The following is a 57,671-nucleotide window of genomic DNA, read 5'->3' on the forward strand; positions in this document are numbered from 1 at the left end:
TTGGCTATTACCTTATAAGGTATAGATTTTGCCATTTGTAGAAAAGCAGTGCCATTGACATTCAAACCAAAATTCTTGCACAGTAGTTGAAACAAAACGGCTTCCCAATTGTTTTGGCTTTGATTTAATAGTTTTAAAATCAAATTTGATTTACGTTCCAAACGCTCTATAAACAGACGTTCTAACCAGTTTTGCAATACAAAATCATCAAAATCAGCAAAGTTTTTTTCACAATTGAGTTGTTGTGATTTGACTTTTAAAAGCTGTTCATAACGTTTAAAAACTTCAGAGTCAACTTTTTCTTTTAAAGACAAGCTTGGAATAATCGTATTATCGGCACGATAAACTTCAACATCGTCTTCCCAAACGATATGTAAAATTACATTATCATAAGCCGAATCTTTTTGATGTTGATGTGCATACCAATCTGAAGATTTGAGATGAATTTCAATATTGCCAGCCCAAATTTGGTCATCAATTTTAATTTTAGCATTAAAAAAATCTGGTCCTGATTGATGCTGATTATGTTGACCAACAGATAGAATTTGAAGAATTTCTCCTTGATTGGTTTTTAAAGCTTCTTTGTGTTGAAACTTTTGGTATTGCCAAATATGATGTAAAAAATCTTCTTGCATTACAAGTTATTCAATTGTGGTTTTAATTGTGGTAACAACGATTGAACCCAAGCTTGATATTGATTGTCATTGGGATGCAGACGGTCATTGATGAGCATTTCATCAGAATGGCTCAATTTTGCTGACAAATCTGTAATATCATAAAACGCCACATCGTGTTTTTGACATTGCTTTTTGGCAATGGTGTTGTATTTTTTTAATTCTTTTATGACATTGGGTTTATCTTTTTCTTGGGAAAATGGCGTTACACCATAATCTGGAATGCTGACAACAAAAACGCCTTGATTGTTGCTTTTGCATTTAGAAATTGCGATTTCCAGCAATTTTTTAAACTCTTTTTTATATTGAGACAAAGCTTTGTTTTGATATTGATTATTGACACCTATTAATAAAGACACGATATCATATTGTTTCTCATCTGTTTTTTGTTCTTGAATGGCACGGATCAACTCGTCGGTTCGCCAACCGGTTTTGGCGATAATTTTGGGTTGTTCTATATTAAAACCATTATTATTTAATAGGTCTTGAAGTTGATAAGGCCAAGAGTTTTCAATTTTAAGTCCTTCGCCAATAGTGTATGAATCACCAAGAGCTAAATAAGTTTGCTGTGCCATAATAAGTTGTGAATTTAATGCAAATAAAAGAAGAAGTGCAAAAGGTTTCATGATTCTAATTATCATTTTTTAAAAAAGTAATGCTTTCATCAACTGCAGATTTCAATTCTTTTGAAAGTTCTGTTTTATCCCAAGGTTGTTTGGTGTTATAAGTATGTGTGGCATTTGGGATAATTTTTAATTCGGCTTGATCACACCAATCATTTAATTTGTGAGCTTCTTCAAGTTTTACAGTTTCATCGTCTTCACCGTGCAAAATTAAAAAGGGTTGTTTCAGGTTTTGAACAGCATTTTGAATATCAAATCGGTCTTGGTTTGCTAAGAAATCTTCATAAAACTGATAGTAGTGTGGCATATCTTGTTTTGTGCGACCATTTTTGACGTAATAAACACCTTTATTTTGCCATTGTTTTAAATCTTCACCTTTAGGAAATCGATTTTTATAGTTAGAAACAGACGACCAAGTGACAAGTTTATCAACATCTTGATTTTCAAAAGCTGTCAAGCAAACAATACCACCGCCACGGCTGTGTCCAATCAGTGAGATTTTAGACGTATTGACTCGCGGTAAAGGTTTTTTTTGCTCTATTACAAAATTAATAACCTGCTTCAAATCACTCATTTGTTTGCTGTAATTATCATTTCCAAAGGCTTCTAAATCAGGAAAGTCAATTGGATTTTCAAATGTGCCACCATTATGAGAAAAGTTGAATTTTAAAAACGCAAAACCAGCTTTTGCAAACTCTTGACCTATTAGATGCCACGCACCCCAATCTTTATAACCTTTATAACCGTGGCAAAAAATAACGACGGGTTGAGCTTGGTCATTTTCGGTATAAGTTAGGTCGGCAACAATGGGTTTATTCTCGTTATATCCAATGATGAAATTATCAGATTGAACTATTTTGTATGTCATAAATTATTGATTTACAGTATTTAAAATTAAAATGTTAAAATTTAAAATGAAATTCTGTTAGGTTTAAAATAAAACGCTGTCTAAGTAAATGTATAAAATTAAAACAATTTATCATGAGTAAGAAAAAAGTCATCAAGAAAATACTATTAGTTGTTTTAGGCTTGGTAATAATTATTGGTATTGTTGCGGTAATTATTATTTATCAACCACACCGCGATGTCCAATCAGCAAAAACCGATTACGCACTTAAAGCTTCTGATATTGTTCAGGAATATTTAAAAGATAATGAAGCTGCAAATGAAAAGTACCTTGCTGCTGATGGCGAGTCTAAAGTTTTAGAAATTGAAGGACAAGTGAGTGAGGTGAGTGAAGATTTTAATGGAAATACAGTCATTCTATTGAAATCTGATACTGCAAAAGCAGGCGTGCAAGCATCATTTACCGAAGAAACATCAGCCGAAGCTAAACAAGTCAAACAAGGCTCAACCATTACCATTAAAGGTGTTATACGTTCTGGAGCTTCATTTGATGAAGATTTAGAGATGTATGAAAACGTGATTGTAGAAAAAAGTAAGGTCATTAAAAAGTAACCGACTTACTACAAACAATAATTTAAAATTTAAAAACAAGAATAATGAAAAAATTAAAAGTATTAAGCATCGCATTTGTTACAGTATTAGGTTTATTTGCCTTTTCAACCTTTGGAGACAAGTTAGTAAGTTCAAAGACACACATCAAGTTTTTCTCAACCACGCCAGCTGAAGATATTGAAGCAAATAATTACACAGCAGTTAGCACCATTGACAAATCAACAGGTAAAATTGTATTTTCAGTGCCAATGCAAGGATTTGAATTTCCAAAATCGTTAATGCAAAAACACTTTAACCAAAAGAAATTTTTGCATACAAGCAAATATCCAAAAGCTAAGTATGTTGGTAACATAACCAACTTATCAGAAATAGATTTTGATTCTGATGGCACATATACTGCTAATGTTCAAGGAGAAATGACTATAAAAGGTGTAACAAATCCTGTTACTGAAGATGCTACAATCAAAGTATCTAACGGTAAAGTGAGTTTAGAAACTAAATTCTATATTACCTTAGCAGATTATGATATTACTTTTAAAAGAGGTAAACCTTCTACTAATATCGCAGATAAAGTAGAAGTAACAGCAAAAGCAGAATATAAATAAAGAAGAACATCACTAATGTTAAAAGGCAATTGTTTTGGTTGCCTTTTTTTATATTTATAAAAAAAAATTAAAACCGATGAAAACAAAATATGTATTATTAAATCTAATATTGATTATGGGACTATTTGCAAATTCACAAAACAACTATCGAAAAGCTAAAGAGGCTAAAGGTTTAGAAGTTGGTGCTACAGTAGAAAATTTTAAAGCCGAAAGTTTAGACGAAACATTTGAGCTCTACAAAGCTCTGAAAAACGGCCCAGTGGTTATTGTTTTTTATCGTGGTCATTGGTGTCCGATTTGCAATCAACATTTAAGCGAGCTTGAAAAAGAGTTAGAAAAAATCACTGAAGCAGGTGCTCAGCTGGTGGCTATTTCACCAGAAAAACCTGATAAACTTCAATTAACTCAAGAGAAAACCAAAGCCTCATATACTCTTTTGTATGATAAAGATTATAAAATAGCTGATATGTTTGATGTAAAATTTAGACCCGATGCAGCAACACGAACAGCCTACAATACCATGTTGAATGCTGATTTGAAAAACGCCCATTCAGATGACTCTCAGCAATTGCCTATTCCAGCAACTTATATTATTGACACTGATAGGAAAGTAGTTTGGAGACATTTTGACCCAAATTATAAAAACCGCTCTAAAGTTGAAGACATCGTGAACAATATTCCTAAATAGTGAGTCGGATAAAAGTTATTCATGAGCAAGAAGCTGAAGGTCGTTTAAAAGAAATATACGACCAATTAACTCAATCACGCGGAAAGTTAGCTGAAGTCCATAAAATTCAAAGCCTTCGCCCTGAAAGCATTGTGAAGCATATGGAATTATATATGGAAATTATGTTTTCAAAATCTGAACTCAGTCGAGCCAGAAGAGAAATGATAGCTGTTGTGGTTTCTGTAGCCAATCAATGCGAGTATTGCCAAATACATCACAGCTCAGCCTTAAATCACTATTGGAAAAATGAACAAAAGGTTCAGCAACTGAGAAATGATTTCAAGGATTTAGATTTATCTAAAGATGATTTGGCATTATGCGAATACGCTCAAAAAGTAACCTTAAATCCAGGTGAAGCAGAATCATCAGACGTCACACAAATACTAAAATCTGAAGGTTTTAGTGATTCTGCAATTCTCGATGCCACTTTGGTTGTCTCTTATTTTAATTTTGTCAACCGAATGGTCTTAAGCCTTGGAGTAGGTATAGAATCTGATGAAGGTCAAGGTTATAAATATTGATTAGCCTAACTTTTATTGCGTTTTGATACTGTCATCGAGAAGTGTACCGAGAATAGATTTTTAAACTAAATGGATGATTTTGATACAAAAATTCATATCAAAATTTCAATCAAGTCAACTCATTCTTAATTAAATTTAATCATCAAACTCTGGCAGCTCAATAAAAACTTCATTGAGTTGAATGTTCAAATTGTTAAATTCAAACGGATATTCTTCAGCCATTTTTTTGATATCTTTGAGTTTAGGCTGTTGTTTTTCGCATAGAAGCATCATGTGTTTTGCTTTTGTGTTTAACACATTAATTCTCGATTTTACAGGAAAAGTATCCACGACAGCTGGAATGGTTTGTTGCAAAGAATCTACAACACCATTAAGTGTCGATATATTCGAAATAACATCTTGAAGTGTATAATTTTCTAAACGATTGACTTCAATTTTTAGTTCTTCATACATCGGCCAAGATTTTACTAATGAATCTGCTTGTGGACTGAGTTTGGTGACCCGATAGGATTTGATGTCTAATTTTAACTTTAAACTATCTTCTTTGGCTTTTTCAGCTTCACTGAGTTGATTAGAGTTAGATTTGTTTTGACATGCAATCATAAAACTGCTTATAAAAACGAAAAATATAAATCTTAAAAATGTGTTCATCAGGCTTCTATGTATTGATTTTTTTAAAATCATCAAATTAACTTCAATTTTGAGTAATAATGTTTAAAAAAACTTATTTTTAAACTCAAAAATTATCAAAAATATAATTTCCAAATAGAAGTCAACTTATGAGTCCAAAGATATTAATAATTGGTGCTTGCGGGCAAATCGGAAGCGAATTAACTTTAAAATTAAGAGAAAAATATGGTAGTCATCAAGTTATAGCCAGCGATATAAGAGAAGGCGACGAGACTTTGATGGCTTCAGGATCATTTGAAATCTTAGATGCAACTGATGCTTCGGCTTTAGAAGATGTGATTTTGCATTACAATATTGATCAAGTTTATCTTATGGCAGCAATGTTAAGTGCTACAGCCGAAAAATTTCCGATGAAAGGTTGGCAACTCAATATGGATACTTTATTCAATGTATTAAACTTAGCCAAAGAACAAAAAATAAAACAAATATTTTGGCCTTCAAGCATTGCGGTGTTTGGACCTTCAACACCAAAGAAAAACACGCCACAACAAACGGTTATGGAACCTTCAACGGTTTACGGCATAAGCAAACAAACCGGTGAGCGTTGGTGTGCTTATTATCACAATAGATATGATGTGGATGTAAGAAGCTTGAGATATCCTGGATTGATCAGCTACAAAACACAACCTGGCGGTGGCACAACCGATTATGCTATTGAAATATTTCACCAAGCTTTGAGTCGTAAAAAATATACTTGTTTTTTAAAAGAAGACACGGCTTTGCCAATGATGTATATGGATGATGCCATTAAAGCCACAATTCAAATTATGTCTGCACCAAGCGAACAAATAAAAATTCGTTCGTCATATAATTTGTCTGCTATAAGTTTAACTCCAAAAAAATTAACCAATGCCATAAAAAAACACATTCCAGAATTTGAAATTGATTACAAACCAGATTTTAGGCAAGCTATAGCAGATTCTTGGCCAGCAAGCATCGATGATTCTTCGGCAAAACAAGATTGGAATTGGCAATATCAGTTTGATTTAGAGCAAATTACTGAAGAAATGATAGAAGGTTTAAAACCAAAAGTTAGCATCGGTTATGAAAATTGAGAATCGTTTAAATCAAACAAGTTTATTTTTCGGTAAATAATACAATTTGCTTAAATTACCAAGATTTAATATATTTGATTAAATTTAATATAATGGGTAAGAACACATCTGTTTCTCTTGGGAATCACTTTGAAAGTTTTATCCAAGAAGAATTGAAAACTGGGAAATATAGCTCTGTAAGCGAAGTTATTCGCTCAGCATTACGATTATTAGAACGTGAAGAAATAAAAGAAAAAGAATTAATAAAAGCTCTTAAAATAGGCGAAGAAAGTGGATTTGTTGAAAATTTTGATTTTGAACAAAATTTGTTAGACTTACACCGTCAAAAATTATGAGCGACAAAAAATATCGGATTAGCCAACAAGCTATTGATGATTTAAATGATATTTGGATTTATATTTATCATAAGTGGTCTAAAGAACAAGCTGATAGATATTACGCTTTAATAATTGAAGAAATTAAATTTATTGCTCAAAACTATTTTACTGGAAAATCAATTGATAAAACACGTAAAAACTATCGAGTTACAAAAGTTAAATCGCATTTAATATTTTATAGAAAAGTTGATAATGGGCTTGTTGAAGTTGTTAGAATATTACACCAATGAATGAATATCAAAAATCGGTTACCATAAAACCATTTGCTAAATTTAAAACCAATATTTTTACATTATTTTAAATATGCTTATAATAGACTGTCAATAATTTCAGTATGAACGATAATTTAGACCCAACTGGCGAATCATTTTCGTCTGAAGAAAAAGATATTGAACGCGCATTACGACCGCTGAGTTTTGACGATTTTGCTGGGCAAGAAAAAATTTTAGAAAATTTAGATGTCTTTGTAAGAGCAGCTAATCAACGTAATGAAGCACTCGATCATACGTTGCTTCACGGTCCGCCAGGTTTAGGTAAAACCACCTTGGCACATATTCTCGCTAATGAATTGAACTCAAACATCAAAGTAACATCAGGTCCTGTGATTGACAAACCAGGCGATTTAGCTGGTTTGCTAACCAATCTTGAGCCACGTGATGTTTTATTTATAGACGAAATTCACCGATTGAGCTCAGTGATAGAAGAATATTTGTATTCGGCAATGGAAGATTACAAGATTGATATTATGATAGAAAGCGGTCCCAACGCCAGAAGTGTGCAAATTGATCTTAACCCGTTTACGTTAATCGGTGCTACCACACGCTCTGGATTGTTGACTTCACCGATGCGAGCCAGATTTGGAATTTCAAACCGTTTAGAATATTATTCCACAGAATTGTTGTCCGATATTATTCAGCGAAGTGCAGCTATTCTCAATGTGCCAATTTCTCTTGAAGCAGCCATAGAAATTGCGGGAAGAAGTCGTGGCACACCACGTATTGCCAATGCTCTATTAAGACGGATACGAGATTTTGCCCAAATTAAAGGTTCAGGAAAAATTGATATTGAGATTGTAAGATATGGCCTAAAAGCATTGAATGTTGATGCTTATGGTTTAGATGAAATGGACAACAAAATTTTAACCACAATTATCGATAAGTTTAAAGGCGGTCCAGTGGGATTGTCAACTTTGGCTACAGCCGTTTCAGAAAATGCAGAAACCATAGAAGAAGTTTACGAACCTTTTTTGATTCAGAAAGGTTTTATTCATCGCACACCACGTGGAAGACAAGTGACTGAACTTGCATTTACTCATTTAGGAAGAATACATTCAAAAGGCAATTCATTATTTTAAAATTTCATAAAATGAAATCGCTATTACAAGAGGCATACGGATTTATTTTTGAAGACGAACTCATTGAAGAAATCGATGAAGTTGGGATATATAAATCTTTCAAAAAAAATGATGTCATCATCGAAATAGGCGATTATCTCAAATCGATGCCATTGTTGATTTCTGGTGCTGTCAAAGTTTTAAGAGAAGACCAAGACGGCGACGAGCTATTGCTTTACTTTTTAGAACGCGGTGATACTTGTGCTATGACTTTAACCTGCTGCATTGGAAACACACAAAGTGAAATTCGTGCCATTGCAGAAAGCGATACACATTTACTGATGATTCCCGTGCAAAAAATGGAAGAATGGACTGCCAAATATAAGTCTTGGCGACATTTTGTTTTTGAAAGTTATCAAAGTCGTTTGAGCGAAATGTTAGATACTTTAGACACCATTGCGTTTTTAAAAATGGATGAACGCTTGATGAAATATTTAAGAGACAAAGCCAAAATCAATCAAAGCGAAACCTTAAAAATTACGCATCAACAAATCGCTTATGATTTGCACACCTCTCGTGTTGTGATATCAAGATTACTCAAGAAATTAGAAATTGATTCAAAAATTAAATTACATCGCAATTCTATTGAAGTCATCGACTTATGAAACCCAAAAGTTTAAAAGACATCGTGTTTGTAGGTCTGCAATTTATGTTGTTTATAGCTTTTGTAATCGATGTTGATTTGGGCGTTTTGCCTATTAATTTACCAAGTTTTTTCGATGCTGCTTTATTAGGAATAGGATTGTCTATATTTATATTAAGTCTCGCAAAACTTGGTAGAAATTTGTCACCCTTTCCCAGTCCGAAACCTCAATCAAAATTGGTAACAGATGGTATTTTTAAATATATTCGGCATCCCATCTATACAGCAATTGTTGTGATAATGCTCGCTTGGAGTGTTTGGCAACAATCTTTATATCAGGTGCTAATCACTTTTTTGGTGTTGTTGCTATTCTATTTTAAATCTCAATATGAAGAACAACAGCTCATGCAAAAATTTTCAGACTACAAAGCTTATAAAAAATCTACTGGTCGATTTTTGCCAAAATTTAGGAACAAAATATGATATTAAAATTGTAGTTTAATCTCTGTTTAAATGGTTTTTAAAGTATAAAATATTGTTATTCAGAGTTTTATATTTTTACTTTTTCAAAAATATTTTTTATAGCAATTGAAGATATTATCATTTTTTTTATTTTCATTTGTATTAAATATTAAAACAAAAAAAGCATATACAAAACACATAAAATTAGGACATATAAAGCAAATTTTGTTTTTAGATTGATTTGTAGATATTCAGATTATTTTTAAAATAATTTTTTTAAATTCAAACAAACAAAATTGTTTTTTTTGGACAAAACCAAAAATGCTTTAATTTATAACTCTCACCTATCGGTATGGTATAATATAATGAAAAACAGATATATAGATTTAATAGATCAAACTTTTTATTTTCCACAAGAAGAATTTAAACTCGAAAAAGACCAACTTCGTTTTCATAACATTGATTTGATGAACCTTGTCAAAGACTACGGCACACCTTTAAAATTTACTTATTTACCCAAAATTTCAGAGAATATCAATCTGGCTAAATCTTGGTTTTCTTCAGCAATCAAAAAGCACAATTACAAAGGGCAATACCATTATAGCTATTGTACCAAAAGTTCACATTTTCAACACGTTTTACATGAAGCCTTGAAAAACGATATTCATATAGAAACTTCATCAGCATTTGACATTGATATCGTAAATCAACTTATTAGAGATGGAAAAATAAATGATAAAACTTATGTGATATGTAATGGTTTTAAACGTGAACAATACATTGAAAATATAGCTAAGCTTTTGAATAATGGTCATTCTAACTGTATCCCAATAATTGATAATTATGAAGAAATAGGACTGTTAGACGAAAAGATAAATGACAACTACAAAATTGGTATTAGAATAGCTTCTGAAGAAGAACCTAAATTTGAATTTTACACCTCAAGATTAGGCATTGGCTATAAAAACATCATCCCTTTTTACAATAAGCAAATCAAAGACAACCATAGAGTTGAGCTTAAAATGTTGCATTTTTTTATCAATACAGGCATCCGTGATAATGCTTACTATTGGAACGAGCTGCTCAAGTGTATGCAAGTCTATATTCGACTCAAAAAAATATGCCCAACTTTAGAGAGTTTAAATATCGGTGGTGGTTTTCCTATAAAAAACTCTCTGGGTTTTGAATTTGATTACCAATATATTGTGGATGAAATTATCTTGCAAATCAAATTAGCCTGTGAAGCCGAAGATGTAGAGATGCCACATATTTTTACTGAATTTGGAAGTTTTACCGTCGGTGAAAGTGGTGGAGCAATTTATGAAGTGCTTTATCAAAAACAACAAAATGACCGTGAAAAATGGAATATGATCAATTCTTCATTTATTACTACATTACCCGATACTTGGGCCATTAACAAACGTTTTGTTATGTTGCCCATCAATAGGTGGAATGACGAATACGAACGCGTTTTACTCGGCGGTTTAACTTGTGATAGCGATGATTATTACAACAGCGAACAACATTTGAACGGTATTTATTTGCCAAAATTCAAAAAAGACAAACCTTTGTATATCGGATTTTTTAACACTGGTGCTTATCAAGAAACCATAGGTGGATTTGGGGGTTTGCAACACTGCCTTATTCCTTCGCCAAAACATATTTTAATTGACCGTGATAAAAACGGCAACTTGACCCAAAAACTATTTAGTGAACAACAAAAAAGCAAAGACTTACTCAAAATTCTAGGATACGATGATTAAAAAAAATTACGCAGGCATTCCCGACAAATATGCCCGCTTAGATAACTCAAAAATTGTGCTCATTCCCGTGCCTTATGACGGCACGAGCAGTTGGATAAAAGGTGCTGACAAAGGACCAAAAGCCTTTTTGCATGCTTCTGAAAACATGGAACTTTACGATATAGAAACTCAGAGCGAAGTTTATAAACAAGGCATTCATCTTACCGCTCCTATTACCGAAAACAGCTCACCCGAAAAAATGGTAAACACGGTGCATAAGATTGTGAAAAACTACATTAAACAAGAGAAATTTGTTACCATTTTTGGTGGCGAACATTCCGTGAGTATTGGCAACATCAGAGCTTTTAATGAATGCTATGAAGATCTCACTGTGGTTCAAATTGATGCACACGCTGACTTGCGATCAAGCTACGAAGGCTCTGCTTACAATCATGCTTGTGCTGTTCACGAAGCCAGCAAAACCTGTAATCTTATCCAAGTTGGTATCCGTTCTATGGACGTGTCTGAACGTGAATATATGGACGACTACCAAACCTATTTTGCCCATGATTTGATTGTTGACGAAAACTGGATGGAAGACGCCGTAGGTCAAATGACACCAAATGTTTTTATCACTTTTGATTTAGACGCCCTTGACCCTTCAATTTTGCCTTCTACTGGAACACCCGAACCTGGCGGATTGTTGTGGTTTGAAACCTTAGAATTTTTAAAACTGATTTTTAAAAAGAAAAATGTTGTCGGTTTTGATATTATGGAATTATGCCCCAATGAAATTGACAAATCTTCTGATTTTTTAGCAGCAAAATTGTATTACAAAATGTTGAGTTATAAATTTAAAACCCCAAACCAAGATGACGACGATGAATAAAGGCAAGATTTCACAATTTATAGAAAAATACTACTTACACTTTAACGCTGCCAGCTTAGTTGATGCAGCTAAAGCTTATGAAAAACAGTTAGAAAACGGCTCAAAAATGTTGGTTTCGCTCGCTGGTGCTATGAGTACGGCAGAACTCGGAAAGATATTTGCAGAAATGATAAGACAAGATAAAGTGCATATCGTTTCCTGTACCGGTGCCAATTTGGAAGAAGACATCATGAATTTGGTGGCACATTCTCACTACAAACGCATTCCCGACTATCGCGATTTAACGCCACAACAAGAATGGGATTTGCTTGAAAAAGGTTTAAACCGTGTTACCGATACTTGTATTCCTGAAGATAAAGCCTTTAGAAGATTGCAAAAGCATATTTTTAAAATTTGGAAAGAGGCCGAAGCCAATGGCGAGCGTTATTTTCCACATGAATTTATGTATAAAATGTTGCTATCTGGCGTTTTAGAGGAATATTATGAAATAGACCTCAAAGATTCCTGGATGTATGCGGCAGCTGAAAAAAACTTACCTATTGTAGTGCCAGGTTGGGAAGACAGCACCATGGGCAATATTTTTGCCTCTTATGTGATGAAAGGCGAATTGAAAGCCAGTACCATGAAAAGCGGTATAGAATACATGACTTTCTTAGCTGATTGGTACACCAAAAACACTGCAGAAGAAATCTCATCGGGCATTGGATTTTTTCAAATTGGAGGTGGCATTGCGGGTGATTTTCCTATATGTGTTGTCCCGATGTTATACCAAGATTTAGAACGCACCGACACTCCGTTTTGGAGTTATTTTTGTCAGATATCAGATTCTACCACCAGCTATGGTTCGTATTCTGGTGCCGTGCCTAACGAAAAAATCACTTGGGGAAAATTGGACATCAACACTCCAAAATTTATCATAGAAAGCGACGCGACTATTGTAGCACCATTGATTTTTGCTTATATTTTAGATATGTAAAGTTGTTTTGTTCACTTCATCATAAATATCCTAAAGTCTAAAAACTTTCTGCATTATTAACCCAAAAAAAAGCATAAAAGAATTCCAATCCCTAAAAGATTTCAAGCCTAACATCAGCTTATTTCAAACAAATTGTTGATTTTTGCAAATTGTTAATTAAATTCTTGAAATGGAAAACAAAAAAGTAGATATAAATACTGTTATTGGATATGTGTTGATTGCAGGTTTGTTGTTTTGGATGATTTATACACAACAGAGCAATCTATCTGAAAATCCACCAAAAGAAGATAATAAACAAACAGAAGTTGTCCAAGATAAACCTGAGCAAAACACCACTGAAGCTCAATCTTCAGAAAATCAAACTCCACAAACTCCACAAAACGATTCGATTAGAAATAGCCAACTTCAAACTTTAAAAGGCAGTTTTGACTATGCCAATATCAATGCAGAAGATAACCTAACAACACTCGAAAACGAAGTTATTCAGCTTAAAATTTCCAATAAAGGCGGACAAGTTGTGGAAGCTAAAATGAAACAATTTGATTCCTACAAAGGTGATCCGATTTATCTTTTAAAAAATGATAATGCCAAGTTCAATATTCAATTTCAAGATAAATCTGGTCGTTTAATCAATACTGCAGATTATTATTTCACGCCAAAATTGACTGAAACTGATAATGGTCAAAGGCTATCGATGAAGCTTAAAGTTTCTGAAGATCAATATCTAGAATATGTATATCAGATGAATCCAAACGATTATATGTTGGATTTTGATATTTATTCACAAGGTTTAAAAGAAGTCGTCAACACATCTCAAAACCCTCAAATCAATTGGTTTTTAAAAGCTTATCGCCATGCTAAGAGTATATCATATGAAAATCGTTACACAGAAATTGTTTACCAATACGATGGTGATAAAGATGATTATACCAGTCAGGGTGATGTTGCCGAAGAAGAAGAAAAGTTAGTCGATTGGATAGCTTATAAACAACACTTTTTTACAAGTATATTACTCAATGATCAGCCTTTTGAAAAGGCCAAAATGATTTCAAGAAACTTGGTTCAAGATGATGAAGTTGATACGCTCTATACCAAATCATTTGAATCTCAAATACCACTAAAATTCAAAAATGGTGAAATAGTAGAATCTATGAATTTTTACTATGGACCAGCCGATTATAAGGTTTTAAAAAAATACGATAGAAATTTAGATGAAATTGTGCCAACGGGTTGGGGGATTTTTGGCTGGATCAATGAAAATGTTTTTATTCCATTTTTTGAATTTCTTAGCAGTGTTTTGCCAAGTTATGGTTTAGCTATTATTTTAATGACTATTGTGGTTAGAATTGTTTTGTCGCCAGTGCTTTACAAATCTTATCTGTCTCAAGCCAAGATGAAAGTCTTACGACCAGAAATCAATGAAATTAACGAAAAATACAAAGATAATGCAATGAAGCGTCAGCAAGAAACTATGGCCTTGTATAGCAAAACAGGTGTTAGTCCAATGAGTGGATGTTTGCCTGGATTGCTTCAAATTCCAGTATTTTATGCATTATTTCAGTTTTTTCCAAGTGCGTTTGTTCTAAGACAAAAAAGCTTTTTGTGGGCAGAAGATTTGTCTTCTTACGACTCTATAGCAAGTTTGCCATTTCATATTCCTTTTTATGGAGACCACGTGAGTTTGTTTCCTATTCTGGCTTCTATTGCTATATTTATTTATATGACGATGACTACGGGGCAAAATATGCAAACCTCTCAACCGGGAATGCCAAATATGAAAATCATTATGTATATTTCGCCTGTTGTGATGTTGATTTTCTTTAACAATTATGCGAGTGGATTATCACTGTATTATTTTATCTCAAACTTGATTACAATCGGAATTATGTTGGTGATTAAAAATTATATCATTGATGAAAATAGAATTCTTGCTAAAATTGAAGCCAATAAGAAAAAACCTAAAAAGAAAGGCAAATTTGCTCAAAGAATGCAAGATATGATGAAGCAAGCTGAAGAGCAAAAACGTTTAAAAAATAAAAAATAAAACTTATGCTAAATTTATATTCCGCACAGATTGAGCATTTGTCCATTCATCGTGTAGGAAACAAAAGTCGTAATGAAAACTATTTTCTATCAAAAGATCCTTTTACCATTGATGACGAATTGATGCCATTGCTGAAAGAGTATTTTTTTAAACCTTTTAGAGACAAAGAAGAAAATTACTATCAATTCAAGCACGAAACCGATTTAGAATTTCACGAGTTATATCAAATGATTCGTAAAGGCTTTAATAATCCTTCGGAACTTCATCAAATCTCAAAACATATTACCAAATATTTGTTTGAACAATCTAAACATCAGCACATCAAAAGTGGTGAAGTTTATGTGACTTATCTTGAAAATGTTTTAGTTGACAACCAAAAGGTAGAAGCTATCGGGATTTTTAAAAGTGAGCTTAAACACGATTTTTTACAATTTGACAATGATCAAGACAACCTAAAACCGAGATTAGAACAAGGTGTGCATCTCAACAAATTAGACAAAGGTGCTTTGATTTTAAATGTAGAAAAAGAAACAGGCTACAAAGTTTTATCAATAGATTCAAATAAATACGATACCAAATATTGGTTAGAAGAATTTCTCGGCATTGATTTTTTTGCTGATGAAAATTTTTATACCAAAAAGTATTTAAAATTTTGTGAGAATTTTGCCAAAGACGTTGTTAGACCTGCCGAAGATAAACAACAAGAAATGATGTTTATGAATAAAGCTGTCAATCATTTTGCCAGTAATGAAGACTTTGAAGAAACTAAATTTCTCAATGAAGTTTTAGACAATCCAGAATTGCACCCAGAGTTTAAAAACTACAAAACCGACAAAGCAGCCAAATATAATATCGAAGATTTGTCGAGTTTTCCAATCTCTAATACAGCCGTAACTTCTGCACGTAAAAAGATGAAAAACGTGATTAATCTCGATACCAATGTGCAAATAAAAATGGACTTTGTCCATTCAGAAACCGCTGAAAAATACATTGAAAAAGGTTGGGATGAAGATAGACAGATGTATTATTATTTAGTTTATTTTAATAAAGAAGAACGCTAAGTTTCTTAATTTCAATTGGTTTTTATTATATTTGGATAAACTGACCAATTGATGAAAGTTATATCCTGTATTTGTTTTGTGTTGATTACTGCAGAAATAAGCTATGGGCAAAGTGAATTTAATCATTCTGCAAAAGTTTATTTTTCTGAACAAATTGCTTTAAATATCAATGCTTATAAATATAAAATAGACAAAGCTGAAGCAGCCAAAAACTACAGAAAAGTGGCTCAACTTTATAGAGAATTTATCAATCAAAAGTTAATTGGCTCATATCTTGATAATTTTAATGTTGACTGCTTTAATCGACGAAAAAACAACTTAGGCGATTTTGAAAAACCATTAGTCTTATTAACTTACGCAGATTGGGCTGGACCATTTGATGAACAAATTGAATTGTACAATAGTTATGCTGATGATTTGCATGATAAAATAGACTTTTTAGTTCTTATTTGGGGCGATAAAAAGAAAGCACGTCGATTGAAAAAAGCTTTTCACAGAAAAACAGAAATTTTGTACGTCAATGAATTGAGAAATAGAGATGAACACACTGTCAGAATGCTAAAACATGCCTTGGGAGTTCCTACTTTAATTGTAACCAATACTGAAAAAAAGATAATTGACATCATGAAACTTACACCGACTTTTCCTAACTTGTTTGAATATGATTTTGAAAAAAGATTTACTAAAGCTATACAAAAAATAGATTAACTTCAGCTTATAATCTCATAAATCATCAAGAAGTGAGACAAACTTCCCAACAACACAAACACATGCCAAATCACGTGATGATATTTAAGTTTATGCATTACATAAAATATAACCCCAAGGGTGTAAAATAAACCACCTAAGCCCAAAAACAATAAACTTAAAGCATCCATATTTTGGTAAAGTGTATCAATGTCAATCACGATCAACCAACCCATGGCCAAGTAGAGTAGAAGTGATATTTTTTCAAATTTTCCTGTAAAAAATAGTTTTAAAACCAAGCCCAAAAGGCTTAATCCCCAAACTATAGCTAAAATCAAATCACCATGGCTGTCTTTTAGTATTGTCATGCAAACAGGTGTGTAAGTGCCAGCAATGAGCATATAAATGCTAATATGATCAAACTTTCGTAAGAGTCTTTTGTAAGCTACATTTTTTACAGAATGGTAAAGAGTTGATGCGGAAAACAATACAATCAGACTTAACCCATAAATTAAAATGTAAATGAAATTAATTTTAGTTGAGTTGTAATTTAACAATAAAAAAACTAACCCAATCAGGGATAAAATTATTCCAAAACCATGAGTTAAAGCATTGTAATATTCTTCTTTATTCGATTGGATTTTACTCAATTTTACGATTTATTCGGTTATGTTTTCTAAATGTAACAAAAATGTATAATCTCTAGCCACTTCTTTTAATCTATCAAATCTGCCCGAAGCACCAGAGTGTCCAGCTTCCATGTTGGTGTAAAACCAAAGTAAGTTGTCATCGGTTTTGTAGTCTCTAAGTTTGGCTACCCATTTTGCAGGTTCCCAGTATTGCACTTGAGAATCGTGTAAACCTGTAGTAACAAACATATGAGGATAGTTTTGCTTTTCAACATTGTCATAAGGCGAATAAGATTTGATGTAGTTGTAATATATTTTATTATTCGGATTTCCCCATTCGTCGTATTCACTGGTTGTCAATGGAATACTTTCGTCTAACATGGTGGTTACCACATCCACAAATGGCACTTGAGCAACTATACCATTGTAAAGCTCGGGAGCCATGTTGGCAACTGCACCCATCAGCAAACCACCAGCTGAGCCACCCATAGCATACAAATGTTTTGGTGAAGTGTAATTTTCTGCAATTAAGAATTTTGAGACAGCTATAAAATCGGTGAATGTATTTCTTTTATTAAGCATTTTACCATTTTCATACCAATCTCTTCCAAAATATTCGCTGCCGCGTATATGGGCTATTGCAAAAACAAAACCACGGTCAAGAAGTGAAAGCCTGCTGTAAGAAAAATAAGGATCAATTGTAGCACCATAACTTCCATAACCGTATTGTAATAACGGATTATTGCCGTCTCTTTTCAAACCCTTTTTATAAATTATAGAAATTGGAATACGCTCTCCATCTTCGGCTGTAGCAAATAAACGTTTGGTTTCATAATTGTTTTGATTAAAGTTTGGGTCTTGAACCGTTTTTTGTTTTAAAATTTTTAATTGTTTCTTGGTCATGTCATAGCTCATCACAGAAGAAGGAACATTCAGAGAAGTATAAGTAAATCGCAATTTATCGGTATCAAACTCAAGATTCACACTTGTGCCAACGGTATATGTTTCGCTGTCAAAGGGTATAAAATAATCTTTTTTGTTATCCCAAGATATGACATGGATTTTACTTAATCCATTATGGCGTTCAGTGGTAACAAGATAATTTTTAAAAATATCGATGTTTTCAAGCAAAACATTTTCGCGGTGAGGAATAACTTCTGTCCAGTTTTTTTCCGAAGTATTGTCAAGAGAAGTTTTCATCAATTTGAAGTTGGTTGCATCATTTTGATTGGTGAGAATATAAAATGAATCATTGTAATGAGCAATACTATATTCCAAGTTCCGCCGTCTTTGAGTGAAAGTTTTAAACTCTTTTTCGGGAGTGTTGGCATTTAAAATTTTATAATCATCTGAAGTTGTACTACTTGAACCTATAATGATGTATTGTTGAGATTTGCTTTTATAAACATAAGTATAAAAAGTTTCATCGGTTTCTTCATAAACCAATTCGTCATTTTCAGGATCAGTGCCTAAAATATGTTTATAAATTTGATAAGACCTCAAGGTTTCAGGATGCTGTCTTGTGTAGAATAATGTCTTATTATCATTTGCCCAAGCACTTCCACCTGTTGTATTTTTAATTGAAACAGGTAAAATTTCATCAGATTCTAAATTTTTGAAGTGAATGTTGTATAATCTTCTGCCAATGCTATCAACTGCAAATGCTGCAATTTTATTATCAGGACTTACATTTAGATTAGAGAGATTATAATATGAATGTCCTTTTGCTAAATTATTGACATTAAAAAGCACTTCTTCCTTAGCATCTAAAGTCTCTTTTTTACGAGTATAAATCGGATAATTTTTGCCGGTTTTATATTTTGTGATATACCAATAGCCATTATACTTATAAGGCACGCTTTTGTCGTTTTCTTTAATGCGTGATTTTATTTCTTTGAACAGATTTTCTTCAAGCACTTTGGTTCCAGCAGATTTCTCTTTATAGTAAGCGTTTTCACTTTCCAAATAAGAAATCACTTTAGGATTGTTGCGTTGATTCATCCAATAATAAGGGTCAACACGTTTGTCGTTGTGTTTTTCTAAGACAGTATCAATTTTTTCAGCTTGTGGTGGAAGAGTTGATGTTTGCAATTTTTTATCATTTTTACAAGAACTTACAAAAATAAAACAACACAAGCACAAAAGGAATAGATTTTTCATAACATTATTTTGATACCGAATATACATAAAAGTTGATTAGATAGTTGAAAAAAACACATGCAGTTGAATTTAACTAACAAGTATTAGTTAAACTGATTATGGTCATATTTTGGGTTTAATGTCAATATTATTTTCGCGTTAAATTTTAAAATCATAAATCATGAAATCTTATTTTTTAGTAGTATTAGCTTTATTAACTTTTAGTGGAATTAACGCTCAAGACGATAGTTCAAAACCTGAAAAAGACTATAAATGGCAAGTCCGTTTAAGAGGTTTGGTTATTGCACCAAATGAGTCGGCTGATATAGGAATTATAGGTGGTGATGCTCAAATTTCAACATCTTATGTTCCTGAGTTAGATTTCACCTATTTCTTCACCAAAAACTTTGCGGCTGAGTTGATTCTATCTACTGCTGAACACGACGTCAATACTGTGGGTTCAGATATTTCAGCTATTGGCGGACCTACAAGTACAAATATTGATTTAGGAAGCGTGTGGCTTTTACCGCCAACACTTACGGCTCAATATCATTTGCACGTCAACGATGTCTTCAAACCTTATGTTGGTGCGGGTATCAATTACACCTTATTTTATAGTGAAGATGAAGGACCTGTAGTCAAAGGAATTGATTACGATGGAGCTGTAGGTTTTGCACTTCAAGGTGGTTTTGACTTGATGATAAGCGATCGTTTCTTTTTAAATATTGATTACAAAAAATTGTTTTTAAATACCGATGTTACTGTAGATGCATCAAATTTAGCTGACGGCTTAGAAATACCAGCCGATGTAGATATCGACCCTGATATTTTTGCTTTTGGTATAGGAATGAAATTTTAGTTTTTCATAAACTTTGTTTTCTTAAAAAGAGTTGGCAAAATGTCAACTCTTTTTTCATTTCGGCATTCTTTTACCTTCGCTTTTTTCACAATATATATTACATTTGTGGAATTAAAAATCAAATCACTTCATGAACGAAGAGGAAAACGATAAGCCTTTAGACCCATTAGAAAATTCTCAACAAGACGAGTTAGTTAAAGTAACTGGAATGTATGAGGATTGGTTTTTAGACTATGCCTCTTACGTGATTTTAGAACGAGCCGTTCCAGCCATTGAAGACGGATTTAAACCTGTTCAGCGTCGTATTCTTCATTCGATGAAAGATTTAGATGATGGTCGCTACACCAAAGTTGCCAATATTGTCGGTCACACTATGCAATATCATCCACATGGCGATGCGAGTATTGGTGATGCTATTGTTCAACTCGGTCAAAAAGATTTATTGATAGATACCCAAGGAAACTGGGGAAATATTCTTACTGGCGATAGTGCTGCCGCTTCTCGATATATCGAAGCCCGACTGTCTAAGTTTGCTTTAGATGTGGTGTTTAATCCTAAAACGACACAATGGCAAATTTCTTACGACGGACGCAAAAAAGAGCCTGTCCATTTACCAGTAAAGTTCCCTATGGTTTTGGCTCAAGGAGTTGAAGGTATTGCTGTTGGGCTTAGCACGCGTATTTTACCACATAATTTTAATGAATTAATCGACGCCTCAATCAAACACCTCAAAGGTGGTCGATTTAAATTGTATCCCGATTTTCCTTCTGCAGGAATTATGGATGTGACCGATTATAACGACGGTCTCCGAGGTGGAAAAGTCAGGATAAGAGCCAAAATCAATATCCGCGACAAAAAAACTTTAGAAATCACAGAAATCCCTTACGGTACGCATACCACTTCTCTGATAGATTCAATCTTAAAAGCTAACGAAAAAGGTAAAATTAAAGTCAAAAAAATTGAAGATAATACCTCGTCTCAAGTTGAAATATTAGTGCATTTGCCCACCAATATTTCTCCAGATAAAACCATTGACGCACTTTATGCTTTTACCAATTGCGAAGTCTCTATTTCACCTTTAAGCTGTGTGATTATTGAAGACAAACCACAATTTTTGCCAGTCAGTGAATTGTTGAGACAAAGCACTGACAAAACGGTTCATTTGCTCAAACGAGAATTAGAAATCAAACTCGGTGAACTTGAAGAACAATGGCATTTTGCATCATTGGAACGTATTTTTATAGAAAATCGTATCTATCGAGATATTGAAGAGGAAGAAACTTGGGATGGCGTCATTTCAGCCATTGACCAAGGTTTAAAACCGCATATCAAACACCTGAATCGGGCTGTTACCAAAGACGACCTTGTGCGTTTAACTGAAATTAAAATTAAACGCATTTCTAAGTTTGATTTAGATAAAGCCCAACAAAAAATTGAAGCCCTTGAAGGAGAAATAGAAACGGTAAAACATCATCTAAACAACCTTACCGATTATGCTATTGCACATTTTGAACGCCTTAAAAAAACCTATGGGAAAGGTCGTGAAAGACAAACTGAAATAAGACCTTTTGAAGATATTGAAGCTTCAAAAGTGGTCATCAGAAACACCAAACTTTACGTCAACAGAAAAGAAGGCTTTATCGGGACTTCATTGCGTAAAGACGAATATGTATTTGATTGTAGCGATATAGACGACATCATATGTTTTACTGAAGATGGCAGTATGATGGTAACCAAAGTAGATAAAAAAGTATTTGTTGGCAAAAACATCATTTATGTTGGGATTTTTAAGAAAAAAGACAACAGAACCATTTATAATTATATCTATAAAAATGGGAAGAACAATGTCAATTATATGAAACGTTTTGCGGTAACTTCTATTACAAGAGATCGCGTTTATAAATTAGCACAAGACGACAAAAAATCTAAAGTGCTTTATTTTTCTGCCAATCCCAATGGCGAAGCTGAAGTAGTAACCATTTATTTACGCCAGAAAAAAGGGATGAAAAAACTTAAGTTTGACTTAGATTTTTCTGATTTAGATATCAAAAGTAGAAGTGTGAAAGGTAATATTGTTACTAAACATCCTATCAAAAAAATTGAACTTAAAGAAGAAGGCGTTTCAACTTTAAAACCCCGAAAAATATGGTTCGACGAAACGGTTAGACGAATTAATGTTGATGAAAGAGGTGAATTGCTTGGTGAATTTAGAGGTGAAGATCGCATTTTAATTATTACTCAGTCTGGAAAATTAAAAACCATAAGACCAGAATTGACAACACATTTTGAAGACGATATTATTGTTTTAGAAAAATGGATTCCTAAAAAACCCATTTCGTTGGTTTATTGGGAAGGCGAAAAAGAACGCTTTTATGTCAAACGATTTTTGGTTGAAAACGAAGAAAAAGAAGAAACTATTATTACTGAACATCCCGATTCTCAATTAGAAATAGTGTCCACAGATTATATCCCAAGAATAGAAATAGAATATACCAAAGAACGCGGAAAAGACCGAAAACCCAATGAAGTTGTTAACTTACAAGAGTTTATAAGCATTAAAGGGATCAAAGCTATGGGCAATCAGCTAACCGCTGAAAAAGTCAATCAGATTGACTTGATAGATCCCATTCCTTTTGAACCCGAAGAATCTACACCTGCTGATGAAATTGATGTGGTTGATGAAGAACACATTTCTTCAGATAAAGATGATGATAATGATAAGCACCAATCATCAGATAACAGTCAACCTACTTTATTTTAAAACATGACAAAAACTCAAGTGATTGCAATAGACGGCTATTCATCTACAGGCAAAAGCACTGTAGCAAAACAGCTGGCACAACATTTAAAATTTGTATATGTCGATTCAGGTGCTATGTATAGAACAATTACTTTATTTGCTTTAGAAAATCATTGTTTTGAAAATGGCAAATTAAATGCTTCAAAATTGATGGCTCAATTAGATGATATAGATATCGATTTTAAGTTTGATAACAATTCTCAAAACAGTACGATTTTACTAAACCAAACTAATGTAGAAAAAAACATTCGCGGTATGCAAGTCTCCAACTACGTAAGCTATGTGGCCGAGCTACCAGAAGTTAGACAAAAATTGGTTGAATTACAACGAAAAATGTCTAAAGAACACAACCTTGTTATGGACGGTCGCGATATTGGTAGCGTGGTTTTTCCCGATGCAGATATTAAATTTTTTATGACTGCCAGTGCTGAAGAGCGTGCAAAACGTCGCTTTGATGAGCTTCAACAAAAAGGCGAACAAATTACTTTTGAGGAAGTTTATCAAAACATCCAAAAACGAGATCAAATTGATACCACGCGTCAACATTCGCCACTTATTCAAGCCAAAGACGCTATAGTAATTGACAATACCAATTTGACAAAAGAAGAACAATTTGAGTTGATGTTATTAAAAATTAGTGAACGCATCAACCTTTAGTTAAACTATCTATTGTCATAAAATTTTAATTCTATAAGTTTAAAGTTTTGTCAATTAAAATAAACTTCATTGGTTTTTCGTATTTTTGAACTATAAGAAATATTTATGTTTAAAATTAAAACTTTCAAACTTCGTAAAAACGAACGCTATAATTACACGCCGAGATATTACAAAGGAAAAGATGAAGGCAATATCTACGATTTTGATTCGCGTTTTGCAAAGTTTAAAAACACACCAAATCAAATTGATTTTGGCTCGCATTGGGCTGAAGCTAGGAGAAACAGCCGTACGCGTGGTAACCGCAGTTTAAATAAACGCGTGTTATTGATTGCGACTATTCTTATTCTTATATTTTTGTGGATTATAGATTTTGACTTGTCTATTTTTACACAACAGCAATGAACGATAGCATAAAATTACTTCCAGATCACGTCGCTAACCAAATTGCAGCGGGTGAAGTTGTGCAACGCCCAGCTTCAGTTGTTAAGGAATTATTAGAAAATGCTATTGATGCAGAATCTTCAAATATCACTTTAATTATTAAAGACTCTGGTAAAACTTTGATTCAAGTTATTGACGATGGCAAAGGTATGACTGCTACAGATGCTCGAATGGCTTTTGAACGACACGCAACTTCAAAAATTAGTTCCGCCGAAGATTTGTTTGATTTGCACACCAAAGGCTTTCGGGGTGAAGCTCTTGCCTCAATAGCTGCCGTAAGCCACGTTGAACTCAAAACCAAAAGAATAGAAGAGGAGACAGGCACACAAATAATAATTGAAGGCAGTGAAGTCAAAGCCCAAGATCCTTGTGTTTCGCCAACAGGCACTTCAATTGCGGTTAAAAACTTATTTTATAATATCCCAGCTCGGCGCAATTTTTTAAAATCAGACCAAGTTGAGCAACGCCATATCATCGATGAATTTCAACGTGTGGCTTTAGCTCACCCAGATGTTGCTTTTAGACTTATTCATAATGGTAGTGAGTTGTTTCGTTTGTTAGATAGTAATTCTCGCCAACGGATTGTTGGAATTATGGGCAAAAAGATTAATGAAAACCTCGTACCGCTTCAAGAAGAAACCGATTTGCTAAAAATCAGCGGGTTTGTGACAAAACCTTCTTATGCTAAACGCAGTCGAGGTGAACAATTCTTTTTTGTGAACCAACGTTTTATCAAAAATTCTTATTTGCATCATGCTATTATTCAGGCTTTTGAAGGTTTGTTGAAACCTAAAACCCATCCGTCTTATTTCATTTTTTTAGATATTGACCCCAAAAGCATCGATATTAATATTCATCCTACAAAAACTGAGATAAAGTTTGAAGATGAATATGGTATTTATGCCATTTTAAGAAGTGCGGTAAAACACAGTTTAGGACAATTTAATGTGGCACCTGTTTTAGATTTTGAGCGCGATAAAAGTTTAGATACCGATTATCGCACCGAAAAATCCAATGCTAAATTGCCTAAAGTAGAAGTGGATAGAAATTTTAATCCTTTTCAAGACCAACCCAAATCACGTTTGAGGTCGCCACAACATCATCAGGGTTCAGATTCAACTTGGGAAACACTATATTCGGGGTTAACCGATGACGTTGAAACCTCAGAGGATTTTCAATTTGAAAGTAAAATACAATCTGAACAACTCTTTGATAATACAGATCAACAACAGCATACATTTCAACTTATGCAAAAGTTTATTGTGTCTTCAGTTTCATCAAGGCTTATAATTGTAAATCAACATCGGGCTCATGAACGTATTTTATATGAGCAGTTTTTAAGTCAAATCACACAAGAAGCTGGACACTCTCAACAATTGATGTTTCCATTGAGTTTAGAACTTTCGTTAGAAGAAGTGAATTTACTTGAATCTCTTAGTGAATCTTTAGAACTCACGGGGTTTATGTTTGATTTTTCAAAATCTGAACAAGGAGTCGTTAACATCAATGGCATTCCGAGTATGTTGATTGAATCTCAAATTTATGACGTGATAGACGAACTCATTGCCGATTTTAAAGCTGGTATTCCTGATTCGGGCTTTGACCGTAACAACCGTTTGTCTATGATTATGGCTAAAAACATGGCCATAGCCAATGGAAAACCTTTAAAAACAGAAGAACAACAAGATATTATAAGTGCCTTATTTTCTTGTAAAGAACCTTCTGTTTCTCCTACAAACCAACCTGTTTTTGTTCTTTTGAATGAAAACGCCATAGATAAAATATTTAGAACATGAACAGACTTACAGATACTGTTAAAACTATACTCATCGCTAATGTGATGTTTTTTTTAGGCTCGCAATTTATGGGTGATGTAGCTTATAAATTTTTTGCCCTTTGGTATCCAGAAAACCCCAATTTTGAATATTGGCAATTGGTAACGCATATGTTTATGCACGGAGGTGTGACACATATTTTTTTCAATATGTTTGCATTGTTTATTTTTGGTAGTGTTCTTGAAATGAATGTCGGTCAACAACGCTTTTTGTTTTTATATTTTTCAGCAGGTTTGGGTGCAGCTGGACTTCAAATTTTGTTTAGTTATTTTGGATTTAGGGAAGCCTACCAATATTATATAGACGCTGGAATTACGCCTTCTCAAATACAATCTGTTTTAGATTCTGCTATTGAGACTGGTCAATACCGAACCTATGGAATTTCTAATGAAATAAGCAACCAACTTATTACTAATTACTCTGTACCTATGGTTGGTGCTTCTGGTGCTATCTTTGGAGTTTTGGCAGCCTTTGCTGTGATTTATCCTAATATGCCTTTGTATATTATTTTTGTTCCTATTCCTATAAAAGCTAAGTATTTAATCGGAGGTTATTTTGCGTTGAATGTGATTTCAGCTGTGACAGGAAGTTCGTTGGCTGGTCCATCAAATACAGCCTATTGGGCTCATATTGGTGGTGCTGTTATTGGATTTATCACAATGTGGGTGTGGAAGAAAAATCAGTTTAATCAAAACCGATGGAATTGACATGACAACAAAAGAACAAATTATATACAAATACAAAACGGCCAACGTCTTAGAAAAACTTATTGGGCTAAATGTCATTATGTTTGTGTTGACTTATGTATTTAGAGCCTTGTTTTTCTTGATGGGCATAGAAACTAACCTGTTTTTAGAATGGTTAGTCTTTCCAAAAGATTTAGGGGATTTTGTTTTTAAGCCATGGTCTATTGTGACTTATGCGTTTTTACATGCTGGGTTTTTACATATCTTGTTTAATATGATTATTCTATACTTTGGTGGACAACAGTTTTTGACTTTTTATTCAGGTAAAAAGTTGCTCAACTATTATATTTTAGGGGCAATTTTTGGGGCTTTAATTTATATGTTGAGCTATAATTTGTTCCCAGCTTTTGCAGGTATTGGTAAGTCTTATTTAATTGGAGCTTCAGCAGCCGTGATGGCAGTATTTATAGGTATATCCACAAAAGTGCCTAATTTAAGTGTAAGGCTTTTTTTAATAGGAAATATCAAACTCTGGTGGATTGCAGCGTTTTTTGTTTTAATGGACATTATTCAAATGCCGTTTGACAATCCTGGCGGTCATCTCGCTCATCTTGGCGGGGCTTTTATAGGCTATTTTTACACCAAACAATTAGACAACGGCAACGATATTGGAAAATGGATAGAAAATTTAATTACAGGTTTTCAGCAACTTTTTGGGTCGAAACCTAAGCGAAAGTCAAAAACAACAATGAAGACCGTTTACAAAAACAAAACCTATAAGAAAACTTCTAAAGCAGATCAAGATGACAAACAAAAACGCATTGATGAAATTTTAGACAAAATCAGTCAAAGTGGTTACGAAAGTCTGACCAAAGAAGAAAAGGATTTTCTGTTTAATGCAGGTAATGATATCTAAAGTTTAAGCATGAAAAAGCTGAGTTTTGGTTATAAAATATTGTATATCACAAATATTGTTTTTGCAATATTACTTGCTTTATCTTATCTCACAAGTTTTGTTTCACCACAGGTATTTTCGCTTCTATCACTTATGAATTTTAGTATTCCTGTGTTATGGATTATCAATTTTTGTTTTGTGTTGATCTGGTTACTCAAACTTAAAAAATACTTTTTATTATCATTTTTAGTAATTGTTTTAGGATGGTTCCACTTTCAAAAATTATTTGCGTTTTCACAAAAAAAATATGCTGATGATGAGCATTTGAAAGTTATGAGCTATAATGTGATGCAGTTCTATAGTAAAAACGATGCTAGATTGTCAACTTATGACCAAATTAAGGATTTTATCCGTAAAGAAAACCCTAGTATTTTATGCTTTCAGGAGTTTAAAAATACAAATCAACACAAATTCGAAAATTTCAAGTTTAGTTCATTTGATTCGACTAAAAACGGACTGCAATCGGCAATTTTTAGTCAACATAAAATTGTCAACCGCAAATATTTTGATTTTAAAAATTCAGGAAATTCTGCCGTATATGCCGACATACTTGTAAAAAAAGATACCATTAGGGTTTTTAGCACGCATTTTCAGTCGCTTAATCTAAAACCTGATATCAAAACGATACAAGAGGAACCCAAAGAAAAATTGATTAAAAGATTAGAAAAAGTATTTGAAAAACAAATGAATCAATTTGATCTAATCAAAGATGATATTGCTAATTCGCCTTATCCAGTTGTGTTTTGTGCAGATATGAATAATACGGCTTTGTCTTATTTATATAGACAGTTAACAGATTTAAAGCTGAAAGACAGTTTTTTAGAATCTGGTCAATATTATGGTAAGACTTTCAATTTTGGAGTTCTGCCACTTAGAATAGATATGATTTTAATCAGCGAAAGTTTAAACTCTTTGAATTTTAAAAATTATAAAGTCGATTATTCCGATCATTATCCAGTGATGACTGAAATACAACTTTATAATAATATGGGTTTTACCAAATTGTGGTTTTAAATCCTCTAAAGATTTTTCTTGTATGGTCATTTTGCATCATCCTTAGCGGATTTAAGAGTGAATTTTAAAAACATTTAGTCAATATTTCTTATCAAATCTGAAACAAAATAGCTCAAGGCTTTTCCAGTTGTTGAAGATGGTATTGCCTCACAAATGTGGATATATTTTAAGGGATCAGTTTTTAGCATTTTTATCATATTTCTGATTTCATCAATACTAAATCCGCTTGGCGTTTTTGCACTTGAATTGAAATTTTGAATGCTATCACAATCAATTTCTAACCCAAAATTATTCATCAAAAAGTTACAACCCGCTTTGAGTTTTGACAATTTTTCTAATTCATTGAGATGCAAGAGTTGGTCAAAACAACAATAATCAATTTGGTGTTTTTTATCAATATATTCAAAAATATACTCGGGTGTGTAATTTTTGTGGAGTCCAAAGATGTAATATTTATCTAAAAAGCCATTCTGAATCGCATACGAAAATCCATTACCCGAATGCCGATGTTTGCAATGTCTCAAATCGGTATGAGCATCAATATTTAATACATTTATGGGATTTTCTTCATTATACGAACAGGCTTTAATGATTCCATAAGCGTTGTTGTGTCCTCCGCCAATAACAATAGGTGTTTTTCCAAAAGATATAATTTGTTTAACTACTTCGTAAACTTGCTCGTCAATTTGCTCGACTAAATCGCTTAAAAACACGTGATAATCATTGTGATTTGGATCTAATTGATCAGCTTGATCTAATAAGTCTTCAAAATTCAAATGACCTAAAATCACGACGTTTTCAGCAGAATTAAACCGATTGTGTTGAATGTTTAAAAACGATTCTAAAAAAGCAGTCCAAGTTTTTGATGCACCAGCTTTACCGTGATTGGCTCTAACCCCAATATCTTCAGGCAAGCCTAAAATAACATAGTCTTGTGTTTGGTTTTCTAAATCATTGATGTCTTCTAAAAGTTCTAAATGTTCACCCAATTTGGTTTCGCCGTGACGAGGTTTGACATATGTTTCAATTTGCGATTTATCTAAATATCTTAATCTATTCATAATCAAATTTTTTGACCGTTAATCCAAACTTGTTCAATATGGTTTTCTCCAAATGAATAAGGTATAAAATTATAACTGTTGATGGGTTTTGTGATGATGAAATTGGCTTTTTTTCCGATAGTAATACTGCCTAAAGATGCAGACATTTCTACCGCTGCTGCCGCGTTTAATGTGGCTGCATTGATGGCTTCTTCAGGTAGCATATTCATTTTGATACAAGCCAAAGCCACTACAAAATTCATATTGCCACTCGGTGCACTTCCAGGATTAAAATCGCTAGCCAGAGCCAAAGGCAAATCACTATCAATGATTTGTCTCGCAGGCGTGTAAGGAATACCGAGAAAAAAGGAACAACCTGGCAAGGCTACTGGCAAAGTTTGAGAGTTTTGTAGAGCTTTAATGTCGTCTTTGGTTAATTCTTCTAAATGATCAACGCTCAAAGCGTCAAATTCTACCGCTTTTTGTACGCCGCCAAAAGCATTAAATTGATTGACGTGAATTTTGGCTTGGAGTCCAAATTCTTTTGCCGCTTTGAGAATTCTTTCTGTGTCAACTAAATCAAAATAGCCTTTTTCGCAAAACACATCTACATAATCGGCTAAATTCTGCTTGGCGACTTCTGGTAGTGTTTTATGGATAATGCCATCTATATAAGCTGTTTTATTGTCTTTAAATTCTAAAGGCAAAGCGTGAGCCGCAAGATAAGTTACCTTGATTGGAATAGGCGAGTGGCGTTTTAACTTTTGAATCACTTTCAGCATCTTGATTTCAGCATCGTGTGTTAAACCATAACCACTTTTGATTTCAATGGCTCCTGTTCCGAGCTTTATCAAGTTTTGCAAACGTGCAAAAGCCTGTTGAAACAAATCTTCTTCTGATGTGTTTTGAAGTTTGTTTGCCGAATTGAGAATGCCACCACCTTTATTGGCAATTTCTTGATAACTTAAACCTTGAATGCGATCTTTAAATTCGCTTTCTCGGGTGCCAGCATAAACCAAATGCGTATGAGAATCTACCCAAGTCGGAAGAATGATTTGTCCTGAAACATCGATGCATCTGTCAGATTTGTTAGCTTTAAACTCAGACATCAATCCATAATCAGTGATGTGTTCATTTTCAATACTCAGATAAGCATTTTCGAGTTGTGGCAAATAAGACATAGCTTTACCTGAAGTCAAATTATCATTAGGTTTTCTTATTTGAAGTAGGTTTTTAATATGCGTAAAATGTGTTTTCATAAGGCTAAAGATATAAATTATTGTTAATCTTAAATCATTATGAGGTTGACATTTTTTGTTGAGTTAAAAACACACTAAATTTACTACAAATAAATCTAATGATAAATGAAAACTAATCAAGGCTTAAACACTATTTGTGTTCACGAAGGCGATGTTGAAGACCAAACCTATAAAGGTGCAATTTCGCCGATTTATCCAGCAACAGCTTATGCTTATCAAGGTCAAGAAGATTCAGCTTATCCACGTTATTTTAACACGCCAAATCAGGCTAACTTAGCTAAAAAAATAGCGAGACTTGAACATGCGGAATTGGGTTTGATTTTTGGCAGCGGAATGGCAGCGATTAGTTCGGCGATGCTGAGTGTTTTAAAGTCAGGAGATCACGTGATTGTTCAAAATCAAATTTATGGTGGCACGCGTAATTTTATCAAAAAAGAATTAGAAAATTATAGTGTGAAATATGATTTTGTGGATTTGAATGATGAAAAAGCAGTTGAAGCATTAATCCAACCCAATACAAAATTGATTTATCTTGAAACTCCATCCAATCCTTTAATGGAGTTGGTTGATTTAAAAAAGATTGCTCAAATAGCAAAAGCACACAATTTGATAACGATGGCAGATAATACATTTGCTACGCCTATTAACCAAACACCAATTGATTTTGGAATTGATATCGTTGTGCATTCTGCAACTAAATATCTCGGTGGTCATAGTGATATTACCGCTGGAGCTGTGGCAACCTCAAAGACTTTGATTGAACCGATTTTGCACAAAGCACGAAACTTTGGCGGAAGCCTTTCAGACCAAACTACATGGCTACTTGAGCGCAGTATGAAAACTTTAAACTTAAGGATTCAGCAGCAAAACAAAAATGCGACTGAATTAGCCAACTTTCTATATCATCGTGATTGGATAGAGCAGGTGTTTTATCCAGGTTTAGAAACGCATTCTCAATTTGATTTAGCTCAATCTCAAATGTCAGGATTTGGCGGAATGTTATCTTTTAAGCTTATCAAAGAAATTTCAACCACTGCATTTTTAAAAGAACTTAAACTCGTGAAAGATGTTTTAAGTCTTGGCGGTGTTGAAACCACAATTTTATCACCTGCCAAAACCTCTCATAGCTTGCTGTCAGACGAAGAAAGACAAGCACAAGGCATTAATAATCAAGTCTTAAGACTGTCTTGTGGTATTGAAAATGTAGAAGATATTATTGATGATTTTAACCAAAGCATAAGTAAAATAACTTAAATCTATTATAATAAAATTAAATGATAGTTTTTGTTTATAACAATATAAAAAAAGACAACTTGAATTTTACAAATAAGCTGAGTTAATCGCTTATTTTTGTATCAGAATATTAACCTTAAAAACCTAATAATTATGTCAATCGTAGGAAAAAAAATCCCAGATTTAAAAGTAAAAGCCATGAATGATCTTGGCGACACTATTGAAATTAATGTGCTTGAAGAAGCCGTTAAAAACAACAAAAAAGTAGTCTTATTTTGGTATCCAAAGGACTTTACTTATGTATGTCCTACAGAATTACATGCTTTTCAAGAAGCATTGCCAGAATTTGAAAAAAGAAACACTATCGTAATCGGTGCATCATGTGACACAGCTGAAGTTCATTTTGCTTGGCTAAACACCTCAAAAGATGACGGCGGAATAGAAGGCGTGTCTTATCCTATTCTTGCTGATTCTAACAGAAATTTAAGCAGCCGTTTAGGTATTTTGGATATCACCAATGAGCGTTATGACGAAGAAACAGGCGATGTTACTGTAGATGGCGACAATGTTGCATACAGAGCGACATACCTTATTGATGAAGAAGGCACCGTTTTTCACGAAGGCGTGAACCACATGCCACTTGGACGTAACGTATCAGAATTTTTAAGAATGATTGATGCTTATACACACGTTCAAAAACACGGAGAAGTTTGCCCAGCCAACTGGGAAGAAGGTAAAGAAGCTATGAAGCCCAGTAGAGAAGGTACGGCTTCATACTTATCTAAAAACTAAGAATTTTAGTAAATCTGAATACAAGTCAGGATTCAGTTTCTGACTTGTATTTTTAAAAAATCAAAAAATTATGTATAAAGAATTAGAACAAGATAATCTTGCAGAAGAATTAAATGACAATGAAACTGTTGTTGTTCAATACGCTGCAACTTGGTGTGGAAACTGCAGATTGATGAAGCCGAAATTTAAAAAATTAGCCTCAGAAAATGAAGACATTCCATTCATTTTAGTTGATGCTGAAAAATTTCCAGAATCAAGAAAGCTTGCTAATGTCAATAATTTACCAACATTTGCAACATTTAAGCATGGTAAATTTGTCAATCAAGTGCAGACCAATAAATTTGAATCTTTAAAAGACTTAGTCAATGAAGTTACCAATAATTAAACATTTACAGAAAAACAACTCTGTTGAAAAACTCCAGCATACTATGGATGTCTTAGAATCGTTTACAGAACACCGTTCTGTTAAAGAAGAAGAAATGGATGTTGTAGGCGAGTTGATTACCAATATTGCTGGTGCTATTGAAATGGACAAACTTGTTCAAAGTGGAATGTCTGAAAAAGATGCAGCCAACGCCTTTTCAAAACGAGTTCTCGGCTCTATTGATCAGTAATTCAGGTTATTGCAATTAGCAATTAACTTTTAGAAATAACGGATTAGGCGAAAAGACTTTGTCATTATGATAAAGTCTTTCTATTTTTATCAAATTATAACTTTCATAGGTAAAGTAAATCTTAATCTGACATCCTTTTTCTTAGAAGTATGGCTAAATTTGCAATTCTAAAATAATCTATAATGAAAAGTATGCATGCGGTAGATATCGATTTAGTTGAAATGACGCTTGATATCATGAAATATGCCGTTAATAGAATATCAAATACCAATCCCGAATTAGGCTCACCCAAAAAAGAAGAACTGCTCGACAAACTTGTCGGTAAGACCATTACCGAAGATGGTATTGGTGGAGAAAAAGCTTTTCAATTGTTTAAAGATATTTTGGTCAAAGCTACAGTTCCAGTCGATCATCCAAGGCATTTGGCTTTTGTGCCAGCAGCACCAACTCGGGCCGCTATTTTATTTGATTTGGTCACCTCGGCTTCAAGCATCCATGGTGCATATTGGATGACTGGTGCAGGCGGTATTTATTGCGAAAATCAAGCTATGAAATGGTTAGTTTCACTTACGGGTTTGCCCGATACATCTTTTGGCGTTTTTACAAGTGGTGGTACTGCTGCTAATCTATCTGCTATGATTGCTGCTCGAGAATATTGGAGAAGTTTAAACGAGAATAACAAAGCTTATAAAGCACTGCTGATTACATCATCAGGAGCACATTCTTCCATTAAATCTATGGCTAATGTTATAGACGCTGATATCATCATAGTTGATGACGATGAAGACGGCAGACTTTCAGGTGATTTGTTAAATAAAAAAATTAAGAGTTTAAGTCAAATAGATCGCAAACGTTTATTTGCAGTTATTGCAACTGGAGGTACAACCAATGCAGGAATTATAGATGAACTCGATACCATTGCTGAGGTTTGCGAAAAAGAAAATTTATGGTTTCACGTCGATGCGGCATATGGTGGTGGAGCTTTGGCGGCATCGTCTGTTCGTCATTTGTTTAATGGGATAGAAAAAGCAGACAGTATCACTATTGATCCTCATAAGTGGTTGTTTTCACCTTATGATTGTGGAGCTGTAATTTATAAAAACTTAGAACACGCTAAAAATGCACATTCTCAAAAAGGTGCCTATCTTGATATTTTTAAAGATGAAGGCGCTCAAGGTTTTAATCCTGCTGACTATCAAATTCAGTTGACGCGAAGACTTCGTGGTTTGCCACTTTGGTTTTCATTAGCCACTCATGGCACAAAACGATATCAAGCAGCTATCGAAAGAGGTTTAGAGTTGGCTCAATTTGCAGCCAAAACAATTGATGATATGTCTCATGTCAATTTGGTAAGACCACCAGGTTTGTCTTGTGTCTTGTTTGAACGAAAAAATTGGTCAGACGAAGATTATAAAAACTGGACTTATACCAATCAAAAAAAAGGCTTTGCACTCGTAACACCAACTAAATGGACAATCAATGCACAAAGCCAAACTGTTTCAAGGTTTTGTTTTATCAATCCTGACACTACCGAAGATGATGTGGTTAAGATTTTAGAAACGATGAAATAATTTTTTTTTTTTTAAATCAATTATCAACCCGTTCCCAGACTTTATCGTCGTTGAGTTTAAAGCTTCCTTTATGTTTAAACGAACATTCGTCGGGTTGGATGATAGATAAAAAACTTTGATTATTGTCTTTGACATAAAGATGATAAACTTGACCTACAATAGGTTCAAAACTGAACTCTGCGTTGTAAATTAGCTTATTGTATTCATATTGTTGCATCAAATCTTCATAAGCCGATTTGAGTTTGTCATATTTCGTTTTGATTTGATGGTTAGCTTTATGAATATTGGTTTTTTTCCAACCTGTCAAATCATTTGATGTGATTTTTGGAGCTGAGGCATTGGTGGCATAAGGTAATAAACCAGCATCGTATTTATCTTTTTCTTCATTATAAACAACTTGATCTGGTTTTTTGTCAGGCATAATTTTTATATCAAATTTAAAACAATAGTTATTAAAGATGTTATAGATATGATATCGAATATTATTTCATTCAAAATGGTATAATATAGAATTTTAATGTTTTTAGTGATTACAGAGTTGGTTTTATAGTTTTAATTAGCAACCTCACTTATAAATTTAATTCTGTATAATCTCATTTCATCTTCTTCATATTCACCATCAAATTCTTCAATAGCATCATTAATACTATCGGTTTCGGCTTCTAAGAAATATTCATGGATTTCTTCTTGTTGATCTTCATCAAGTATTTCATCAATCCAGTAAGATATGTTAAGTTTAGTACCGCTATAGACAATGGCTTCCATCTCTTTAATCAACTCATTCATTTCCATGCCTTTTGAACTTGCAATATCGACTAATGGTAGTTTGCGATCTACATTTTGAATGATATAAAGTTTGTTAGCACTATTGGCTCCAGTAGATTTAACCACCAAATCATCGGGTCTTATAATGTCATTATCTTCAACATATCTTTGGATTAAGTCTATAAATTTTCGTCCAAATTTTCTGGCTTTACTTTCACCTACACCATGTATATAACTCAGTTCTTCCAGATTGATAGGATATTTTAAAGCCATGTCCTCTAAAGATGGATCTTGAAAAATCACAAATGGTGGAACATCTTTTTGCTTGGCCACTTTTTTTCGTAAATCTTTGAGCATTTTGAGCAATTTTGGGTCACTTCCACCACTAATGTTGGTATTTACTGCAGATTTGTCATCAGAATAATCGTGGTCTTCAGCCATCATAAATGACTCTGGTTGCTTTAAGAATGCTTCGCCTTTTTCTGTTAATTTGATAACGCCGTAACTTTCAATTTCTTTATGTAAGTAGCCATTAACAAGCACTTGCCTAATCAATGCTTTCCAAAATTCTTTTGATTTGTCTTTCCCTTGACCAAATATATCAGTTTCATCAGTTTTGTGAGATTTAATGAGAGCGTTTGATTCGCCTGATAGTATATTCACTAATTCTTTCATTTTATAAAGCTGTCCTGTTTCTTTGACGGTTTTAATTAACAAGGCAACTTCGTCTTTAGCTTCAATCGTTTTTTTAGGATATCTTACATTATCATCCATATCACCGCCTTCACCTGTTTCATTATCAAATTCTTCTCCAAAATAGTGCAAAATAAACTTACGCCTAGATATGGGTGATTCTGCAAAAGCAACGACATCTTGAAGTAAAGCATAGCCTATTTCTTGCTCGGCTAAAGGCTTATTGCTCATAAATTTTTCAAGCTTTTCAATGTCTTTATAACTGTAGTATGCTAAACAATGACCTTCGCCGCCATCACGACCAGCACGACCCGTTTCTTGATAATAACTTTCTATACTTTTAGGAATATCGTTGTGAATCACAAAACGCACATCAGGCTTATCAATACCCATACCAAACGCAATAGTGGCAACAACCACATCAATGTCTTCCATTAGAAACATATCTTGGTGTTTAGATCGTGTTTTGGCGTCAAGTCCAGCATGATAAGGTACAGCTTTCACGCCATTGACTTGCAAAGTTTGAGCCAATTGACTGACACGTTTTCGGCTTAAACAATATATTATTCCACTTTTACCTTCATTTTGTTTGACAAATTTAATGATATCGCTATCGACATTTGCGGTTTTGTGTCTGATTTCATAATATAGATTTGGTCTATTAAACGATGCTTTAAACACATTGGCATCTGTCATTCTTAAGTTTTTAAGAATATCTTCTTGAACTTTTGGTGTTGCAGTTGCCGTTAAACCTATGATAGTTATATCATCACCAATACGATTTAATATTTTCTTGATATTTCTGTATTCTGGTCTAAAATCATGACCCCATTCCGAAATACAATGAGCTTCATCAATTGCTAAGAATGAAATTTTTTGAGTTTTCAAAAAATCGACATATTCATCTTTGGTTAAAGACTCAGGTGCGACATATAGCAATTTAGTATGTCCATCAGAAATATCTTGTTTGACTTGCCGGATTTGTGTTTTATTCAAAGATGAATTTAATACATGAGCAACGCTTTCGTTTTCAGAAAGACTTCTCAAGGTATCGACTTGATTTTTCATCAAGGCTATCAACGGTGATATCACTATAGCTGTGCCTTCAGAGATTAGTGCTGGCAATTGATAGCACAGAGATTTGCCACCACCTGTAGGCATAATAACAAATGTGTTTTGATTGTTTAGTATGCTTTTTATAACGCCTTCTTGAAGACCTTTAAATTCTGAAAAACCAAATATTTTTTTTAATTGTTGATGTAATTCTTTTGACTCCAATTTATTTTTGTTTTACTTACATTTGCAAACCTAAATATACGCAATATTTTAAAGTCTGCAAGTCAATTATAAAATTATGGATTTTTCTCAAATAAAAAATTTCGCAACCGACAGCATCAAAATGCAGGCAGAAGCTATTGATAACTTAAACCATTATATTGATAAGGACTTTGAAGAAGTTGTCAAGCTTATAATAAAATCTAAAGGACGTGTTGTTATTACTGGTATTGGCAAGAGTGCCATCATTGCACAAAAGATTGTTGCTACAATGAACTCAACTGGCACGCCCGCTGTTTTTATGCATGCTGCTGATGCTATTCACGGTGACTTAGGGACTATTTTAAAAAATGATATTGTGATTTGCATTTCAAAAAGTGGTAACACGCCAGAGATAAAAGTGCTTGTTCCTTTAATTAAAAATTTTAAAAATAAATTAATAGGCTTAACTGGAAATTCAAATTCTTATCTAGCACAACATTCTGATTATACTCTACTCACTCCTGTAAAACAAGAAGCTTGCCCCAACAATTTAGCACCGACTACAAGCACAACTGCTCAATTGGTGATGGGTGATGCTTTAGCGGTAACTTTAGTTATGCTTAAAGGTTTCTCAAAAAAAGATTTTGCAAAATATCATCCTGGTGGTGCTTTGGGTAAAGCTTTATATCTCAGAGTGAGCGATATTACAGAAGATAATCTAAAACCACAAGTACAACCTGATACGCTGATGAAAGATGTAATCATTGAAATTTCTAAAAATATGCTTGGTGTAACGCCTGTATTGGATAAAGGAAAAATCGTTGGCATTATTACTGATGGAGATTTAAGGCGTATGCTTGCTGATCATGATGATATAAAACACTTGAAAGCTGAAGACATTATGAGTCAAAACCCTAAAACAATTAAAAATGATGCAATGGCTATAGATGCTCTTGAGGTTTTAGAAAACAACAATATCACACAACTTATTGCAGAACAAAACGGTGAATATAAAGGCATTGTACATTTACACAATTTAATTAAAGAAGGCATTATTTAATGGCAAAATCAATAAATAAAAATGAGATGTCTTTTTTAGACCATCTTGAAGACTTAAGATGGCATATCATAAGAGCATTATTAGCAGTTGTGATTTGTGCTATTGTTGCTTTTATGTTTAAAGGTTTTATTTTTGATGTTATTTTATTAGGACCTAAACATTCTACTTTTCCTACTTATGAAATTTTGTGCAACCTCTCAAAAAAATTAGCCTTAGACCAAAGTTTTTGTTTTGAAGAATTACCTTTTAGAATACAAAGTAGAAAAGTAGCTGCACAATTTAGTGCACATATGTGGACATCAATAACGGCGGGTTTTATTGTGGCATTTCCTTATATTATTTATCAACTTTGGTCTTTCATTTCTCCAGGTCTATACACCAAAGAAAAGCAAAGTGCCAAATGGTTTATATTTATTACTTCGTTTTTGTTTTTCTTAGGGGTTTTATTTGGTTATTATGTCATTTCTCCTTTATCTATTCGCTTTTTAGGAAGTTATCAAGTAAGTTCAGAAGTTTTTAACGACTTTGATTTAGATAGTTATATCGGATTAGTAAAAACATCGGCTTTAGCTTCGGGACTTATGTTTGAACTACCTATAATTATTTATTTTTTAGCCAAATGGGGCTTGGTAACCCCCGATTTTTTAAAAACAAATAGAAAATATGCTTTGGTACTTATATTAATAGTTTCAGCTATCATTACGCCACCAGACATTGCTAGTCAATTTATTGTCTCTATACCTGTTGTAGTTTTGTATGAAATTAGTATTATAATTACAAAATTTATTTATAAAAAAGAACTTAAAAAAGAGATAAAATGATAGATAAAGTTGACGAATTTGAAGCCTATAGGGCAAAAATGAATAACAAGCTCATCAAAGAGAATAACAAAGTCATCAAACGAATTTTTAATTTAGATACAAATTCATTTGCTGAAGGAAGTTTAGACAAAAAAACTAAAGAACTCTTAGGATTAGTCGCCTCATTAGTGTTGAGATGTGACGACTGCGTAAAATATCATTTAGAATCTTCCTACAAATCAGGTTGGAGTCGTAGCCAAGTAATGGAAGCTCTAAGCATCGGTACCTTGGTTGGCGGAACAATTGTTATTCCTCATCTAAGAAGAGCTCACGAATTTTGGGAAGCCATTGAAGAAAAATATCAAAATCAATAAATTATGAAATCATTAATCAAAGCTTTTATCAGACTGGTGGCGTATGCCGCATTATTTTTTTTGTGCACACTACCTATTGAAGCAGATTTTTCAATAGGGCAATCCAACGAATCGAATGCCATTGAATTTGCTCAGGAAAGTATATTGTTCATCACTGTTTTAATTGGCTTTATATCCTTAGCTTATACTTCAAAATATAAAGTTTTTATGGCTGTTTTAAGTTTGTTTATAAGCTTGCATTTAATTCGTGAATTTGACGCTTGGTTTGATGCTCAATTTCCAAGTTTAGGTTGGTTTCCTTTTGTTGTGATATTAGGTGTGATTATGCTGATTATTCTTATTAAAAATTTTAAATCTTTTGCAAATCAAATGAAATCACTCAGCAACACTCTTGGTTTTGGAATACTGTTGATTTCGCTTGCTAATCTTCATGTTTTTACTCGACTTTATGGTAAACCATCTAATTGGGACAGCATTATGGGAAATAATTATTTGTACAGTGTAGAACGTGCTTCGGAAGAAAGTGTTGAGTTAATCGCCTATATGATGATTCTTATTGCTGTTGTTGAATTATTTATATTTGTAAAGCAAGATAAAATTTCCAATTGATGACAGAATCTAAAACAATAAAACTTCGTGCAGAAAAACTTATTAAAACCTACAGTGGCAAACGCGTTGTAAAGGAAGTGTCTCTTGAAGTTAATCAAGGTGAAATTGTTGGTTTACTCGGACCTAATGGAGCAGGAAAAACCACGACGTTTTATATGATAGTTGGTATCATAAAACCCAATAGCGGTCAAATATTTCTTGAAGGTCAAAATATCACCAAATTTCCTATGTATAAAAGAGCTCAAAACGGTATTGGCTATTTAGCCCAAGAAGCTTCTGTGTTTAGAAAACTCAGCGTAGAAGACAATATTAAAAGTGTCTTAGAATTAAAAAAACTCAACAAAAAAGAACGCAACGAAAAAACTGAAAAACTCCTTGAAGAGTTTGGCTTAACGCACATCAGAAAAAACCGTGGCGACTTATTGTCTGGTGGAGAACGACGACGAACAGAAATTGCTCGAGCATTGGCAACAGACCCAAATTTTATCTTACTCGACGAACCCTTTGCTGGTGTTGACCCTATTGCAGTTGAAGATATTCAAAAAATTGTGGCTCAACTTAAACATCGCAATATCGGGATTTTAATTACTGACCACAATGTTCAAGAAACTCTTGCCATTACTGATAGAACTTATTTGATGTTTCAAGGAGGCATCTTAAAACACGGTAAACCCGAAGAATTGGCTGAAGATGAAATGGTCAGAAAAGTCTATCTTGGTCAGAATTTTGAATTGCGAAAGAAGAAACTTTTTGACTAAGTTTTATGCTTCTTTTTCTCAGCAGCTGGAAATAAAATATTATTTAAAATTAATCTGTAACCAGGAGAATTTGGATGCAATTCTAATTCTGTCTTAGGGTCGCCAACGCGGTGTTGGTAGTCTTCAGGATCGTGACCTCCGTAGAATGTAAAAAAGCCTTTGCCTTTAATCCCGTGAATATATTTGGCTTCTCCGTTGAGTTTGGTTTCGCCTAAAACCAACACATTTGATTTAACTTGTGAAGCATCAAAAGCTGTGGTTTGCCCCATAAAACCTTTCACAATAGCGGTATGGTTTTGGCAGAGCATCGTTGGTATAGGATCCCATTTGGCTGAAAAATCCATCAGAGTAAAATAGTCTTGTTCTTTTGGTACACGTCGTTTTCTCGTCATATCAATACTTGAAAACTCATAAACCATGGGGTTTTTTTCTAAGGTATAATTTTTAAAAGCAAAGGTTTTTTGATAGTCAATTTTATTTTGATATCCTGGCTCACTTGGGTCGCCATCAAACATAGATTCGCATATATCTACGCCTTCAGCTGATAGGGCTATATCAAAACTATCTGTAGCACTGCACATGGCAAACATAAATCCGCCACCAATGACATAATCTCTAATTTTTTTGGCTACCGCTAATTTTTCTTGAGAAACTTTATCATAACCTAAAGATTTAGCTAATTCTTCGGCTTCTTTCTTTTCTTCAATATACCAAGGTGCCGCACGATATGCTCTGTAAAATTTACCGTATTGCCCAGTAAAATCTTCGTGATGCAAATGTAGCCAATCATAAAGCAAAAGTTCATCATCTAAAACTTCCTTATCATAAACCGTTTGATAAGGAATTTCTGCATAAGTTAAAACTAAGGTCACGGCATCATCCCATGGTTTTTTGCCACTTGGCGTGTAAACTGCAATTTTTGGTGCTTTTTCTAACAATACCGATTCTTGATTTTGACTTGGACTATCAATTTTAGCTAAAATCGTTTCTGCTTCTGCATTACTAATCACTTCATAACTCACACCGCGAATGCTACATTCTTTTCGAAGTCGTTCAGAGTCGGGTATCAAAAAAGAGCCACCTCTGTAGTTGAGCAACCATTGTGCTTTTTGACCATTGCTTAAAACCCAATAAGTGATGCCGTAAGCCTTGAGATGATTGTCTTGAGATTCTGCATCCATAGGAATGAGCACAAAAGATGCTTTCACATTTAAGCTGATTAAAGTGAAAATGAGAATTAAACCTATTTTTTTTATAGACATTAATGACATGTTTAAAACAAATTTAATGGAATTTTAAAGCAATGGTCTTAATATACTAGTAAAATTCTCTTAAGTGTGTCTAAAAGTATAGCTAATAAGGAAAATCGTCTTCAGGATTGTCAAAATTATCAAATTGTGAAGGTTTGGGAAAATCATCATCATCATTAATCTTAGAATTGACCTCTGTTATGGTTTCCATATTGATGTTTTCAAATCGACCAAATTTTCCTATAAACTTGAGTTTTATATTATCTAAACCGCCGTTACGATGTTTAGCTACAATAAATTCAGCTTCATTTTTGGTTGGTGATGCGATTTCGTCGTCCCATTCTTCTATACCGTAATATTCAGGTCTGTAGATAAATGAAACAATATCGGCATCTTGTTCAATAGCACCAGATTCTCTCAAATCACTAAGCAAAGGTCTTTTGGTACCGCCTCGGGTTTCTACTGCACGAGATAATTGCGAAAGAGCTATGACAGGTACATTGAGTTCTTTGGCTAAAGCTTTTAAATTTCTTGAAATGCTTGAAATTTCTTGTTCACGATTTCCTGCTTTATTGCTCGAACCGCTGGTCATCAGTTGTAAATAATCAACAACAATAAGCTGGATACCATGTTGAGAAGATAATCGCCTCGCTTTAGCCCGCAAGTCAAATATAGAAAGAGATGGTGTGTCGTCAATAAAAAGCGGTGCTTTTTCTAAGGCTTTGACTTTGACATTGAGCTGTTCCCATTCGTATTTTTCAAGCTTTCCAGTTCTTAATTTTTCTGAAGAAAGTTGCGTTTCTGATGAAATTAATCGTGTTATCAATTGCACAGCAGACATTTCAAGAGAGAAAAAAGCTACAGGAATATTTTGCTCTACGGTAATATTTCTTGCCATAGAAAGCGTCAAGGCTGTTTTACCCATACCAGGACGAGCTGCAACAATAATTAAATCACTGGGTTGCCAACCAGAAGTGAGCTCATCTAATTCATCAAAACCTGAAGGAATGCCACTTAATCCTTTTTGATTGGCGATTTCTTCAATGCGTTTTTTTGCTTGAATAACAAGACTTTGGGCGGTTTCAGAAGACTTGTTGATATTGCCTTGGGTTACTTCATAAAGTTTAGATTCGGCATTATCTAATAAATCAAATACATCAGTAGATTCGTCATAAGCTTCTTCTATAATTTCATTTGAAATCTGAATTAAACTACGCTGAATAAATTTTTGAAGAACAATGCGAGAATGGTATTCAATATGGGCGGAAGATGATACTTTTTGGGTCAACTGAATCAGGTAAAAATCACCGCCTATAGATTCAAGTTTTTTATCTTTCTTTAGATGGCTGGAAACCGTTAATAAGTCAATAGGTTGACCTTCTTCAAACAAAGTTTTGATGGCAGAAAAAATGTGCTGGTGACTTTCTTTATAAAAGGCTTCAGGTTTTAAAATATCAATAACTTCATCAACACCTTTTTTGTCAATCAACATCGCACCTAATACAACTTCTTCTAAATCAACAGCTTGTGGCGGTATTTTGCCTTTTTGTAAACTGATGACATTGCCTTTCTTTGTATTTTTATTGCTAAATGACTTTTGGTTTTCCATATGGCGAATGTAAACAAATTGTTAAGACCAATCCATATTTAAGTGAAATTCGTCATCAACATTTCATCAACAATAGCCTGTTGATAAATCATTAAAAATTGTTGATAACCTGATTTGTTCAAACTCAAAAACCATTAAATAATTGGTTGTGAAGAATAAAGAATTAGCGTTCTTTAAATTCACCCATTCCAACGTATTTTTCAATGCGTTTTTCAACCAATTCTTCTGGTGATAAGTTTTTAAGTTCTTCAAATGTTTCTAAAATAGTTTTACTGACAGTTTTAAAGGTATTTTCTTTATCGCTATGAGCACCACCAAGAGGTTCTTTAACTATTTTGTCAATCAGCTTCAGCGATTTCATATCGTTTGCAGTCAGTTTTAAAGCTTCTGCGGCGGTTTCTTTGTATTCCCAACTTCGCCATAAGATAGAAGAGCAAGATTCTGGAGAAATCACAGAATACCAAGTGTTTTCAAGCATAAGCACCCGATCGCCAACACCGATGCCTAAAGCACCACCACTGGCTCCTTCGCCAATAATAATCACAATTATAGGAACTTGAAGTTGTGTCATTTCGTATATGTTTCTGGCAATAGCTTCACCTTGACCACGCTCTTCAGCTTCAAGACCAGGAAATGCACCAGGTGTATCAACAAAACATACCACAGGGATGCTGAATTTTTCTGCTTTTTTCATTAATCTCAAAGCTTTTCTATAGCCTTCTGGGTTAGCCATTCCAAAATTTCGATATTGTCTTGTTTTGGTATTATAGCCTTTTTGTTGACCTATAAACATAAAACTTTGGTCTTTAATTTTTCCTAAGCCTCCAATCATAGCTTTGTCGTCACCAAAATTTCTATCGCCGTGCAATTCTAAAAAAGACTCTTTACAGATATTATTGATATAATCTAAAGTATAAGGGCGATTAGGATGTCTTGAGAGTTGCACTCTTTGCCAAGCATTAAGATTTTTGTAAATATCTTTTTTAGTTTGGTTGAGTTTTTTCTCTATTTGTTTGCAAGTATCAGAAACATCAACATCGCTATCTACACCAATTTTGCAAGCTTGGTCATATTTTTCTTGGAGTTCTTTTATAGGTAATTCAAAATCTAAATATTCCATTTAAAAAATTATTTTTATAGTTGTAAAGCTTTAGTTTGTGAGCCTAATTTATTAGAAACATCAAGTGGTATCACAGAAGTTTTGGTTTTTATAAAATCGTTTTCACTATCGTAACTTCTCAAAATATCATAAGGCGGTTTAACATCTCTTAAAAGCGTTCCGTTTCTTCTAAACAGCTCATCATCTTTGTTTTTTTGAAGTTGTTTGGCAATTAACTCTGTCAAATTTTGCAGTAGATTTATGGCGGTTGAATAAGTTGGAGCTGCTTTTAATAAGGCTTTAGCACCAAGATTAATAGCTTCTGATTTTAAGATATCTTCCATAAGCTGTCCAAAATCTCTGACATCTTTATCACTTTCCATAAACAAAACAGAATAGGCTAAAAATTGCCCAGGATTTTTTGGTCCATAGATCAAATGTCCTTGACCATCAAAGCTTACTGTGTCTCCTTTTTTGACATTAGGAAAGGACAAAATATTAAAATCTATTGAGGTCTCATAAGCACCGTGCTCATCAATAGCCATTGAAACAATATAAGGTTCACTGAATCTCTCCAAAAAGAATTCAGACTTACGCTTGAGCGTAAACGATTTTACAACGACTGCTATTTTATCTTGTTTTGGGTTAAATTCCATAACTAATTTTAAACAAATATAAAGACAAGTTTTAAATTAAAAGCGTCAAAACTAAAAAACTAACGTTTTGCTTTTTGTAGTAAAATTATGGCTAAAATAGCAAAGATGACATTAGATGCCCAAACGGCTATAACTGGAGGAAAACTTGATTTTTCTGCAAACACACCAAAAACTTTATCCAAGAATACATATGAAAATGCAACGACAATCCCTATGGCTAAATTGATTCCCATTCCGCCACGTTTTTTGATAGATGATACTGCTACAGCAATTATGGTAAGAATAAATGTTGAGACAGGAACACTCCAACGCCTATATAAATCAATCATATACAGTTTTATATAAGGTGAACCACGTTGTTTTTCTTCTTCAATAAAATCTAATAGCTCAAAGTAGTTTTTGGTTTCTGCGGCATAAACGGTTGGTGTTAGTTCATCAAGCTCAAAAGGTAAAATGGTATCAAATGATGCTTTTTTTGTGATATAGTCTTCGCGTTCTGTTATTGTTCTTTTAATGTAAGGTTTTAAAGTGTAATTTAAAGAATCTTTATTAAACTTGATTTGATTGGTCGTTATTTTAAAAGTCATACGTTCACCTTCAAAATGCTCTAAGGTAAAGTTATAAGCCGTTTGATTTTGTGGACTATAACTTGAAGCATAAATATATTCGTTGTCATTAATTTGACGATAGATATTTTTGGTGTCTCTTATAGAATTATCATTAGAAAAATATTTATAATAAAATGTGTTATAATCTTCACTTGAATTAGGATAAATATACATACTAAAACTTAATGCAATGAAAAAGACTATAGTCGCTCCAACAAAATAGGGTCTTAAAAACCGCATAAAAGAAACGCCAGAACTCAAAAATGCTATAATTTCAGAATTGTTTGCCAATTTTGACGTAAACCAAATTACCGACAAAAAGAGAAGTATGGGAAATAATAAATTGGCAAAATGAATCACAAAGTTGACATAAAAATATAAAATCTCATCTAATGGTGCATTGCGTTGTTTGAGATTATCTATTTTTTCTGAAAGATTAATAATAATGCCAATTGGCACAAACATGATAAGCATAATCACAAAGCTTATCAAATAGCGTTTTAATATATACCAATCTAAAATTTTCACTATAATCTATTTTGCAATTGATCTATCATTTTAGTCTTCCAAGAAATAAAACTTCCTGCTTCAATATGTTGAGCTGCTTGTCTAACTAACTTCAAATAAAAGCCTAAATTGTGAATACTGCAAATTTGTTTAGCCAAAAGCTCATTTACTGTAAATAAATGTCTGACATAAGCTTTGCTGTATTCGTGGTCAACCCAAGTTGTACCGTCTTTATCAAGGGGAGAAAAATCGTCTCTCCACTTTAAATTTTTGATATTGATACTTCCTTCACTTGTAAAAATCATTCCGTTTCTAGCGTTTCGTGTAGGCATAACACAATCAAACATATCTATACCAAGAGCAATGTTTTCAAGCAAATCAATTGGCGTGCCAACACCCATAAGATATCGTGGTTTTTCTTTTGGTAATATGTCAGTAACCATATCAGTTATTTCATACATTTTTTCATTGGGTTCACCCACAGACAATCCGCCAATTGCATTGCCTGGCATATCTTTATCAGCGATGTATTTTGCAGATTCTTGTCTTAAATCTTTGTAGGTGCTTCCTTGTAATATAGGAAATAAATGCTGTTGATGACCATATAGATCTTCGGTTTCATCAAATCTTTTTATACACCTTTCTAACCAACGATGTGTCATATGCATAGAGCGTTTGGCATATTGATAATCAGTTGGATAAGGTGGACATTCGTCAAAAGCCATCATAATGTCAGCTCCGATTAAGCGTTGTGTATCCATAACATTTTCAGGTGAAAACCAATGCATTGAACCATCGATATGTGATTTGAATTTTACTCCTTCTTCGGTAATTTTTCGGCGTTCAGAGAGTGAATAGACCTGATAACCACCACTATCTGTCAATATATTTTTAGGCCAATTCATAAATTTATGCAAGCCACCTGCTTTTTGCAAAATATCGGTTTCTGGTCTTAAATAAAGATGATAAGTATTGCCAAGAATGATGTCAGCTTTGATGTCGTTGAGCAATTCTCTTTGGTGAACCGATTTTACAGTGGCAATGGTTCCGACGGGCATAAAAATTGGAGTGCTAATTTTTCCGTGATCGGTAGTAATAACGCCTGTTCGAGCCTTAGAGTTTTGATCTTTAGATTGAATATCAAATGTCATGAAATAAATTTAAACGCTGCAAATATACTTATCTCATTGGCATTTTAAACAAAGTTTATTATTTCATTCTAATCAACAGCAAATTTTAATAAGTTCGTTAATAACTGCTTTAAAAAAGATTTTTGTTGCGGTTTTAATAGTTTATTTTTGTCAAAAATCATTTAAAGATGACAACATCATCAAATTTACAAGATTTCGTCACTCAAGTGAGACGCGATATTTTAAGACAAGTCCATAAAGTCAATTCTGGTCATCCAGGTGGTTCTTTAGGTTGTACTGAATTTTTTTCTGTGCTATTTAAAGAAGTTTTAGACACTAAGGATGAGTTTGATATGAATGGAAAAGACGAAGATTTGTTTTTCCTTTCTAACGGGCATATTTCTCCTGTTTATTACAGTGTTTTAGCACGTTGTGGTTATTTTCCTATTGAAGAGCTCAATACTTTTAGACACATTAATTCCAGATTGCAAGGTCACCCAACAACGCATGAAGGTTTGCCTGGTGTGAGAATTGCTTCTGGTTCACTTGGTCAAGGCATGTCTGTTGCCATTGGAGCCGCTTTAGCTAAAAAATTAAATAAAGACAAGCATTTGGTTTATTCACTTCACGGTGATGGCGAATTGCAAGAAGGTCAAAATTGGGAAGCTATGATGTATGCAGCTGGAAATATGGTAGATAATCTTATTGCAACAGTAGATTATAACGGTCAACAAATTGACGGTTCTACGGATGATGTTTTGCCTATGGGTGATTTAAAGGCAAAATTTGAAGCCTTTGGCTGGTTGGTTTTAGAAGAAGACAAAGGCAATGATATCAACGCCGTTCGAAACATTTTGGCAGAAGCTAAATCAAAAACTGGTCAAGGACAACCTGTTGTGATTTTATTAAAAACCATTATGGGCAATGGTGTCGATTTTATGATGCATACGCATGCTTGGCATGGTAAAGCCCCAAACGATGAGCAATTAGAAATTGGGTTAAATCAAAATCCTGAAACTTTGGGAGATTATTAAAAGCCCATCCTAAATCTTTCTATAAGAGAAAGAAATGTTGCAAAACAAATTTACGATGTTAAAAATAAATATTAATAAAAAAATTAAATAGCCTTTCCTTAGGAAGGGTTTGGATAGGCCTATGAAAACATACAAAAATACAGGAAGTATAGACACACGGTCTGGCTTTGGTGCCGGTTTAGAAGAATTAGGTAACAGCAATCCCAATGTTGTAGCACTTTGTGCTGACTTAACAGGCTCATTAAAAATGAATGCTTTTAAAGACCAACATCCCGAACGTTTTTTTCAAATCGGAATCGCTGAAGCCAATATGATGGGGATTGCCGCAGGAATGACTATTGGTGGTAAAATTCCATTCACAGGAACATTTGCCAACTTTTCAACAGGTCGTGTTTATGACCAAATCCGTCAAAGCATTGCCTATTCAGGTAAAAATGTAAAAATATGTGCTTCACATGCGGGCTTAACTCTTGGAGAAGATGGAGCTACTCATCAAATTCTGGAAGATCTTGGCTTGATGAAAATGTTGCCTGGTATGACGGTGATTAATACATGTGATTTCAACCAAACTAAAGCCGCTACCATTGCCATAGCAGAACATCAAGGACCAGTTTATTTGCGGTTTGGACGTCCAAAAGTGGCTAATTTTACGCCTGAAAATCAATCTTTTGAAATTGGGAAAGCGGTAAAATTACAAGATGGCAAAGACGTTACAATTGTTGCAACTGGGCATTTGGTTTGGGAAGCTTTAGAAGCGGCAAAAACACTCAATGAGCAAGGTATTTCTGCTGAAGTAATCAACATTCACACCATCAAGCCTTTAGATGAAGAGGCTATTGTGACTTCTACTAAAAAAACAGGATGTATTGTAACAGCTGAAGAGCATAATTTTCTCGGCGGTCTGGGCGAAAGTGTTGCTCGAACTTTGGCACAACATCAGCCAACGCCACAAGAATTTGTCGCTACTCAAGATACGTTTGGCGAAAGTGGCACACCAGCACAATTGATGGAAAAATATGGTTTGAATGCCAAAGCTATTGTTGAGAAAGCAAAGAAAGTGATAAATAGAATATACTGATTAACAGTGTATTAATTTATGAACTGGTGACTGTTTTTTTATCGCTGATGCATTGATATTTATGAAACTAAATTTATATTTTTCAAAATTTAGAATTCAAAATGCTTAATTCATCTTAATTCCAACGTTCATCAAAATCTAAATCGTCAAAATTGTCGAGGTCTAAATCATCGTTTTCAAGCTCATCGCTAAATTCATCGCTAAATTGATCAAACAAATCGGCTTCAAACTTTTTTTCAGGTGGATTTTCAGGCAATTGCCCTTGTGCAAACAGCAAATCAGGATAATTTCGACTTGATTCGGGTTCGGTGATGTCTGCTAATTCCACATAAAACGTCCACATATTTAAAAAATCGTAAACGTAAATCAATTTGGTTTGCTTTTCAGATAAAATATCTTCTAAATGGGTTTCGCTCATCATTTTAAGATTGGCTTGACCTTCACTCATATCTTCTAAAGCAATTTCTTCGCCTTGATTCCAATCTTCATCAGCTTTGTAAAACGAAGCGATTTCTTGACCTTCAAAACCAAAAGCTTGAATAATTGCAAAATGCAAGTCTTCAAACGTATCGGTCTTTCTAATAGCGATATCTCTAAAAACATCGTCTAAAACATCAAGCGTAACTCTAAATTTATAAATCATATCGTTTGAATTTTTTTTGAGTTTTTATGTATTTTAACGAAGATATAAAATTGTAAACTAAACATCAACGTTGCAATGACCAAATGAAAGGGTTGCGTTAGAAAAGGAAAGTCAAAATAATACATCAATATACCTGTTAAAATTTCAATACCAATAACAGTTAATAAACCATTGGTAAGTTTGTCTAAATTGTAACTATATTTTCTATTCATAAACCAAATCAACACATTGACCAACAAGACTACAATTGAAAACGTGCGATGAATGTAGAATTTTATATCAGGATTGTTTAACCACAATTCTTTTTGTTCGTATCCTACAGATTTAACGGTTTCATCAACAAATTGGCGGACTTGAGTGCCTAAACCAATTTGTATTAATGATAAAATCAAACTAAAAATGACAAGAAATTTAAAGTTAGAACTGGTTTTAATTTGATCATTTTCAGATTTAGAAATATGAATGATATACAAAAGCAACGCAACTATTGTTAAAGCTACTATCATATGAATGGTTATTCTTGCAGGGAGCAAATTAGAATACACTACAGTAGCACCGAGCCAAGCTTGAAACAACAACAAGACTAAAGTGATAAAAGACCACAAAATGAGTTTCGGTTTTGATTTTCGCAACCAAAAAGAGCTGATAAACATCAGTAATACAAAAACACCCGACAAAGCCCCAAAAAGTCGATTAATATATTCTATCCAAGTATGCCAAACATTAAATTTGGCATAGTCGTGTTTGTTGTAGTTGTTCCAATTATTTTGATTAAAATTTTGATTTGAAGAAAACTTGTTTTTTGCCACTTTTAAGCTTTCATTGACGATAATGACTTGTCCTTTAAAATAGTTGTGTTGTGGTTTCCACTCAAGTTGTTCCCGTTCAGTAGGAGGGATGTAATATCCAAAACATTTAGGCCAATCTGGGCAACCCATACCGCTTCCTGTCATTCTAACTACAGCACCTGCTATAATGACAAGGTAGATAGCAATAAGAGAAATTTTAGCAAATCTTCTAAACATATTTGCAAAGATAAACTAAGCGAATTAAAGCTTTTGATAGAAAGCCTTTGATTTCAATAAAAATTAACGTAGTTGAAATTGTTGAGAAACTAATTGCCTAACATCACGGGCATAACCAACATGGTGACTTCTTCGCCATCTTCAAGACCATCCACAGGTGTAAGAATTCCAGCTCTGTTTGGCATACTCATGGCCAATTGCACTTCTTGTGAAGTGAGATTACTAAGCATTTCAATTAAAAAGCGTGAATTGAAACCGATTTCCATGTCATCTCCATTATACTGACAATCAAGACGTTCTTCGCCCGAATTTGAATAATCAACATCTTGAGCAGATATTTTTAATTCAGCACCATTTAGTTTTAGTTTGATTTGATGTGTAGTTTTATTAGCAAAAATAGAAATACGTTTCACAGTATTTAAAAATTGATTGCGGTCTATGATAAGTTTATTTGGGTTTTCATAAGGAATAACCGCTTCGTAATTTGGATATTTACCATCAATCAATCGACAGTTAAGTTCAAAATCTTCAAAAGAAAATTTGGCATTAGTTTCATTGTATTCAATATGAACATCTTCTTCGCTACCACTTAGTATTGATTTTAAAAGATTAAGTGGTTTTTTGGGCATAATAAACTCAGCTTCTTTTTCACTTTGAATATCGCTTCTGGTATATTTGACCAGTTTATGGGCGTCAGTTCCTACAAATCTCGCATCATTTTCTAAAAACTGAAAAAAAACACCGTTCATCACAGGTCTTAAACTATCGTTTCCAGTTGCAAAAATGGTTCTATTGATTGCTGTTGCTAAGGTGTCAGCTATTATTGTTGAAGTGATAGCATCTTCAACTTCCACATCATTTGGAAAGTCATCTGGTTTGACATAAGCCAGCCCAAATTTACCACCTTGATATCTAATTTCAACTGTATTATTTTCTTGAACTTTGAAGTTTAAGGGTTGTTCTGGAAATGTTTGTAAAGTATCTAATAATATTTTTGCAGGAACCGCAAAATCAATTTTAGACTCAGATTCAACGTTTAATACTACTGAAATGGTTGTTTCAAGGTCTGAAGCAGATACTTTTAGAATATTATGGTCAAGCTCAAACAAAAAATTGTCAAGAATGGCTAAAGTATTTGAATTGTTGATAATACCACCCAAAACTTGAAGTTTTTGAGACATATAATGACTAGATACGATGAAATTCATATTTTTAACTTTTTTAAAAAAAACAAATATATTTTAAATATTGCTAAATTGATTAGTTTTACATCACATTTATAAAAAAAGAAATTTTATGTTGCGTAGGAATAGCTTTTGTGTCTTGTTAATTTTAATTGTTTTTACCCAAAACAATTTCGCTCAATCCATAGAACAGAGAAAAAAAATCACTGCTGATTATAATATTGAGCAATTAAAAACCTTGTCTCAATTTTTTTCTGATTATTATAAAACTGAAAAGCGTAAAGCTATTAAATATGCTCAAGAGAATAACATTCCTATAGTTATACCTGAAAAAAATGGTGGTGTATCAATTTTACAACGGGTTTTGGATGATGGGACTTTAATTTACACAACAACTTACAATGCTGGTGCGGCGATTACTATTAATACAAATCAAGTTTATGCTGGTGGCATAAAAGGACTTTCACTTGACGGAAGCGGTATCAATTTTGGGATGTGGGACGGTGGAGCAGTAAGAGATTCTCATCAAGAACTAGTTGGTAGAGTTGTTCAGATTGACAACCCTAGTAGCTTAAGCAGCCATGCCACACATGTTTCTGGTACTATGATTGCATCTGGTGTAAATCCAAGTGCAAAAGGAATGTCTTTTGCTGCTAACTTAACTGCCTATGATTTTGATAATGATTTATCTGAAATGACTAACGAAGCTGCGAACGGCATGTTAGTCTCTAATCATTCTTATGGTATAAATCCAGCATCAATACCCGAAACATTATTTGGAGCTTACATTTCTTCAACAGCAGATATTGATCAATTGGTTTTTAATGCACCAAATTATTTGCCTGTTTTTGCTGCAGGTAATAGCAGAAACGTTCCACCATCTCAAGGCGGACCTTATAATCCATCAAAAAATGGATTTGATTTAATCAGTGGTAAAAATTTAGCTAAAAACATTCTTTCAGTTGCAAATGTCTTGGAAGTTAACAACTACGTTGATGCTTCAAGTGTAGTCATGTCTAGCACGAGTAGTTGGGGACCAACTGATGATGGTAGAATTAAACCTGATATATCGGCTAAAGGAACAAATACTTTCTCTTGCGTAGCAAATACCGACAGCAGTTATGCTTTTTTTTCAGGAACATCTATGGCAACGCCTAGTGTTAGTGGAAGTTTAGGTTTACTGCATCAGCACTATAACAATGTGTATGGCAGTTTTTTAAATGCAGCTTCAATGAAAGCTATAGTTTTACATACAGCAAGAGAAGCAGGTGATGCTCCTGGACCTGATTATAAATTTGGCTGGGGTTTGATGGATACAGGAGCATCAGCGGATGTGATTACCAATAAAAATTTTACCAGTATAATTGAAGAAAATACACTCAATCAAGGAGATACTTACACTAAAACCGTAGATGCTGTGGGCATCAATCAACCATTAGTAGCAACAATAGCATGGACAGATCCCGCTGGTACAGTTTCTGATTTGCTTGTTGTTGACAGTACGATTCCAAAATTAGTTAATGATTTAGATATCAAAATCACAGCTCCAGATGGTTCAACTCAGTATTTTCCTTGGACGCTTGATGTGGCATCTCCAGATTCTCCAGCTACTACAGGCAATAATATTGTTGATAACGTTGAAAAAATTGAAATAGACGATGCAATAGGTCAATATACCATAGAAATATCACATAAAGGGACTTTACAAAATCTTTCACAAGACTATTCTCTCATTGTAACAGGAATAGCTGAGTCTCAATTTGCTATTCAAACTGACTCGCCTAACCTTACATTTTGTGCAGATCAAACAGCTATTTTTGATTTAGATGTAAACTCTATTAGTTCTTTCACTGGAAATATTAATTTAATCGTCAGTGGTTTACCATCAAGTTTATCGGCATCATTGTCGCCATCAACAATCAATAATGAAGGAACATCTACTTTAAGCATTGATAATTTGGCTTCAGTTTCACCAGGTGATTATCCTTTTTCAGTTACAGCATATTCTGGAATTGAAACATTTAGTTTTGACTTAAATCTCACAATAGAGTCAGCAACATCTTTACCTAATTTGACAATAAATAGTCCAAATAATAATCAACTTAGTGTTTTATCACCTGTTTTAGATTGGAATTCTATTCCAGAAGCTAATACTTATGAGGTTCAGCTTTCATCGACTTCAAATTTTGATAGTTTACTTTTTAGTATGATAACTCAAGATTCACAGGTTGAAGCTCCTGAATTAGAAGCTAATCAGACTTATTTTTGGAGGGTAAATCCTATCAATAATTGTGTGACAGGCAATTTTGCTACAAGTTCTTTTACAACTAAAACTTTAGAATGTTTGCCCTTGACCACTTCAACAGACACTCCTGTTACTATAATAAGTTCTGGTCCTAATAGCGTTCAATCTGTAGTTAATATTTCAGGTGTTTCTCCTACCAAATTTATTGAAGACGTTAATGTAACTTTTGAACTCACTCATACTTGGTTGGCTGATATTGAGGTTACTCTAACTAGTCCTGATGGAACTACAATTACGCTTTTAGACCAACCTTGTGACGACTTAGATGATGTTGATGTAATTTTTGATGATAAAGGTCTTGCTCAAACTTGCAACGATCTTTTGCCACCCGCTTTAATAGGTTCGATTAAAGCCGAAGAAAAGCTATCATCATTTGTTGGTGAAAACATCAATGGGGATTGGATTTTAACAGTTAATGATATGTTTTCAGGTGATGGCGGTAGTATAGATAGTTTTGGTGTTGAATTGTGCTATGAAGAAACATTATCTGTTGATGATAACGTGATTTCTGATTTTAAAATATTTCCAAACCCGAGTCAAGGTCAAGTAAACATTAGCCTAAATCAAAGCTTAAACCAAGATCTAAACCTTGAAGTATTTGATTTAAACGGTAGAAGTTTAAAAACTTTTGAAGTTAATCCTTCTGTTAACCAATTCAGAATTGATTTAAGTGATTTAAGCTCAGGGATTTATTTTGTCAGTTTAAAAACTCAAAACTCAAAAGCAGTAAAGAAGCTAATATTGAAATAACACATAAAAAGACCTTTTAAGTAATGATATGAGCTACTATGCTGATGTAATTTTACCTTTAAACATTCAAAATTTACTCACCTATAGTCTTAGTGAGCAGATTCATCAACAGTGCCAAATTGGTTCTAGAGTTGCTGTTCCTTTGGGTAAAAATAAGCTCCATACTGCTGTTGTTGTAAATATTCACACTAACAAACCTTTGCATTATGAAGCAAAACCTGTAAAAGAAGTTTTAGATCATTTCCCTATTATAACAATCAACCAACTGAAACTGTTCAAATGGGTTAAAAATTATTACTTATCGTCTTTTGGTCTGATATTAAAAGCTTGTTTACCAAGTGCTTTGTTGATACAAAGTGAGACTTTGCTTCAGCTCAACGAAGAGGTTAATTATTTAGAACAGGATTTGTCTGATGATGAATTTCTACTTATAGATGCTATCGAAAAGCAGACGCAAATCAAAATGAGTGATGCTCAAAAAATTTTAGGAAAGACTTCAGGCTTAAAAGTTGTTAATCAATTGATAAGTCAAAATTTAATTCACATAGACCGTCGTGTAAAACGTCAATACAAGCCAAAACTCAAAACCTATATCAGAATAGCCGAAAAGTACAAGTCTTCAGAAAATTTAAAACAATTGTTAGATGATTTAGGAAGAGCAGAAAAACAAAAAGAAGTGGTTTTACACTATTTTAAATTAAACGCTAAATCTAATAAACCGCTTTCTAAAAAAGATTTTAAATCTCAAATTGATGTCAGTGATTCCGTTTTAAAAGCTCTAATTGATAAAGCTGTTTTAGAAGAATATAGCGTTCAAGAAGATCGTATCAAAAATAACCAAAACACTGTGGCTAATAAACTTTCTTTGTCATCAGCACAAGAAAAAGTATATCAAGCCATAAAATCACATTTCAAAACAGGTGATGTGGTGTTGTTTAAAGGTGTAACTTCATCAGGCAAAACAGAAATTTATCTCAAACTGATAGAAGAACTTTTAAAACAACAACAACAAATTTTGTATTTGCTACCAGAAATCGCTTTAACCACTCAACTCATACAACGCATTAAAAATCAATTTGGTAAGCAGGTTTTGGTCTATCACAGTAAATATTCAACCAACGAACGCGTAGAGATTTATAAACACGTTTTAAGTGCAGATTCAGGTCAAATCATAGTTGGGACGCGTTCTTCTATTTTTCTACCATTTCAAGATTTAAAATTGATTATAGTTGATGAATCTCATGAAAATAGCTATAAACAATTTGATCCATCACCGCGATATCACGCACGAGACACCGCTGTAGTTTTAGGTCAAATTCATCAGGCTAAAGTTTTAATGGGTTCTGCAACACCAAGTTTAGAGAGTTTTTACAATGTCAACACAGG

General features: G+C 33.5%; 57 protein-coding genes (2 of these 57 running past the window's edge). 38 read left to right on the forward strand and 19 right to left on the reverse strand.

Annotated elements, in window-relative coordinates; translation table 11 throughout:
- The 3 genes in view from ACSSV5_RS06275 to ACSSV5_RS06285 are tightly spaced (each overlapping or abutting the next) and all read right to left on the reverse strand, a layout consistent with a single transcriptional unit that may run on beyond the window.
- Positions 1 to 635, reverse strand: partial view of a DUF2851 family protein gene (locus ACSSV5_RS06275; RefSeq protein ID WP_454245207.1) — the 5' end (the start) only. 652 nt of this gene lie to the left of the window's left edge; only the first 635 of its 1,287 coding nucleotides appear in the window; it begins with the start codon at positions 633 to 635; the stop codon falls past the left edge of the window.
- Positions 635 to 1,315 (reverse strand): SGNH/GDSL hydrolase family protein, encoded by a 681-nt coding sequence (locus ACSSV5_RS06280; RefSeq protein ID WP_454245208.1) that lies wholly within the window; start codon positions 1,313 to 1,315, stop codon positions 635 to 637. The genes ACSSV5_RS06275 and ACSSV5_RS06280 overlap by 1 nt, the downstream gene beginning before the upstream one ends.
- Entirely contained in the window at positions 1,305 to 2,165 is an 861-nt protein-coding gene (locus ACSSV5_RS06285; protein WP_454245209.1) for an alpha/beta hydrolase family protein, read from the reverse strand. Before ACSSV5_RS06285 ends, ACSSV5_RS06280 begins: the two co-directional genes overlap by 11 nt.
- Positions 2,166 to 2,278: 113 nt before the next feature.
- Between ACSSV5_RS06285 and ACSSV5_RS06290 the strand changes: the two genes are divergently transcribed.
- From ACSSV5_RS06290 to ACSSV5_RS06305, 4 genes are all read left to right on the forward strand, one after another.
- Complete coding sequence (locus tag ACSSV5_RS06290) at positions 2,279 to 2,755, forward strand: OB-fold protein (protein ID WP_454245210.1); 477 nt, start codon at positions 2,279 to 2,281, stop codon at positions 2,753 to 2,755.
- Between the two features lie 44 nt (positions 2,756 to 2,799).
- Positions 2,800 to 3,360: a YceI family protein gene (locus tag ACSSV5_RS06295; protein ID WP_454245211.1), complete on the forward strand. Its 561-nt coding sequence runs from the start codon at positions 2,800 to 2,802 to the stop codon at positions 3,358 to 3,360.
- 76 nt (positions 3,361 to 3,436) lie between these two features.
- Positions 3,437 to 4,048: a peroxiredoxin-like family protein gene (locus ACSSV5_RS06300; protein WP_454245212.1), complete on the forward strand. Its 612-nt coding sequence runs from the start codon at positions 3,437 to 3,439 to the stop codon at positions 4,046 to 4,048.
- Positions 4,048 to 4,608 (forward strand): peroxidase-related enzyme, encoded by a 561-nt coding sequence (locus tag ACSSV5_RS06305; RefSeq protein ID WP_454245213.1) that lies wholly within the window; start codon positions 4,048 to 4,050, stop codon positions 4,606 to 4,608. Before ACSSV5_RS06300 ends, ACSSV5_RS06305 begins: the two co-directional genes overlap by 1 nt.
- Positions 4,609 to 4,743: 135 nt before the next feature.
- On the opposite strand, the gene ACSSV5_RS06310 is transcribed toward ACSSV5_RS06305, so the two are convergent.
- Positions 4,744 to 5,211 (reverse strand): hypothetical protein, encoded by a 468-nt coding sequence (locus ACSSV5_RS06310; protein ID WP_454245214.1) that lies wholly within the window; start codon positions 5,209 to 5,211, stop codon positions 4,744 to 4,746.
- Positions 5,212 to 5,387: 176 nt separating this feature from the next.
- Here ACSSV5_RS06310 and ACSSV5_RS06315 point away from each other — a divergent pair, with 176 nt between their 5' ends.
- From ACSSV5_RS06315 to ACSSV5_RS06370, 12 genes are all read left to right on the forward strand, one after another.
- The gene (locus ACSSV5_RS06315; protein WP_454245215.1) at positions 5,388 to 6,353 is read left to right on the forward strand and encodes an NAD-dependent epimerase/dehydratase family protein; all 966 of its coding nucleotides are present in this window, start codon (positions 5,388 to 5,390) and stop codon (positions 6,351 to 6,353) included.
- 92 nt (positions 6,354 to 6,445) lie between these two features.
- On the forward strand, positions 6,446 to 6,688 hold the full coding sequence (locus ACSSV5_RS06320) for a type II toxin-antitoxin system ParD family antitoxin (protein ID WP_211066051.1): 243 nt from the start codon (positions 6,446 to 6,448) through the stop codon (positions 6,686 to 6,688).
- A complete protein-coding gene (locus ACSSV5_RS06325; RefSeq protein WP_454245216.1) occupies positions 6,685 to 6,960 on the forward strand; it encodes a type II toxin-antitoxin system RelE/ParE family toxin in 276 nt (91 codons plus the stop codon). The genes ACSSV5_RS06320 and ACSSV5_RS06325 overlap by 4 nt, the downstream gene beginning before the upstream one ends.
- A gap of 104 nt (positions 6,961 to 7,064) precedes the next feature.
- Positions 7,065 to 8,084 (forward strand): Holliday junction branch migration DNA helicase RuvB, encoded by a 1,020-nt coding sequence (ruvB, locus tag ACSSV5_RS06330; protein WP_454245217.1) that lies wholly within the window; start codon positions 7,065 to 7,067, stop codon positions 8,082 to 8,084.
- An 11-nt stretch (positions 8,085 to 8,095) separates the two neighbouring features.
- Positions 8,096 to 8,728 (forward strand): Crp/Fnr family transcriptional regulator, encoded by a 633-nt coding sequence (locus ACSSV5_RS06335; protein ID WP_454245218.1) that lies wholly within the window; start codon positions 8,096 to 8,098, stop codon positions 8,726 to 8,728.
- Positions 8,725 to 9,189 carry a methyltransferase family protein gene (locus tag ACSSV5_RS06340; RefSeq protein ID WP_454245219.1) on the forward strand — a complete coding sequence of 155 codons (465 nt, stop codon included), beginning with the start codon at positions 8,725 to 8,727 and terminating at the stop codon, positions 9,187 to 9,189. The genes ACSSV5_RS06335 and ACSSV5_RS06340 overlap by 4 nt, the downstream gene beginning before the upstream one ends.
- A 344-nt stretch (positions 9,190 to 9,533) precedes the next feature.
- Positions 9,534 to 10,931, forward strand: coding sequence for an arginine decarboxylase (locus ACSSV5_RS06345; protein WP_454245258.1), 1,398 nt, complete (start codon positions 9,534 to 9,536; stop codon positions 10,929 to 10,931).
- On the forward strand, positions 10,924 to 11,799 hold the full coding sequence (speB, locus tag ACSSV5_RS06350; protein WP_454245220.1) for an agmatinase: 876 nt from the start codon (positions 10,924 to 10,926) through the stop codon (positions 11,797 to 11,799). Before ACSSV5_RS06345 ends, speB begins: the two co-directional genes overlap by 8 nt.
- Complete coding sequence (locus ACSSV5_RS06355) at positions 11,792 to 12,775, forward strand: deoxyhypusine synthase family protein (protein WP_454245221.1); 984 nt, start codon at positions 11,792 to 11,794, stop codon at positions 12,773 to 12,775. Before speB ends, ACSSV5_RS06355 begins: the two co-directional genes overlap by 8 nt.
- A 169-nt stretch (positions 12,776 to 12,944) precedes the next feature.
- The gene (gene yidC, locus ACSSV5_RS06360; protein WP_454245222.1) at positions 12,945 to 14,819 is read left to right on the forward strand and encodes a membrane protein insertase YidC; all 1,875 of its coding nucleotides are present in this window, start codon (positions 12,945 to 12,947) and stop codon (positions 14,817 to 14,819) included.
- A gap of 5 nt (positions 14,820 to 14,824) precedes the next feature.
- Positions 14,825 to 15,880 (forward strand): nucleoid-associated protein, encoded by a 1,056-nt coding sequence (locus tag ACSSV5_RS06365; protein WP_454245223.1) that lies wholly within the window; start codon positions 14,825 to 14,827, stop codon positions 15,878 to 15,880.
- 51 nt (positions 15,881 to 15,931) lie between these two features.
- Positions 15,932 to 16,588, forward strand: coding sequence for a hypothetical protein (locus ACSSV5_RS06370; RefSeq protein ID WP_454245224.1), 657 nt, complete (start codon positions 15,932 to 15,934; stop codon positions 16,586 to 16,588).
- Positions 16,589 to 16,590: 2 nt separating this feature from the next.
- On the opposite strand, the gene trhA is transcribed toward ACSSV5_RS06370, so the two are convergent.
- Together trhA and ACSSV5_RS06380 are read right to left on the reverse strand one after the other, a co-directional pair.
- Positions 16,591 to 17,217 carry a PAQR family membrane homeostasis protein TrhA gene (trhA, locus tag ACSSV5_RS06375; protein ID WP_454245225.1) on the reverse strand — a complete coding sequence of 209 codons (627 nt, stop codon included), beginning with the start codon at positions 17,215 to 17,217 and terminating at the stop codon, positions 16,591 to 16,593.
- 9 nt (positions 17,218 to 17,226) lie between these two features.
- Positions 17,227 to 19,356: a S9 family peptidase gene (locus ACSSV5_RS06380; RefSeq protein WP_454245226.1), complete on the reverse strand. Its 2,130-nt coding sequence runs from the start codon at positions 19,354 to 19,356 to the stop codon at positions 17,227 to 17,229.
- A 160-nt stretch (positions 19,357 to 19,516) separates the two neighbouring features.
- Here ACSSV5_RS06380 and ACSSV5_RS06385 point away from each other — a divergent pair, with 160 nt between their 5' ends.
- The 8 genes from ACSSV5_RS06385 (at position 19,517) to ACSSV5_RS06420 (ending at position 28,582) form a co-directional block, all read left to right on the forward strand.
- On the forward strand, positions 19,517 to 20,194 hold the full coding sequence (locus ACSSV5_RS06385) for an OmpW/AlkL family protein (RefSeq protein WP_211066060.1): 678 nt from the start codon (positions 19,517 to 19,519) through the stop codon (positions 20,192 to 20,194).
- A 130-nt stretch (positions 20,195 to 20,324) separates the two neighbouring features.
- Positions 20,325 to 22,955, forward strand: a complete 2,631-nt coding sequence (locus ACSSV5_RS06390; RefSeq protein WP_211066061.1) for a DNA gyrase/topoisomerase IV subunit A — start codon at positions 20,325 to 20,327, stop codon at positions 22,953 to 22,955.
- 3 nt (positions 22,956 to 22,958) lie between these two features.
- Positions 22,959 to 23,651 carry a (d)CMP kinase gene (gene cmk, locus ACSSV5_RS06395; RefSeq protein ID WP_211066062.1) on the forward strand — a complete coding sequence of 231 codons (693 nt, stop codon included), beginning with the start codon at positions 22,959 to 22,961 and terminating at the stop codon, positions 23,649 to 23,651.
- Positions 23,652 to 23,756: 105 nt separating this feature from the next.
- A complete protein-coding gene (locus ACSSV5_RS06400) occupies positions 23,757 to 24,053 on the forward strand; it encodes a hypothetical protein (RefSeq protein ID WP_211066063.1) in 297 nt (98 codons plus the stop codon).
- A complete protein-coding gene (gene mutL, locus ACSSV5_RS06405; protein WP_454245227.1) occupies positions 24,050 to 25,888 on the forward strand; it encodes a DNA mismatch repair endonuclease MutL in 1,839 nt (612 codons plus the stop codon). The genes ACSSV5_RS06400 and mutL overlap by 4 nt, the downstream gene beginning before the upstream one ends.
- Positions 25,885 to 26,634 carry a rhomboid family intramembrane serine protease gene (locus ACSSV5_RS06410; RefSeq protein WP_454245228.1) on the forward strand — a complete coding sequence of 250 codons (750 nt, stop codon included), beginning with the start codon at positions 25,885 to 25,887 and terminating at the stop codon, positions 26,632 to 26,634. The genes mutL and ACSSV5_RS06410 overlap by 4 nt, the downstream gene beginning before the upstream one ends.
- A gap of 1 nt (position 26,635) precedes the next feature.
- Positions 26,636 to 27,529 (forward strand): rhomboid family intramembrane serine protease, encoded by an 894-nt coding sequence (locus ACSSV5_RS06415; RefSeq protein ID WP_454245229.1) that lies wholly within the window; start codon positions 26,636 to 26,638, stop codon positions 27,527 to 27,529.
- Between the two features lie 9 nt (positions 27,530 to 27,538).
- Complete coding sequence (locus tag ACSSV5_RS06420) at positions 27,539 to 28,582, forward strand: endonuclease/exonuclease/phosphatase family protein (RefSeq protein WP_454245230.1); 1,044 nt, start codon at positions 27,539 to 27,541, stop codon at positions 28,580 to 28,582.
- A 74-nt stretch (positions 28,583 to 28,656) separates the two neighbouring features.
- Here ACSSV5_RS06420 and ACSSV5_RS06425 read toward each other — a convergent pair whose 3' ends face one another.
- Together ACSSV5_RS06425 and hutI are read right to left on the reverse strand one after the other, a co-directional pair.
- Positions 28,657 to 29,643, reverse strand: coding sequence for a formimidoylglutamase (locus ACSSV5_RS06425; protein ID WP_211066067.1), 987 nt, complete (start codon positions 29,641 to 29,643; stop codon positions 28,657 to 28,659).
- A gap of 2 nt (positions 29,644 to 29,645) precedes the next feature.
- Entirely contained in the window at positions 29,646 to 30,881 is a 1,236-nt protein-coding gene (gene hutI / locus ACSSV5_RS06430) for an imidazolonepropionase (RefSeq protein ID WP_454245231.1), read from the reverse strand.
- A gap of 105 nt (positions 30,882 to 30,986) precedes the next feature.
- On the opposite strand from hutI, the gene ACSSV5_RS06435 reads away from it, so the two are divergent.
- From ACSSV5_RS06435 to ACSSV5_RS06455, 5 genes are all read left to right on the forward strand, one after another.
- Positions 30,987 to 32,135 carry a trans-sulfuration enzyme family protein gene (locus ACSSV5_RS06435; protein ID WP_454245232.1) on the forward strand — a complete coding sequence of 383 codons (1,149 nt, stop codon included), beginning with the start codon at positions 30,987 to 30,989 and terminating at the stop codon, positions 32,133 to 32,135.
- A 132-nt stretch (positions 32,136 to 32,267) separates the two neighbouring features.
- Positions 32,268 to 32,906, forward strand: a complete 639-nt coding sequence (locus tag ACSSV5_RS06440) for a redoxin domain-containing protein (protein ID WP_454245233.1) — start codon at positions 32,268 to 32,270, stop codon at positions 32,904 to 32,906.
- A 70-nt stretch (positions 32,907 to 32,976) separates the two neighbouring features.
- Positions 32,977 to 33,291, forward strand: coding sequence for a thioredoxin family protein (locus ACSSV5_RS06445; RefSeq protein WP_211066072.1), 315 nt, complete (start codon positions 32,977 to 32,979; stop codon positions 33,289 to 33,291).
- Complete coding sequence (locus tag ACSSV5_RS06450; protein WP_454245234.1) at positions 33,272 to 33,520, forward strand: DUF6952 family protein; 249 nt, start codon at positions 33,272 to 33,274, stop codon at positions 33,518 to 33,520. The genes ACSSV5_RS06445 and ACSSV5_RS06450 overlap by 20 nt, the downstream gene beginning before the upstream one ends.
- 191 nt (positions 33,521 to 33,711) lie before the next feature.
- Complete coding sequence (locus ACSSV5_RS06455) at positions 33,712 to 35,091, forward strand: pyridoxal phosphate-dependent decarboxylase family protein (protein ID WP_454245259.1); 1,380 nt, start codon at positions 33,712 to 33,714, stop codon at positions 35,089 to 35,091.
- A gap of 16 nt (positions 35,092 to 35,107) precedes the next feature.
- Here the strand turns inward: ACSSV5_RS06455 and ACSSV5_RS06460 are convergent, their stop codons facing one another.
- Together ACSSV5_RS06460 and recQ are read right to left on the reverse strand one after the other, a co-directional pair.
- Entirely contained in the window at positions 35,108 to 35,512 is a 405-nt protein-coding gene (locus ACSSV5_RS06460; protein ID WP_211066074.1) for a DUF2452 domain-containing protein, read from the reverse strand.
- A gap of 131 nt (positions 35,513 to 35,643) precedes the next feature.
- Entirely contained in the window at positions 35,644 to 37,827 is a 2,184-nt protein-coding gene (gene recQ, locus ACSSV5_RS06465) for a DNA helicase RecQ (protein WP_211066075.1), read from the reverse strand.
- A gap of 76 nt (positions 37,828 to 37,903) precedes the next feature.
- Here recQ and ACSSV5_RS06470 point away from each other — a divergent pair, with 76 nt between their 5' ends.
- The 5 genes from ACSSV5_RS06470 to lptB are packed head-to-tail and all read left to right on the forward strand — an operon-like array spanning position 37,904 to position 41,407.
- Positions 37,904 to 38,866 carry a KpsF/GutQ family sugar-phosphate isomerase gene (locus tag ACSSV5_RS06470; protein ID WP_454245235.1) on the forward strand — a complete coding sequence of 321 codons (963 nt, stop codon included), beginning with the start codon at positions 37,904 to 37,906 and terminating at the stop codon, positions 38,864 to 38,866.
- Positions 38,866 to 39,687 (forward strand): twin-arginine translocase subunit TatC, encoded by an 822-nt coding sequence (tatC, locus tag ACSSV5_RS06475; RefSeq protein WP_454245236.1) that lies wholly within the window; start codon positions 38,866 to 38,868, stop codon positions 39,685 to 39,687. Before ACSSV5_RS06470 ends, tatC begins: the two co-directional genes overlap by 1 nt.
- On the forward strand, positions 39,684 to 40,040 hold the full coding sequence (locus tag ACSSV5_RS06480; protein WP_454245237.1) for a carboxymuconolactone decarboxylase family protein: 357 nt from the start codon (positions 39,684 to 39,686) through the stop codon (positions 40,038 to 40,040). Before tatC ends, ACSSV5_RS06480 begins: the two co-directional genes overlap by 4 nt.
- Before the next feature lie 3 nt (positions 40,041 to 40,043).
- On the forward strand, positions 40,044 to 40,649 hold the full coding sequence (locus tag ACSSV5_RS06485; protein ID WP_211066079.1) for a hypothetical protein: 606 nt from the start codon (positions 40,044 to 40,046) through the stop codon (positions 40,647 to 40,649).
- A gap of 17 nt (positions 40,650 to 40,666) precedes the next feature.
- Positions 40,667 to 41,407 carry an LPS export ABC transporter ATP-binding protein gene (gene lptB, locus ACSSV5_RS06490; protein ID WP_211066827.1) on the forward strand — a complete coding sequence of 247 codons (741 nt, stop codon included), beginning with the start codon at positions 40,667 to 40,669 and terminating at the stop codon, positions 41,405 to 41,407.
- On the opposite strand, the gene ACSSV5_RS06495 is transcribed toward lptB, so the two are convergent.
- The 6 genes from ACSSV5_RS06495 to tgt all read right to left on the reverse strand — a co-directional run bounded on the left by ACSSV5_RS06495 (position 41,404) and on the right by tgt (position 48,287).
- Positions 41,404 to 42,669, reverse strand: coding sequence for an asparagine synthetase B (locus ACSSV5_RS06495; protein ID WP_454245238.1), 1,266 nt, complete (start codon positions 42,667 to 42,669; stop codon positions 41,404 to 41,406). The genes lptB and ACSSV5_RS06495 overlap by 4 nt on opposite strands.
- Before the next feature lie 91 nt (positions 42,670 to 42,760).
- Positions 42,761 to 44,266, reverse strand: a complete 1,506-nt coding sequence (dnaB, locus tag ACSSV5_RS06500; protein WP_454245239.1) for a replicative DNA helicase — start codon at positions 44,264 to 44,266, stop codon at positions 42,761 to 42,763.
- Positions 44,267 to 44,429: 163 nt separating this feature from the next.
- Complete coding sequence (locus tag ACSSV5_RS06505) at positions 44,430 to 45,386, reverse strand: acetyl-CoA carboxylase carboxyltransferase subunit alpha (protein WP_454245240.1); 957 nt, start codon at positions 45,384 to 45,386, stop codon at positions 44,430 to 44,432.
- 14 nt (positions 45,387 to 45,400) lie between these two features.
- Positions 45,401 to 46,021 carry a hypothetical protein gene (locus ACSSV5_RS06510; protein ID WP_211066083.1) on the reverse strand — a complete coding sequence of 207 codons (621 nt, stop codon included), beginning with the start codon at positions 46,019 to 46,021 and terminating at the stop codon, positions 45,401 to 45,403.
- 59 nt (positions 46,022 to 46,080) lie between these two features.
- Positions 46,081 to 47,157, reverse strand: a complete 1,077-nt coding sequence (locus tag ACSSV5_RS06515) for an LptF/LptG family permease (RefSeq protein ID WP_211066084.1) — start codon at positions 47,155 to 47,157, stop codon at positions 46,081 to 46,083.
- Positions 47,157 to 48,287, reverse strand: a complete 1,131-nt coding sequence (gene tgt / locus ACSSV5_RS06520; RefSeq protein WP_454245241.1) for a tRNA guanosine(34) transglycosylase Tgt — start codon at positions 48,285 to 48,287, stop codon at positions 47,157 to 47,159. Before tgt ends, ACSSV5_RS06515 begins: the two co-directional genes overlap by 1 nt.
- Positions 48,288 to 48,454: 167 nt before the next feature.
- On the opposite strand from tgt, the gene ACSSV5_RS06525 reads away from it, so the two are divergent.
- Both ACSSV5_RS06525 and ACSSV5_RS06530 read left to right on the forward strand, forming a co-directional pair.
- Positions 48,455 to 49,300, forward strand: a complete 846-nt coding sequence (locus ACSSV5_RS06525; RefSeq protein WP_454245242.1) for a transketolase — start codon at positions 48,455 to 48,457, stop codon at positions 49,298 to 49,300.
- A gap of 121 nt (positions 49,301 to 49,421) precedes the next feature.
- Positions 49,422 to 50,378 carry a transketolase family protein gene (locus tag ACSSV5_RS06530; protein ID WP_454245243.1) on the forward strand — a complete coding sequence of 319 codons (957 nt, stop codon included), beginning with the start codon at positions 49,422 to 49,424 and terminating at the stop codon, positions 50,376 to 50,378.
- Between the two features lie 115 nt (positions 50,379 to 50,493).
- On the opposite strand, the gene ACSSV5_RS06535 is transcribed toward ACSSV5_RS06530, so the two are convergent.
- The 3 genes from ACSSV5_RS06535 to dnaN all read right to left on the reverse strand — a co-directional run bounded on the left by ACSSV5_RS06535 (position 50,494) and on the right by dnaN (position 53,254).
- Complete coding sequence (locus ACSSV5_RS06535; protein WP_211066088.1) at positions 50,494 to 51,021, reverse strand: IS1096 element passenger TnpR family protein; 528 nt, start codon at positions 51,019 to 51,021, stop codon at positions 50,494 to 50,496.
- Positions 51,018 to 52,046, reverse strand: a complete 1,029-nt coding sequence (locus ACSSV5_RS06540) for a COX15/CtaA family protein (RefSeq protein WP_211066089.1) — start codon at positions 52,044 to 52,046, stop codon at positions 51,018 to 51,020. The genes ACSSV5_RS06535 and ACSSV5_RS06540 overlap by 4 nt, the downstream gene beginning before the upstream one ends.
- 89 nt (positions 52,047 to 52,135) lie before the next feature.
- Entirely contained in the window at positions 52,136 to 53,254 is a 1,119-nt protein-coding gene (gene dnaN / locus ACSSV5_RS06545; protein WP_211066090.1) for a DNA polymerase III subunit beta, read from the reverse strand.
- A gap of 88 nt (positions 53,255 to 53,342) precedes the next feature.
- Here dnaN and ACSSV5_RS06550 point away from each other — a divergent pair, with 88 nt between their 5' ends.
- On the forward strand, positions 53,343 to 56,285 hold the full coding sequence (locus ACSSV5_RS06550; protein WP_454245244.1) for a S8 family serine peptidase: 2,943 nt from the start codon (positions 53,343 to 53,345) through the stop codon (positions 56,283 to 56,285).
- Between the two features lie 28 nt (positions 56,286 to 56,313).
- A protein-coding gene (priA, locus tag ACSSV5_RS06555; protein WP_454245245.1) for a replication restart helicase PriA crosses the window boundary here: on the forward strand, positions 56,314 to 57,671 show its 5' portion. The gene runs 1,096 nt beyond the window's last position; only the first 1,358 of its 2,454 coding nucleotides appear in the window; the start codon lies at positions 56,314 to 56,316; its stop codon lies beyond the right edge, outside the window.

Source organism: Psychroflexus sp. MBR-150 (assembly GCF_053628795.1).

Bases quoted from the DNA above. Each gene is read 5' to 3' on its own strand.
- ACSSV5_RS06540 (WP_211066089.1), bottom strand. From the start codon at position 52,046: ATGTTTAGAAGATTTGCTAAAATTTCTCTTATTGCTATCTACCTTGTC.
- mutL (WP_454245227.1), top strand. From the start codon at position 24,050: ATGAACGATAGCATAAAATTACTTCCAGATCACGTCGCTAACCAAATT.
- ACSSV5_RS06335 (WP_454245218.1), top strand. From the start codon at position 8,096: ATGAAATCGCTATTACAAGAGGCATACGGATTTATTTTTGAAGACGAA.
- ACSSV5_RS06410 (WP_454245228.1), top strand. From the start codon at position 25,885: ATGAACAGACTTACAGATACTGTTAAAACTATACTCATCGCTAATGTG.
- speB (WP_454245220.1), top strand. From the start codon at position 10,924: ATGATTAAAAAAAATTACGCAGGCATTCCCGACAAATATGCCCGCTTA.
- ACSSV5_RS06415 (WP_454245229.1), top strand. From the start codon at position 26,636: ATGACAACAAAAGAACAAATTATATACAAATACAAAACGGCCAACGTC.
- dnaN (WP_211066090.1), bottom strand. From the start codon at position 53,254: ATGAATTTCATCGTATCTAGTCATTATATGTCTCAAAAACTTCAAGTT.
- ACSSV5_RS06435 (WP_454245232.1), top strand. From the start codon at position 30,987: ATGAAAACTAATCAAGGCTTAAACACTATTTGTGTTCACGAAGGCGAT.
- ACSSV5_RS06345 (WP_454245258.1), top strand. From the start codon at position 9,534: ATGAAAAACAGATATATAGATTTAATAGATCAAACTTTTTATTTTCCA.
- ACSSV5_RS06370 (WP_454245224.1), top strand. From the start codon at position 15,932: ATGAAAGTTATATCCTGTATTTGTTTTGTGTTGATTACTGCAGAAATA.
- ACSSV5_RS06535 (WP_211066088.1), bottom strand. From the start codon at position 51,021: ATGATTTATAAATTTAGAGTTACGCTTGATGTTTTAGACGATGTTTTT.
- ACSSV5_RS06485 (WP_211066079.1), top strand. From the start codon at position 40,044: ATGAAATCATTAATCAAAGCTTTTATCAGACTGGTGGCGTATGCCGCA.
- tgt (WP_454245241.1), bottom strand. From the start codon at position 48,287: ATGACATTTGATATTCAATCTAAAGATCAAAACTCTAAGGCTCGAACA.
- ACSSV5_RS06460 (WP_211066074.1), bottom strand. From the start codon at position 35,512: ATGCCTGACAAAAAACCAGATCAAGTTGTTTATAATGAAGAAAAAGAT.
- ACSSV5_RS06310 (WP_454245214.1), bottom strand. From the start codon at position 5,211: ATGATTGCATGTCAAAACAAATCTAACTCTAATCAACTCAGTGAAGCT.
- ACSSV5_RS06380 (WP_454245226.1), bottom strand. From the start codon at position 19,356: ATGAAAAATCTATTCCTTTTGTGCTTGTGTTGTTTTATTTTTGTAAGT.
- ACSSV5_RS06505 (WP_454245240.1), bottom strand. From the start codon at position 45,386: ATGGAATATTTAGATTTTGAATTACCTATAAAAGAACTCCAAGAAAAA.
- ACSSV5_RS06385 (WP_211066060.1), top strand. From the start codon at position 19,517: ATGAAATCTTATTTTTTAGTAGTATTAGCTTTATTAACTTTTAGTGGA.
- ACSSV5_RS06400 (WP_211066063.1), top strand. From the start codon at position 23,757: ATGTTTAAAATTAAAACTTTCAAACTTCGTAAAAACGAACGCTATAAT.
- ACSSV5_RS06480 (WP_454245237.1), top strand. From the start codon at position 39,684: ATGATAGATAAAGTTGACGAATTTGAAGCCTATAGGGCAAAAATGAAT.
- ACSSV5_RS06340 (WP_454245219.1), top strand. From the start codon at position 8,725: ATGAAACCCAAAAGTTTAAAAGACATCGTGTTTGTAGGTCTGCAATTT.
- ruvB (WP_454245217.1), top strand. From the start codon at position 7,065: ATGAACGATAATTTAGACCCAACTGGCGAATCATTTTCGTCTGAAGAA.
- ACSSV5_RS06530 (WP_454245243.1), top strand. From the start codon at position 49,422: ATGAAAACATACAAAAATACAGGAAGTATAGACACACGGTCTGGCTTT.
- dnaB (WP_454245239.1), bottom strand. From the start codon at position 44,266: ATGGAAAACCAAAAGTCATTTAGCAATAAAAATACAAAGAAAGGCAAT.
- ACSSV5_RS06365 (WP_454245223.1), top strand. From the start codon at position 14,825: ATGCTAAATTTATATTCCGCACAGATTGAGCATTTGTCCATTCATCGT.
- ACSSV5_RS06390 (WP_211066061.1), top strand. From the start codon at position 20,325: ATGAACGAAGAGGAAAACGATAAGCCTTTAGACCCATTAGAAAATTCT.
- cmk (WP_211066062.1), top strand. From the start codon at position 22,959: ATGACAAAAACTCAAGTGATTGCAATAGACGGCTATTCATCTACAGGC.
- ACSSV5_RS06470 (WP_454245235.1), top strand. From the start codon at position 37,904: ATGGATTTTTCTCAAATAAAAAATTTCGCAACCGACAGCATCAAAATG.
- tatC (WP_454245236.1), top strand. From the start codon at position 38,866: ATGGCAAAATCAATAAATAAAAATGAGATGTCTTTTTTAGACCATCTT.
- ACSSV5_RS06300 (WP_454245212.1), top strand. From the start codon at position 3,437: ATGAAAACAAAATATGTATTATTAAATCTAATATTGATTATGGGACTA.
- yidC (WP_454245222.1), top strand. From the start codon at position 12,945: ATGGAAAACAAAAAAGTAGATATAAATACTGTTATTGGATATGTGTTG.
- ACSSV5_RS06550 (WP_454245244.1), top strand. From the start codon at position 53,343: ATGTTGCGTAGGAATAGCTTTTGTGTCTTGTTAATTTTAATTGTTTTT.
- ACSSV5_RS06325 (WP_454245216.1), top strand. From the start codon at position 6,685: ATGAGCGACAAAAAATATCGGATTAGCCAACAAGCTATTGATGATTTA.
- ACSSV5_RS06320 (WP_211066051.1), top strand. From the start codon at position 6,446: ATGGGTAAGAACACATCTGTTTCTCTTGGGAATCACTTTGAAAGTTTT.
- ACSSV5_RS06295 (WP_454245211.1), top strand. From the start codon at position 2,800: ATGAAAAAATTAAAAGTATTAAGCATCGCATTTGTTACAGTATTAGGT.
- ACSSV5_RS06285 (WP_454245209.1), bottom strand. From the start codon at position 2,165: ATGACATACAAAATAGTTCAATCTGATAATTTCATCATTGGATATAAC.
- ACSSV5_RS06315 (WP_454245215.1), top strand. From the start codon at position 5,388: ATGAGTCCAAAGATATTAATAATTGGTGCTTGCGGGCAAATCGGAAGC.
- ACSSV5_RS06420 (WP_454245230.1), top strand. From the start codon at position 27,539: ATGAAAAAGCTGAGTTTTGGTTATAAAATATTGTATATCACAAATATT.
- ACSSV5_RS06445 (WP_211066072.1), top strand. From the start codon at position 32,977: ATGTATAAAGAATTAGAACAAGATAATCTTGCAGAAGAATTAAATGAC.
- hutI (WP_454245231.1), bottom strand. From the start codon at position 30,881: ATGAAAACACATTTTACGCATATTAAAAACCTACTTCAAATAAGAAAA.
- ACSSV5_RS06455 (WP_454245259.1), top strand. From the start codon at position 33,712: ATGCATGCGGTAGATATCGATTTAGTTGAAATGACGCTTGATATCATG.
- ACSSV5_RS06280 (WP_454245208.1), bottom strand. From the start codon at position 1,315: ATGATAATTAGAATCATGAAACCTTTTGCACTTCTTCTTTTATTTGCA.
- ACSSV5_RS06525 (WP_454245242.1), top strand. From the start codon at position 48,455: ATGACAACATCATCAAATTTACAAGATTTCGTCACTCAAGTGAGACGC.
- ACSSV5_RS06425 (WP_211066067.1), bottom strand. From the start codon at position 29,643: ATGAATAGATTAAGATATTTAGATAAATCGCAAATTGAAACATATGTC.
- ACSSV5_RS06450 (WP_454245234.1), top strand. From the start codon at position 33,272: ATGAAGTTACCAATAATTAAACATTTACAGAAAAACAACTCTGTTGAA.
- ACSSV5_RS06290 (WP_454245210.1), top strand. From the start codon at position 2,279: ATGAGTAAGAAAAAAGTCATCAAGAAAATACTATTAGTTGTTTTAGGC.
- ACSSV5_RS06495 (WP_454245238.1), bottom strand. From the start codon at position 42,669: ATGTCTATAAAAAAAATAGGTTTAATTCTCATTTTCACTTTAATCAGC.
- ACSSV5_RS06355 (WP_454245221.1), top strand. From the start codon at position 11,792: ATGAATAAAGGCAAGATTTCACAATTTATAGAAAAATACTACTTACAC.
- ACSSV5_RS06440 (WP_454245233.1), top strand. From the start codon at position 32,268: ATGTCAATCGTAGGAAAAAAAATCCCAGATTTAAAAGTAAAAGCCATG.
- ACSSV5_RS06510 (WP_211066083.1), bottom strand. From the start codon at position 46,021: ATGGAATTTAACCCAAAACAAGATAAAATAGCAGTCGTTGTAAAATCG.